At 75.8% G+C, this 52,224-nt stretch carries 69 protein-coding genes and 1 tRNA gene (2 of these 70 running past the window's edge); 38 read left to right on the top strand and 32 right to left on the bottom strand.

Annotated features, from left to right (window positions below; genetic code table 11):
* The 6 genes from AC3WUG_RS02495 to AC3WUG_RS02470 all read left to right on the top strand — a co-directional run.
* Positions 1-759, top strand: partial view of an oxidoreductase gene (locus AC3WUG_RS02495; protein WP_492326196.1) — the 3' portion only. 138 nt of this gene lie to the left of the window's left edge; the window shows 759 of its 897 coding nt (coding positions 139-897); the start codon falls outside the window, past its left edge; its stop codon occupies positions 757-759.
* Between the two features lie 40 nt (positions 760-799).
* Positions 800-1,210 carry an NAD(+)--rifampin ADP-ribosyltransferase gene (gene arr / locus AC3WUG_RS02490; RefSeq protein ID WP_492326195.1) on the top strand — a complete coding sequence of 137 codons (411 nt, stop codon included), beginning with the start codon at positions 800-802 and terminating at the stop codon, positions 1,208-1,210.
* 152 nt (positions 1,211-1,362) lie between these two features.
* Entirely contained in the window at positions 1,363-2,772 is a 1,410-nt protein-coding gene (locus AC3WUG_RS02485) for a DUF222 domain-containing protein (protein ID WP_492326194.1), read from the top strand.
* A complete protein-coding gene (locus tag AC3WUG_RS02480) occupies positions 2,769-3,170 on the top strand; it encodes an HNH endonuclease signature motif containing protein (RefSeq protein WP_492326193.1) in 402 nt (133 codons plus the stop codon). Before AC3WUG_RS02485 ends, AC3WUG_RS02480 begins: the two co-directional genes overlap by 4 nt.
* A gap of 124 nt (positions 3,171-3,294) precedes the next feature.
* A complete protein-coding gene (locus tag AC3WUG_RS02475; protein ID WP_492326192.1) occupies positions 3,295-3,897 on the top strand; it encodes a class I SAM-dependent methyltransferase in 603 nt (200 codons plus the stop codon).
* A gap of 98 nt (positions 3,898-3,995) precedes the next feature.
* The gene (locus AC3WUG_RS02470) at positions 3,996-4,574 is read left to right on the top strand and encodes a GNAT family N-acetyltransferase (RefSeq protein ID WP_492326191.1); all 579 of its coding nucleotides are present in this window, start codon (positions 3,996-3,998) and stop codon (positions 4,572-4,574) included.
* 26 nt (positions 4,575-4,600) lie between these two features.
* On the opposite strand, the gene AC3WUG_RS02465 is transcribed toward AC3WUG_RS02470, so the two are convergent.
* A complete protein-coding gene (locus AC3WUG_RS02465; protein WP_492326190.1) occupies positions 4,601-4,993 on the bottom strand; it encodes a MerR family transcriptional regulator in 393 nt (130 codons plus the stop codon).
* A gap of 59 nt (positions 4,994-5,052) precedes the next feature.
* Here AC3WUG_RS02465 and AC3WUG_RS02460 point away from each other — a divergent pair, with 59 nt between their 5' ends.
* Positions 5,053-5,742, top strand: a complete 690-nt coding sequence (locus AC3WUG_RS02460; protein WP_492326189.1) for an SDR family oxidoreductase — start codon at positions 5,053-5,055, stop codon at positions 5,740-5,742.
* A gap of 57 nt (positions 5,743-5,799) precedes the next feature.
* Here AC3WUG_RS02460 and dhaK read toward each other — a convergent pair whose 3' ends face one another.
* From dhaK to AC3WUG_RS02430, 6 genes are all read right to left on the bottom strand, one after another.
* A complete protein-coding gene (gene dhaK / locus AC3WUG_RS02455; protein ID WP_147796733.1) occupies positions 5,800-6,795 on the bottom strand; it encodes a dihydroxyacetone kinase subunit DhaK in 996 nt (331 codons plus the stop codon).
* Between the two features lie 36 nt (positions 6,796-6,831).
* Positions 6,832-7,452, bottom strand: coding sequence for a dihydroxyacetone kinase subunit DhaL (gene dhaL / locus AC3WUG_RS02450; RefSeq protein WP_492326188.1), 621 nt, complete (start codon positions 7,450-7,452; stop codon positions 6,832-6,834).
* Entirely contained in the window at positions 7,449-8,240 is a 792-nt protein-coding gene (locus AC3WUG_RS02445) for an HAD-IA family hydrolase (RefSeq protein ID WP_492326187.1), read from the bottom strand. The genes dhaL and AC3WUG_RS02445 overlap by 4 nt, the downstream gene beginning before the upstream one ends.
* On the bottom strand, positions 8,237-9,115 hold the full coding sequence (locus AC3WUG_RS02440; RefSeq protein WP_492326186.1) for a class II fructose-bisphosphate aldolase: 879 nt from the start codon (positions 9,113-9,115) through the stop codon (positions 8,237-8,239). The genes AC3WUG_RS02445 and AC3WUG_RS02440 overlap by 4 nt, the downstream gene beginning before the upstream one ends.
* A 175-nt stretch (positions 9,116-9,290) precedes the next feature.
* Entirely contained in the window at positions 9,291-10,547 is a 1,257-nt protein-coding gene (locus AC3WUG_RS02435) for an SLC13 family permease (protein ID WP_492326185.1), read from the bottom strand.
* 33 nt (positions 10,548-10,580) lie between these two features.
* The gene (locus AC3WUG_RS02430; protein WP_492326184.1) at positions 10,581-11,582 is read right to left on the bottom strand and encodes an L-lactate dehydrogenase; all 1,002 of its coding nucleotides are present in this window, start codon (positions 11,580-11,582) and stop codon (positions 10,581-10,583) included.
* A 225-nt stretch (positions 11,583-11,807) separates the two neighbouring features.
* Here AC3WUG_RS02430 and AC3WUG_RS02425 point away from each other — a divergent pair, with 225 nt between their 5' ends.
* From AC3WUG_RS02425 to AC3WUG_RS02415, 3 genes are all read left to right on the top strand, one after another.
* Positions 11,808-12,095 carry a hypothetical protein gene (locus AC3WUG_RS02425; protein ID WP_492326183.1) on the top strand — a complete coding sequence of 96 codons (288 nt, stop codon included), beginning with the start codon at positions 11,808-11,810 and terminating at the stop codon, positions 12,093-12,095.
* A gap of 172 nt (positions 12,096-12,267) precedes the next feature.
* A complete protein-coding gene (locus AC3WUG_RS02420; protein WP_492326182.1) occupies positions 12,268-12,660 on the top strand; it encodes a nuclear transport factor 2 family protein in 393 nt (130 codons plus the stop codon).
* Between the two features lie 40 nt (positions 12,661-12,700).
* A complete protein-coding gene (locus AC3WUG_RS02415) occupies positions 12,701-13,411 on the top strand; it encodes a helix-turn-helix transcriptional regulator (protein ID WP_492326181.1) in 711 nt (236 codons plus the stop codon).
* An 18-nt stretch (positions 13,412-13,429) separates the two neighbouring features.
* On the opposite strand, the gene AC3WUG_RS02410 is transcribed toward AC3WUG_RS02415, so the two are convergent.
* Positions 13,430-13,969 carry a TetR/AcrR family transcriptional regulator gene (locus tag AC3WUG_RS02410; RefSeq protein WP_492326180.1) on the bottom strand — a complete coding sequence of 180 codons (540 nt, stop codon included), beginning with the start codon at positions 13,967-13,969 and terminating at the stop codon, positions 13,430-13,432.
* Positions 13,970-14,053: 84 nt separating this feature from the next.
* Between AC3WUG_RS02410 and AC3WUG_RS02405 the strand changes: the two genes are divergently transcribed.
* Positions 14,054-15,025: an SDR family NAD(P)-dependent oxidoreductase gene (locus AC3WUG_RS02405; RefSeq protein ID WP_492326179.1), complete on the top strand. Its 972-nt coding sequence runs from the start codon at positions 14,054-14,056 to the stop codon at positions 15,023-15,025.
* Between the two features lie 135 nt (positions 15,026-15,160).
* On the opposite strand, the gene AC3WUG_RS02400 is transcribed toward AC3WUG_RS02405, so the two are convergent.
* Positions 15,161-15,916, bottom strand: a complete 756-nt coding sequence (locus AC3WUG_RS02400) for an ABC transporter permease (RefSeq protein ID WP_492326178.1) — start codon at positions 15,914-15,916, stop codon at positions 15,161-15,163.
* A gap of 1 nt (position 15,917) precedes the next feature.
* Complete coding sequence (locus AC3WUG_RS02395; RefSeq protein ID WP_492326177.1) at positions 15,918-16,841, bottom strand: ABC transporter ATP-binding protein; 924 nt, start codon at positions 16,839-16,841, stop codon at positions 15,918-15,920.
* A gap of 79 nt (positions 16,842-16,920) precedes the next feature.
* Between AC3WUG_RS02395 and AC3WUG_RS02390 the strand changes: the two genes are divergently transcribed.
* Complete coding sequence (locus AC3WUG_RS02390) at positions 16,921-17,574, top strand: TetR/AcrR family transcriptional regulator (RefSeq protein WP_492326176.1); 654 nt, start codon at positions 16,921-16,923, stop codon at positions 17,572-17,574.
* 10 nt (positions 17,575-17,584) lie between these two features.
* Positions 17,585-17,701 carry a hypothetical protein gene (locus tag AC3WUG_RS02385; RefSeq protein WP_492326175.1) on the top strand — a complete coding sequence of 39 codons (117 nt, stop codon included), beginning with the start codon at positions 17,585-17,587 and terminating at the stop codon, positions 17,699-17,701.
* A gap of 48 nt (positions 17,702-17,749) precedes the next feature.
* Here the strand turns inward: AC3WUG_RS02385 and AC3WUG_RS02380 are convergent, their stop codons facing one another.
* Positions 17,750-17,965, bottom strand: a complete 216-nt coding sequence (locus AC3WUG_RS02380; RefSeq protein WP_492326174.1) for a hypothetical protein — start codon at positions 17,963-17,965, stop codon at positions 17,750-17,752.
* Between the two features lie 360 nt (positions 17,966-18,325).
* On the opposite strand from AC3WUG_RS02380, the gene AC3WUG_RS02375 reads away from it, so the two are divergent.
* Positions 18,326-18,781: a hypothetical protein gene (locus tag AC3WUG_RS02375; RefSeq protein ID WP_492326173.1), complete on the top strand. Its 456-nt coding sequence runs from the start codon at positions 18,326-18,328 to the stop codon at positions 18,779-18,781.
* 140 nt (positions 18,782-18,921) lie between these two features.
* Here the strand turns inward: AC3WUG_RS02375 and AC3WUG_RS02370 are convergent, their stop codons facing one another.
* Both AC3WUG_RS02370 and AC3WUG_RS02365 read right to left on the bottom strand, forming a co-directional pair.
* A complete protein-coding gene (locus AC3WUG_RS02370; protein WP_492326172.1) occupies positions 18,922-19,488 on the bottom strand; it encodes a VanZ family protein in 567 nt (188 codons plus the stop codon).
* 164 nt (positions 19,489-19,652) lie between these two features.
* Positions 19,653-20,288, bottom strand: coding sequence for a TetR/AcrR family transcriptional regulator (locus AC3WUG_RS02365; protein WP_492326171.1), 636 nt, complete (start codon positions 20,286-20,288; stop codon positions 19,653-19,655).
* Between the two features lie 57 nt (positions 20,289-20,345).
* Here AC3WUG_RS02365 and AC3WUG_RS02360 point away from each other — a divergent pair, with 57 nt between their 5' ends.
* Both AC3WUG_RS02360 and AC3WUG_RS02355 read left to right on the top strand, forming a co-directional pair.
* The gene (locus AC3WUG_RS02360) at positions 20,346-21,194 is read left to right on the top strand and encodes an SDR family oxidoreductase (protein WP_492326170.1); all 849 of its coding nucleotides are present in this window, start codon (positions 20,346-20,348) and stop codon (positions 21,192-21,194) included.
* A gap of 243 nt (positions 21,195-21,437) precedes the next feature.
* Complete coding sequence (locus AC3WUG_RS02355) at positions 21,438-21,896, top strand: ATP-binding protein (protein ID WP_492326169.1); 459 nt, start codon at positions 21,438-21,440, stop codon at positions 21,894-21,896.
* 609 nt (positions 21,897-22,505) lie between these two features.
* Here the strand turns inward: AC3WUG_RS02355 and AC3WUG_RS02350 are convergent.
* The gene (locus tag AC3WUG_RS02350) at positions 22,506-22,988 is read right to left on the bottom strand and encodes a hypothetical protein (RefSeq protein WP_492326168.1); all 483 of its coding nucleotides are present in this window, start codon (positions 22,986-22,988) and stop codon (positions 22,506-22,508) included.
* Positions 22,989-23,069: 81 nt separating this feature from the next.
* Complete coding sequence (locus tag AC3WUG_RS02345; RefSeq protein WP_492326167.1) at positions 23,070-23,687, bottom strand: TetR/AcrR family transcriptional regulator; 618 nt, start codon at positions 23,685-23,687, stop codon at positions 23,070-23,072.
* An 87-nt stretch (positions 23,688-23,774) separates the two neighbouring features.
* Between AC3WUG_RS02345 and AC3WUG_RS02340 the strand changes: the two genes are divergently transcribed.
* The gene (locus AC3WUG_RS02340; protein ID WP_492326166.1) at positions 23,775-24,692 is read left to right on the top strand and encodes an alpha/beta hydrolase family protein; all 918 of its coding nucleotides are present in this window, start codon (positions 23,775-23,777) and stop codon (positions 24,690-24,692) included.
* A 9-nt stretch (positions 24,693-24,701) separates the two neighbouring features.
* On the opposite strand, the gene AC3WUG_RS02335 is transcribed toward AC3WUG_RS02340, so the two are convergent.
* Positions 24,702-25,109 (bottom strand): nitroreductase family deazaflavin-dependent oxidoreductase, encoded by a 408-nt coding sequence (locus AC3WUG_RS02335; protein WP_492326165.1) that lies wholly within the window; start codon positions 25,107-25,109, stop codon positions 24,702-24,704.
* A gap of 372 nt (positions 25,110-25,481) precedes the next feature.
* Here AC3WUG_RS02335 and AC3WUG_RS02330 point away from each other — a divergent pair, with 372 nt between their 5' ends.
* Together AC3WUG_RS02330 and AC3WUG_RS02325 are read left to right on the top strand one after the other, a co-directional pair.
* Positions 25,482-25,967, top strand: coding sequence for an FBP domain-containing protein (locus AC3WUG_RS02330; protein WP_492326164.1), 486 nt, complete (start codon positions 25,482-25,484; stop codon positions 25,965-25,967).
* 38 nt (positions 25,968-26,005) lie between these two features.
* Positions 26,006-26,443, top strand: a complete 438-nt coding sequence (locus AC3WUG_RS02325; RefSeq protein ID WP_492326163.1) for a VOC family protein — start codon at positions 26,006-26,008, stop codon at positions 26,441-26,443.
* A gap of 6 nt (positions 26,444-26,449) precedes the next feature.
* Here AC3WUG_RS02325 and AC3WUG_RS02320 read toward each other — a convergent pair whose 3' ends face one another.
* The 3 genes from AC3WUG_RS02320 to AC3WUG_RS02310 are packed head-to-tail and all read right to left on the bottom strand — an operon-like array spanning position 26,450 to position 28,892.
* Positions 26,450-27,238 (bottom strand): alpha/beta fold hydrolase, encoded by a 789-nt coding sequence (locus AC3WUG_RS02320; protein ID WP_492326162.1) that lies wholly within the window; start codon positions 27,236-27,238, stop codon positions 26,450-26,452.
* A gap of 31 nt (positions 27,239-27,269) precedes the next feature.
* The gene (locus AC3WUG_RS02315) at positions 27,270-28,142 is read right to left on the bottom strand and encodes an SDR family oxidoreductase (protein WP_492326161.1); all 873 of its coding nucleotides are present in this window, start codon (positions 28,140-28,142) and stop codon (positions 27,270-27,272) included.
* A 45-nt stretch (positions 28,143-28,187) separates the two neighbouring features.
* Entirely contained in the window at positions 28,188-28,892 is a 705-nt protein-coding gene (locus AC3WUG_RS02310) for a DUF1361 domain-containing protein (protein WP_492326160.1), read from the bottom strand.
* A 151-nt stretch (positions 28,893-29,043) separates the two neighbouring features.
* Between AC3WUG_RS02310 and AC3WUG_RS02305 the strand changes: the two genes are divergently transcribed.
* The 3 genes from AC3WUG_RS02305 to AC3WUG_RS02295 all read left to right on the top strand — a co-directional run bounded on the left by AC3WUG_RS02305 (position 29,044) and on the right by AC3WUG_RS02295 (position 31,306).
* Positions 29,044-29,478 carry a VOC family protein gene (locus tag AC3WUG_RS02305; protein ID WP_492326159.1) on the top strand — a complete coding sequence of 145 codons (435 nt, stop codon included), beginning with the start codon at positions 29,044-29,046 and terminating at the stop codon, positions 29,476-29,478.
* Between the two features lie 4 nt (positions 29,479-29,482).
* Entirely contained in the window at positions 29,483-30,130 is a 648-nt protein-coding gene (locus tag AC3WUG_RS02300) for a winged helix-turn-helix transcriptional regulator (protein ID WP_492326158.1), read from the top strand.
* 150 nt (positions 30,131-30,280) lie between these two features.
* The gene (locus tag AC3WUG_RS02295; protein WP_492326157.1) at positions 30,281-31,306 is read left to right on the top strand and encodes a diacylglycerol/lipid kinase family protein; all 1,026 of its coding nucleotides are present in this window, start codon (positions 30,281-30,283) and stop codon (positions 31,304-31,306) included.
* A gap of 29 nt (positions 31,307-31,335) precedes the next feature.
* On the opposite strand, the gene AC3WUG_RS02290 is transcribed toward AC3WUG_RS02295, so the two are convergent.
* On the bottom strand, positions 31,336-31,713 hold the full coding sequence (locus AC3WUG_RS02290; protein ID WP_492326156.1) for a DUF2255 family protein: 378 nt from the start codon (positions 31,711-31,713) through the stop codon (positions 31,336-31,338).
* 49 nt (positions 31,714-31,762) lie between these two features.
* Here AC3WUG_RS02290 and AC3WUG_RS02285 point away from each other — a divergent pair, with 49 nt between their 5' ends.
* The 7 genes from AC3WUG_RS02285 (at position 31,763) to AC3WUG_RS02255 (ending at position 37,456) form a co-directional block, all read left to right on the top strand.
* A complete protein-coding gene (locus tag AC3WUG_RS02285) occupies positions 31,763-32,299 on the top strand; it encodes a cysteine hydrolase family protein (protein WP_492326155.1) in 537 nt (178 codons plus the stop codon).
* A gap of 52 nt (positions 32,300-32,351) precedes the next feature.
* Positions 32,352-32,753, top strand: coding sequence for a pyridoxamine 5'-phosphate oxidase family protein (locus tag AC3WUG_RS02280; protein ID WP_492326154.1), 402 nt, complete (start codon positions 32,352-32,354; stop codon positions 32,751-32,753).
* A 55-nt stretch (positions 32,754-32,808) separates the two neighbouring features.
* The gene (locus AC3WUG_RS02275; RefSeq protein WP_492326153.1) at positions 32,809-33,249 is read left to right on the top strand and encodes a MarR family winged helix-turn-helix transcriptional regulator; all 441 of its coding nucleotides are present in this window, start codon (positions 32,809-32,811) and stop codon (positions 33,247-33,249) included.
* Between the two features lie 131 nt (positions 33,250-33,380).
* Positions 33,381-34,832: an MATE family efflux transporter gene (locus AC3WUG_RS02270; protein WP_492326152.1), complete on the top strand. Its 1,452-nt coding sequence runs from the start codon at positions 33,381-33,383 to the stop codon at positions 34,830-34,832.
* An 89-nt stretch (positions 34,833-34,921) separates the two neighbouring features.
* Entirely contained in the window at positions 34,922-35,686 is a 765-nt protein-coding gene (locus AC3WUG_RS02265) for a phosphotransferase enzyme family protein (RefSeq protein ID WP_492326151.1), read from the top strand.
* 62 nt (positions 35,687-35,748) lie between these two features.
* Complete coding sequence (locus AC3WUG_RS02260; protein WP_492326150.1) at positions 35,749-36,306, top strand: DinB family protein; 558 nt, start codon at positions 35,749-35,751, stop codon at positions 36,304-36,306.
* Positions 36,307-36,382: 76 nt separating this feature from the next.
* Positions 36,383-37,456 (top strand): alkene reductase, encoded by a 1,074-nt coding sequence (locus AC3WUG_RS02255; protein WP_492326149.1) that lies wholly within the window; start codon positions 36,383-36,385, stop codon positions 37,454-37,456.
* A gap of 123 nt (positions 37,457-37,579) precedes the next feature.
* Here the strand turns inward: AC3WUG_RS02255 and AC3WUG_RS02250 are convergent, their stop codons facing one another.
* Together AC3WUG_RS02250 and map are read right to left on the bottom strand one after the other, a co-directional pair.
* Positions 37,580-38,095, bottom strand: coding sequence for a MarR family winged helix-turn-helix transcriptional regulator (locus AC3WUG_RS02250; RefSeq protein ID WP_492326148.1), 516 nt, complete (start codon positions 38,093-38,095; stop codon positions 37,580-37,582).
* A 35-nt stretch (positions 38,096-38,130) separates the two neighbouring features.
* Positions 38,131-38,898, bottom strand: coding sequence for a type I methionyl aminopeptidase (gene map / locus AC3WUG_RS02245; RefSeq protein WP_492326250.1), 768 nt, complete (start codon positions 38,896-38,898; stop codon positions 38,131-38,133).
* Positions 38,899-38,966: 68 nt separating this feature from the next.
* Between map and AC3WUG_RS02240 the strand changes: the two genes are divergently transcribed.
* From AC3WUG_RS02240 to AC3WUG_RS02230, 3 genes are read left to right on the top strand one after another with little or no spacing between them, the layout of a single operon-like run.
* Positions 38,967-39,254 (top strand): helix-turn-helix transcriptional regulator, encoded by a 288-nt coding sequence (locus AC3WUG_RS02240; RefSeq protein ID WP_492326147.1) that lies wholly within the window; start codon positions 38,967-38,969, stop codon positions 39,252-39,254.
* 52 nt (positions 39,255-39,306) lie between these two features.
* The gene (locus AC3WUG_RS02235; RefSeq protein WP_492326146.1) at positions 39,307-39,978 is read left to right on the top strand and encodes a SigE family RNA polymerase sigma factor; all 672 of its coding nucleotides are present in this window, start codon (positions 39,307-39,309) and stop codon (positions 39,976-39,978) included.
* Positions 39,975-40,961: a hypothetical protein gene (locus AC3WUG_RS02230; protein WP_492326145.1), complete on the top strand. Its 987-nt coding sequence runs from the start codon at positions 39,975-39,977 to the stop codon at positions 40,959-40,961. The genes AC3WUG_RS02235 and AC3WUG_RS02230 overlap by 4 nt, the downstream gene beginning before the upstream one ends.
* Positions 40,962-40,993: 32 nt before the next feature.
* Here the strand turns inward: AC3WUG_RS02230 and AC3WUG_RS02225 are convergent, their stop codons facing one another.
* The gene (locus AC3WUG_RS02225) at positions 40,994-41,233 is read right to left on the bottom strand and encodes a hypothetical protein (RefSeq protein WP_492326144.1); all 240 of its coding nucleotides are present in this window, start codon (positions 41,231-41,233) and stop codon (positions 40,994-40,996) included.
* Positions 41,234-41,325: 92 nt separating this feature from the next.
* Between AC3WUG_RS02225 and AC3WUG_RS02220 the strand changes: the two genes are divergently transcribed.
* Entirely contained in the window at positions 41,326-41,955 is a 630-nt protein-coding gene (locus AC3WUG_RS02220) for a dihydrofolate reductase family protein (RefSeq protein ID WP_492326143.1), read from the top strand.
* Between the two features lie 15 nt (positions 41,956-41,970).
* Here the strand turns inward: AC3WUG_RS02220 and AC3WUG_RS02215 are convergent, their stop codons facing one another.
* Genes AC3WUG_RS02215 through AC3WUG_RS02205 form a run of 3 tightly spaced genes read right to left on the bottom strand, consistent with a single transcriptional unit; the run spans position 41,971 to position 44,364 of the window.
* Entirely contained in the window at positions 41,971-42,456 is a 486-nt protein-coding gene (locus AC3WUG_RS02215; protein WP_492326142.1) for a hypothetical protein, read from the bottom strand.
* A 30-nt stretch (positions 42,457-42,486) separates the two neighbouring features.
* Positions 42,487-43,089, bottom strand: a complete 603-nt coding sequence (locus tag AC3WUG_RS02210) for a DUF1349 domain-containing protein (RefSeq protein WP_492326141.1) — start codon at positions 43,087-43,089, stop codon at positions 42,487-42,489.
* Positions 43,090-43,116: 27 nt separating this feature from the next.
* Complete coding sequence (locus tag AC3WUG_RS02205) at positions 43,117-44,364, bottom strand: MFS transporter (protein WP_492326140.1); 1,248 nt, start codon at positions 44,362-44,364, stop codon at positions 43,117-43,119.
* Positions 44,365-44,446: 82 nt separating this feature from the next.
* On the opposite strand from AC3WUG_RS02205, the gene AC3WUG_RS02200 reads away from it, so the two are divergent.
* Together AC3WUG_RS02200 and AC3WUG_RS02195 are read left to right on the top strand one after the other, a co-directional pair.
* Positions 44,447-45,016, top strand: coding sequence for a TetR/AcrR family transcriptional regulator (locus AC3WUG_RS02200; protein WP_492326139.1), 570 nt, complete (start codon positions 44,447-44,449; stop codon positions 45,014-45,016).
* Between the two features lie 67 nt (positions 45,017-45,083).
* Positions 45,084-45,464, top strand: a complete 381-nt coding sequence (locus AC3WUG_RS02195) for an HNH endonuclease (RefSeq protein WP_492326138.1) — start codon at positions 45,084-45,086, stop codon at positions 45,462-45,464.
* Positions 45,465-45,496: 32 nt separating this feature from the next.
* Here the strand turns inward: AC3WUG_RS02195 and AC3WUG_RS02190 are convergent, their stop codons facing one another.
* Entirely contained in the window at positions 45,497-45,838 is a 342-nt protein-coding gene (locus AC3WUG_RS02190) for a hypothetical protein (protein WP_492326137.1), read from the bottom strand.
* Between the two features lie 284 nt (positions 45,839-46,122).
* On the opposite strand from AC3WUG_RS02190, the gene AC3WUG_RS02185 reads away from it, so the two are divergent.
* A complete protein-coding gene (locus AC3WUG_RS02185) occupies positions 46,123-46,362 on the top strand; it encodes a hypothetical protein (RefSeq protein WP_492326136.1) in 240 nt (79 codons plus the stop codon).
* Between the two features lie 7 nt (positions 46,363-46,369).
* On the opposite strand, the gene AC3WUG_RS02180 is transcribed toward AC3WUG_RS02185, so the two are convergent.
* The 3 genes from AC3WUG_RS02180 to AC3WUG_RS02170 form a co-directional block, all read right to left on the bottom strand.
* Positions 46,370-46,588: a hypervirulence associated TUDOR domain-containing protein gene (locus tag AC3WUG_RS02180; RefSeq protein WP_147796654.1), complete on the bottom strand. Its 219-nt coding sequence runs from the start codon at positions 46,586-46,588 to the stop codon at positions 46,370-46,372.
* Between the two features lie 95 nt (positions 46,589-46,683).
* Positions 46,684-47,250 (bottom strand): adenylyl-sulfate kinase, encoded by a 567-nt coding sequence (locus AC3WUG_RS02175; protein WP_492326135.1) that lies wholly within the window; start codon positions 47,248-47,250, stop codon positions 46,684-46,686.
* Positions 47,251-47,295: 45 nt separating this feature from the next.
* Positions 47,296-47,997 (bottom strand): hypothetical protein, encoded by a 702-nt coding sequence (locus AC3WUG_RS02170; RefSeq protein ID WP_492326134.1) that lies wholly within the window; start codon positions 47,995-47,997, stop codon positions 47,296-47,298.
* A 188-nt stretch (positions 47,998-48,185) separates the two neighbouring features.
* On the opposite strand from AC3WUG_RS02170, the gene helR reads away from it, so the two are divergent.
* Positions 48,186-50,351, top strand: coding sequence for an RNA polymerase recycling motor ATPase HelR (helR, locus tag AC3WUG_RS02165; protein WP_492326133.1), 2,166 nt, complete (start codon positions 48,186-48,188; stop codon positions 50,349-50,351).
* A gap of 136 nt (positions 50,352-50,487) precedes the next feature.
* Entirely contained in the window at positions 50,488-50,895 is a 408-nt protein-coding gene (locus tag AC3WUG_RS02160; protein ID WP_492326132.1) for a DUF1232 domain-containing protein, read from the top strand.
* A 54-nt stretch (positions 50,896-50,949) separates the two neighbouring features.
* Here the strand turns inward: AC3WUG_RS02160 and AC3WUG_RS02155 are convergent.
* Both AC3WUG_RS02155 and AC3WUG_RS02150 read right to left on the bottom strand, forming a co-directional pair.
* Positions 50,950-51,023 (bottom strand) — tRNA-Pro (locus tag AC3WUG_RS02155).
* A gap of 48 nt (positions 51,024-51,071) precedes the next feature.
* Positions 51,072-52,224, bottom strand: the 3' portion of a protein-coding gene (locus AC3WUG_RS02150) for an MFS transporter (protein WP_492326131.1). The gene runs 149 nt beyond the window's last position; 1,153 of the gene's 1,302 nt are visible here — the last part of the coding sequence; its start codon lies beyond the right edge, outside the window; the stop codon is at positions 51,072-51,074.

The raw sequence follows: 52,224 nt of genomic DNA, 5'->3' as shown, positions 1-52,224 counted from the left end.
TCGGACCGCGGCACGGTCGACGTCCCCGGTCCCGTCCTCACCGACCCCGGCGCCGTCGGGGAGCCGGTGGACGTCGTGCTCCTCGCGGTGAAGGCCACTCAGACCGAGGGGGCCGCGCCGTGGCTGGGGGCGCTGTGCGGGCCGGGCACCGTGGTGTGCGTGCTCCAGAACGGCGTCCAGCAGCGCGAGGACGTGGCGCCGCTCGTCCGGGGCGGCGAGGTCGTGCCGGCGGTCGTGTGGTTCCCGGCGGTCCACGAGGACGACGGGTCCGTCCGGCTCCTGGCGGACCCGCGCCTGACGATCCCCGACGGGCCTGGGTCCGCCGCGGTCGTCGAGGCCCTGCGGGGCACCCGCTGCGCGGTCGACGTCTCCGCGGACTTCACCACCGAGGCCTGGCGCAAGCTCCTGCAGAACGCGGCGGCGGGGCTCATGGCGCTGACGGGCCGGCGGTCCGGGGTGTTCCGGCGCGAGGACCTCGGGGCGCTGGCGCTCGCCTACCTGACCGAGTGCCTCGCGGTCGCCCGGGCCGAGGGCGCGCACCTGCCGGACGACGAGCCCCGCCGGCTCCTCGACGCGTTCCGGGCGGCGCCCGTCGACCGGGGCACGTCGATCCTGGCCGATCGCGAGGCCGGGCGACCGCTCGAGTGGGACGTCCGCAACGACGTGGTCCGGCGGCTCGGCCGGGCCCACGGCGTCCCCACGCCGATCAGCGACGTCCTCGTGCCGCTGCTCGCGGCGACGAGCGACGGTCCGGGATGACCCGGCCCGGGCGGCACTGCGGCGGGCCTACCCTGGCCGGGTGAACCAGGCGCTCGACTCCGGTCCGTTCTTCCACGGCACCAAGGCCGACCTCCGGGTGGGCGACCTCCTGACCGCGGGCTTCCGGTCGAACTACCGCCCCGAGGTCACGATGAACCACGTGTACTTCACGGCGCTCGTCGGCGGCGCCGGCCTGGCCGCGGAGCTGGCCGCGGGGGACGCCGAGCCCCGCGTGTACGAGGTCGAGCCGACCGGGCCGTACGAGGACGACCCCAACGTCACGGACAAGAAGTTCCCCGGCAACCCCACGCGCTCGTTCCGCAGCAGCGCGCCGCTCCGGGTGGTGCGCGAGGTCGCCGACTGGCCGCGCCTCAGCCCCGAGGACCTGGCGTCCTGGCGCGGGCGGATCGCCGCCCTGGCGGCCGACGAGCGGGGCGAGATCATCAACTGACGCCCACGGCCGAGCACGTGCGGGTGGCCGCGTAGGCGGGAGCGGCCCGTCGCGCGGTCGCCGAGTCCTCCACAGGCGCGTCGCCGTGCTCGGTCCCCAGGGAGCGGTCGCGGCACCAGGGTCGTGTCGGCGGGCCTCGGTAGTGTCGTTCCATGGCATCTGACCTGCAGGAACACCCGGACGGCGACCAGGTCGCCGACGTGGTGCTGCCCGTCTACGGTCCCGACGGGACCTGCCTGACGGACTTCGGCCCGGACCCCGTCGTGGCCGCCGGTGGGGCGCCTCGGACGGGTGAGCAGCGGCAGGTCGAGGCGATCCGTGCGTGTCCTCCCGGGCCCGAGCTGGACGCGTGGTTGCGGGGCCTGGACCTGACGGTGCTGTCCTCGACGGTCCTGGTCGAGGTGATCGCGGCGCAGGACCGGGTCGAGTCCCACCAGCACGCCCGCAAGCTGGCCATGATCGCCGAGCTGGCCGGTCGCGAGGAGATGCGCCCGGAGCGGTCCCCGCTGGCCGGGGCGCCGCCGACGCAGGCGTGCGTGGCCGGCGACGAGCTCGCGATGCGACTGGGGTGGCCTCGGGTCACGGCGACCAGGACCGTGCACCGGGCCGTGGTGCTCGACGGCCTGCTCGGCGCCACCCGGGAGGCGCTGGAGACCGGGCACCTCGACGCGGCCAAGGCCGGGGTGCTGGCGGCGGCGCTGACCGACCTGCCGTTCCAGGTCGCACACGCCGTCGAGGACGCCGTGCTCCCCGACGCCGACCGGTGCTCGGTCGCCCAGCTCCGGCAGCGGGTCGAGCGGGAGATCCGGCTGGTCGACCCCGAAGGCGCTGCCGGTCGGCACGACCGGGCCCGGTGCACCCGGAAGGTGTCCCACCCCCGCCCGCAGCCGGACGGGATGGCGTCGATGTGGCTGGTGCTGGATGCCGCGGACGCGATCCGCGTCGACGGCGTCCTGACCCACGCCGCGAAGACGGCCAAGGCGCTGGGCGATGACCGGACACTGGACCAGCTGCGGGCCGACGGTCTGCGGGACCTGGTCGTCGGGGACGTGCCTGCATCCGACGGGCCGGCGTTCGAGGTCCACCTGACCCCGGGCCTGCCGGTGCAGCCGGAGCCCACGCGGTCGTGGAACGGGGCGACTTTCACGGACCGAGACGGTCTGGTGCTCGCGCGCCCGGTCGAGCCGATCCCCGTCGCCACCCTCACCCTGCTCGGCGACACCACCGCGCACCCCGTGCCCCGCCAGGACCACCCTGCTTCGCCCGGAGTACCGGCGGCACCGATCGAGACCGCGACCGAGGTCGAGACCGGCACCGTCGCGACCCCGCCCAGCGCACCGGCCGGAGCCGCCGCGCCCGCCCGCCCAGCACTGGACCTGCTCCCGCGCGTCGCGCCTGCACCCGTTGCTCGGGTCGCCCCGGTGCCCAGGTCCGCGTCACCGTCCCCGCCTCGACCCTGCTCGGGCTGGACGACCAACCCGCCCACCTCGACGGCCACGGACCCATCGACGCCGTGCAGGCCCGCGCCCTCGCCGCCGGCGGGGTCTGGCAGCGGGTCGTGACGGATCCGCTCACCGACCGGGTCCTGGACGTGGGCCGCGAACGCTACCGACCACCCGCCGCACTGGCCGAGCTCGTCCGCTCCCGCGACGGAACCTGCGCCGCACCGGGCTGCACGGTGCCGGCCCGCGGCTGCGACCTCGACCACACCACGGAGTTCCACCCCCGACCGGGTGGCGACCCCGACGCGGCCCTAGGGCGTACCGACGCGGACAACCTCGGGCCCCTGTGCCGCCGGCACCACCGCCTCAAGACCGACGGCGGCTTCCGGCTGCGCCAGATCGAACCGGGGCTGTTCGAGTGGATCACCCCGACCGGACACCGGTACATGACCCGGCCCGGCACCGGGCAGTCCCACGACGCCACGGCCGACCCGTACGACGCACCACCCCCGTTCTGAGGCGGACGGGTCCGGCGGACGGTTCCGCGCGTGGCGCATCGCCGCGCGTCGGACCCGCAGCGACGGCGGGAGGGCGGCGGCCGGGTCCCCAGCGCGGGGCCTCGCCCGCGCTAGCGTCTGCCGCGTGACGACCGTCGCCGACGCGTACTCCCGGAGAGCCGGGGAGTACGTCGACCTGTTCGGATCCATGGCGGCGGTGCACCCCTCGGACCGGCAGCTCGTGGAGACGTGGGCCGACGGGGTGGTCGGCCAGGTGCTCGACGCCGGGTGCGGGCCGGGGCACTGGACCGGCCACCTCGTCCGCCGCGGGCACGACGCCCGCGGGATCGACCTGGTGCCCGCCTTCGTCGAGCGGGCGCGATCGGCCTACCCGGACGTCCCGTTCGCCGTCGGCAGCATCGACCGGATGGACGAGCCCGACGCCTCGCTCGGCGGGATCCTCTCGTGGTACTCGACGATCCACCACGCTCCGGACGGCATCGGCGTCCCGCTCGCCGAGTTCGCGCGCACCCTGCGCCCGGGAGGATCGCTGCTGCTGGGGTACTTCGACTCGGAGTCGACGGTCGACCGGTTCGAGCACGCGGTGGCCCCGGCCTACCGGTGGCCGGCGACCGCCCTGCGGGCGCTGCTCGGCGACCACGGGTTCGACGTCGTCGAGCAGCACCGCCGCACCGGGCACGGCTACCGACCGCACGGCGCCGTCGTCGCCCGGCTCCGCGACGGCTGACGCCGTCCCACGACGTCGGCAGCCCGGTCCCGCACGCACGGCCGGACGTCGCGCCGCCGGGCCTTCCGTCGGGCGCGGCCCAGGAGCAGGATCGCCCCATGGCCGCACACGTCGTGAAGCCGCTGACGCCGGAGACCTTCCCCGCCTGGCGCGCGCTCGCCGAGAAGCACAACGGCGTCTGGGGCGGCTGCTGGTGCTCGTACTTCCACGGCGACACCCCCACGACCGCCAAGGCCGACCACGCCGGACCGGAGTTCAAGCGGCGGCTCGTGGACGAGGGCGTCGCGCACGCCGCACTGGTCCTCGACGGCGAGCAGGCGATCGCGTGGTGCCAGTACGGCAGCCCGGAGGAGCTGCCCCGGATCTACCACCGCAAGCAGTACGACGCGGGAGAGGACCACCCGGCGCCGTGGCGGATCACCTGCTTCTTCGTCGACCGGGACCACCGCCGGCAGGGGGTGGCGCTGGAGGCGCTGCGCGGTGCCCTGGACCTGATCGCGCAGGCCGGCGGCGGGGAGGTGGTGTCGTTCCCGAACGAGCTGCCGCCCGGCAAGCGGGTGTCGTCCTCGTTCCTGCACAACGTCACGCGCGGGATGTTCGAGGAGGCCGGGTTCGTCTTCGAGCGGCGCATCGGGACCAGCAAGACGGTGATGCGCACGACGGTCGCCCCCGCCTGACGCGCCGCGCCGCCGCGTCCCCCTCGTCAGGAGGCCGCCGCGCAGGCCTCCGACCCGGCGTGGTGCCTCCGACCCGGTCGGTGCGCCTGACCGACGCGGATGACGTCGTCGAGCTTGTCGCGGGTCGCGGTCAGCTCGTCGAGCTGGGCCTGCACCCGCGCGCGCTCGGCCAGCAGCCGCTCGTGCATCTCGTCGGTGAGGACGCCGCGGTCCATGCACGGCAGGATCCGGAGCACCGCCCTGCTGCCGAGCCCGGCGGCGTAGAGGCTCTGGATGAACCGCACCCGCTCGACCGCGCCCGGCGGGTAGCGGCGCTGCCCGCTCGGGGTGCGCTCGGCGTCCAGCAGCCCCTGCTCCTCGTAGTAGCGCAGCGCCCGCACGCTGACGCCCGCCTGCGCGGCGACCTCCCCGATACGCACCCGGCCTCCCCGACCCGCACTTGACCCTCACGTCGACGTCAGGTCCTAGCGTGCCAGACATGACAACCGCACTGATCACCGGGGCCAACCGCGGCCTGGGTCGCCACTTCGCCGCCGAGCTCCTCGCCCGCGGGGCCACGGTCTACGCCGCCGCCCGCGAACCCGCCTCGATCGACCTGCCCGGGGCGCGCCCCGTCGCCCTCGACATCACCGACCCCGACGCCGTCGCCGCGGCCGCCGCGCTGGCCACGGACGTGGACCTGCTCATCAACAACGCCGGCATCTCGACGGGCTCCACGCTGCTCGGTGACCTGGCGGGCGTGCGCGCCGAGATGGACGTCAACTTCTGGGGGACGCTGTCGATGGTCCGCGCCTTCGCGCCCGTGCTCGCGGCCAACGGCGGTGGCCGGGTCGTCAACGTCGCCTCCGCGCTGTCCTGGTTCGCGTTCCCGGGCTCCGGCGCGTACGCCGTGTCCAAGGCGGCGAACTGGAACATGAGCAACGCCCTGCGTCTCGAGCTGGCGGGGCAGGGCACGCAGGTCACGTCCGTGCACCTCGGCCTGGCGGACACGGACATGGCGGCGGGGATCGACGGGCCGAAGGAGGACCCCGCCGCCGTCGTCCGGCGGACGCTGGACGCGGTGGAGGCGGGGGACCTCGAGGTGGTCGTCGACGACTGGAGCGCGATGGTCAAGGCGTCCCTGGCCGAGGACCCCCGCGGCTTCTACGCCCGCTTCCTCCCGGCCTGACCCGCCCGGCGGGCGGTGCGGAGCACCGCCCGCCGCCGCCCGCTGCGCCGTACCGCGTCAGAACACCCGCACCGCGACCTCCGCGGGCGCGGCGAGCAGGCCGCGGATCTCGTCGTCCAGCCGGACGAGGGTGAGCGACGCGCCGGCCATGTCGAGCGACGTGCAGTACTCGCCGACGTAGCTGCGCCCCACGGTGATGCCCTGCGCGGCGAGCTTCTGGTGGGCGATCCCGTACAGCAGGTAGAGCTCGCTGATCGGCGTGCCGCCCAGCCCGTTGATCATCAGGGCGACCTCGTCGCCCGAGGCGTACGGCAGGTCCGGGAGCACCGCGCCGAGCAGCTCGTCGACGATCCCGTCGGCGGGCACCAGCGGCGCCCGGCGGCGGCCCGGCTCGCCGTGGATGCCCACGCCGACCTCCATCTCGTCGTCGCCGAGCTCGAACAGCGGCGACCCCTTCGCGGGCGGCGTGCACGGGGTGAGGGCGATGCCCATGGTGCGGGTGACGGAGTTGACCTTCTCGCCGATCCGGACCAGCTCGTCCAGGTCGGCCCCCGCCTCGGCCGCGGCGCCGACGGCCTTCATCACGAAGAAGTTGCCCGCGACGCCGCGCCGCCCGACGGTCCAGGTGGAGTCCTGCACGGCCACGTCGTCGTCGATGAACAGGGTGCGGACGGACAGGCCCTCGGCCTCGGCGAGCTCGGAGGCCATCTCGAACGCCATCTTGTCGCCCGTGTAGTTGTTGACCAGGAGCAGGACGCCCTTGTCGGACGCGAGCAGCTTGGCCGACTCGAGGACGTACTCCATCGGCGGGGCGGCGAACACGTCGCCGGGACACGCGCCGTCGAGCATCCCCTTCCCGACGACCATGACGTGCGCGGGCTCGTGGCCCGACCCGGAGCCCTGGATGATCGACACCTTGTCGTGCCGCGGGGCGTCGGCCCGCATGATCAGGTTGTACTCGGGCACGTACCTCAGGGTGTCGGGGTTCGCCAGCGCGAGGCCGGTGAGCATGTCGGGCACGAAGGTCTTCGGGTCGTTGACGAACTTCTTCATCGCGGTCGCCTTCCCTGTCGTCCGGTCCTCGGTCGCTCACCAGGTGGCGGCGACCCGCTCCGCCAGCACCGCGACCGCGACGGCACCGGGGTCGAGCGACCCGATGCTGCGCTCGCCGGTGTAGGACGCCCGGCCGCGCCGGGCCTGCATCGGCCGCGTCGCCTCCGCGGCGCTGCGCGCGGTCGCGGCCGCCGCCTCGGCGACCTCCGCCGGCGCGGCGCCCGCGGCGAGCCGCTGCTCGACGGTGTCGGTCAGGGGGACGAGCGCGTCGAGCAGCGTCTTCTCGCCGAGGTCGGCGCCGCCCCGGGCCTTGATCCCGTCCACGGCGGCACGCAGCATCGCGACGACGTCGTCGCCGGTGACGTCCTGCTTGCCCTTGACGACGCCCGCGGCGCGCAGGAACGCCGTGCCCCAGATCGGGCCGGAGGTGCCGCCGATCCGGCCGCTCATCGTCACCGCGACCTTCTGCAGGAACGTCCCGGCGTCGCTGCGGTCGTAGTCGTCCCAGCCCGCCAGCACGTTCTCGAACCCCCGCGCGAGGGAGAAGCCGAAGTCCCCGTCGCCGACCACGGAGTCCAGCTCGCCGAAGTACTGCTCGTTCTCGACGCAGGTCTCGGCCACGGTGCGGACGACCTGCTCGACGCGCTGCTGGCTCACGGTGTCGCTCCCTGCTGGGGTCCGAGGAGGCGCTGCAGGTGCTCGAGCCGGACCGCCCCGTCGACCTCGAGGCCCCGGGGGTCGGCGAGCGTGGTCGCCGGCTCGCCGGGCGGGTCGCCGAGCGACGTCACGACCAGCGCGGCACCGGTGAAGTCCTCGTCCCGCGTGTAGCTGCTGACCGTGACGACCGTCGTGAGCCCCGCGGCGAGCGCGGCCCGCAGCCCGTTCGCGCTGTCCTCGACGACGACCACCTCGCGCGGGTCGAGCCCCGTCTCCCGCAGGGCGAGCAGGTAGATGTCCGGCGCGGGCTTCTTGTGCGGCACGACGTCGCCCGCGAACACGTCGAAGCGCGCGGCGAGATCGGGCCCGACCGCGTGCTCCAGCACCGCCCGGACGGACTCCTCGGCGGACGTCGACGCGACGGCCAGCCGCCAGCCCGCGGCGTCGGCCTCCGCGACCAGCCGCGCGATCCCGGGGCGCCCCGGGATCGCGCCCGAGCGGACGAGCGCCGTGTAGCGCGCGGTCTTCGCCCGGTGCCAGCGGGCGACCAGCTCCCGCTGGTCGTCCTCGTCCGTCGGCAGCCCGGCGCGGGCGACCAGCCCGGGCTCCAGCAGGGTCCGGAGCCGTTCCTTGCCGCCGCCGATCGCCAGCAGCCGGCCGTACTCCTCCTGCGACCAGCGGACCGGGAGACCGAACTCCTCGAACGTGGCGTTGAAGGCGGGCAGGTGACCGTCCCGCTCCGTGTCGGCGAGCACTCCGTCGCAGTCGAGCAGCAGCCCCGGGCTCACCGCACGGCCCTCGCCGCGCCGCGCGCGTGCCCCGCGGCGCCGAACTGCTCGACGAGCGGCACGATCGCGCCCTCGACCGCCGCCGCGACGTCGCGGAACATGCTCGGTGGATCCCATCTGCCGCGCTCGCGTGCGACGTCGAGGTGGGCCGCCGCCGCGCGCATGTACGCGATCTTCACGGCCGTCGAGATGTTGATCTTCGACACGCCGGCGGCGATGAACGCGGCGAAGTCCTCCGCCGACAGCCCGGTGCCGCCGTGCAGGACGACGGGCTTGTCCGTCAGCGCCGCGAGCTCCCGCACCCGCTCGGGGAGGAGCACGGGCCGGGCCCGGTACTCGCCGTGCGCGGTGCCGAGCTGCGGGGCGATGAGGTCGGCGCCGGTCCGGTCCGCGACCTCGGCGAGCTGCGCCACGGAGTAGGCGTGCAGGGCCACGTCGGACCCGACGCCGTCCTCGACGCCGACGATGTTCTCGATCTCCGACTCCACGTCCAGGCCCGCCGCGTGCGCCTGGGCCACGACCTCGGCCGTCTCCCGCTCGGCCGTGGCGAGGTCCCGGTCCGACGCGTCGAACAGCACCGACGACCAGCCCGCGGCGACCACCTCGTCGATGACCGACCGGTCCGGGCAGTGGTCCAGGTGCAGGGCCACCGGGACGGTCAGGTCGCGGGTCGCGTACCGGAACATGGTGGTCAGCAGCTCGGTGCCCGTCGACCGGACCGTCTTCACGGACAGCTGGATGATCAGCGGGGCCTGGACGTGCACCGCGGCGGCCACCACCGCCCGCAGGCTCAGGTCGTCGAGGACGTTCACCGCGGGCACCGCGTACCCGTGCTCGCGACCGTGCCGGGCGAGCGCTGCCGTGGAAGCGATCATCGTCGATCTCCTCGGGGCCGGACGACGTGATTCGTCCGGATTGTCCGGAGTCTAGGGCGACGACGCGCGTGCGGGCCAGGGCGCGACGCGAGGATCACCCGCCGACCGGGGCGCCGGGAGCGGTCGGGCCGGCGGCGGCGCGCGGGCCGCGTACCGCCGCCGGCGGCTGCGCTCGTCAGGACGTCAGCGGCCACACGAGGGGCACGACGAGCGTCACGACGACGAGCCACGCGAGCGTCACGACCGCGCCGAGCCGCCAGTAGTCGCCGAACCGGTAGCCGCTGGGGCCCTGGACGATCATGTTGGCCGGGGTCGCCAGCGGGGTCAGGAAGGACGCGGCACCGGCGGCCGCGACGAGCATGAGCACCGGTTCGGGCCCGACGCCGACCTCCGCCCCCGCCGCCAGGGCGATGGGCGTGACGACCAGGACGGTCGCCGCGTTCGACACGAACTGCCCGAGCGCGACCGTGAGCAGGAAGAGCGCGACCAGCAGGGCGTGGCCGTCGCCGTCCGGGACGACCCGGACCACCGCGTCGGCCAGCACGTCGGCCGCGCCCGACCCCGAGATCGCGGCCGAGAGCGGGATGAGCCCGCCGATCAGCACCAGCGTCTCCCACGGCACGGCCCGGAGGGCCCGGGCGGGCCGCACCACCCCGGTCAGGACCATCGCCGCGGCCCCCGCCAATCCGGCGAGGGCGGGCGTGACCGCGCCGGAGGCGAGCAGGGCGATGGTGGCGCCCAGGACCACGACGGCCCGCAGCGCGGCCCCGCCCACCCGCGCGTCCTCGTGGACGACGCTCCCGGGCGCGGGCACCGGCGCCTCGCGGTCCGGCAGCAGGCGGTGCCCGAGCAGGGCGGTCACGATCACCGTCACGAGGGTGAGCGGCAGGCCGAGCGCCGCGAACTCGAAGAACCCGAACCGGTCGCCCGTGGTGTCCGCCAGCGCGTCGGACACGATGACGTTGACCGGGCTGCCCGCGAGGGTGAGCAGCGCCCCGGCGCTCGCGCCGTAGGCGAGCGGGATGCCGAGCCGGGACGCGGCCGTGCCGGAGCGCCGGGCCACCAGCAGCGCGACGGGGAGCACCGCCGCGGCGGCGCCGTTGGGCGTGACGAGCGCGGAGGTCACCGCGGCGAGCGCCATGACCGTGACGACGACCCGGCGGCGGCCCGTCGCCGCGCGGGCGAGCAGCAGGTCGCCCGCCCAGCCGGTGACGCCCGAGGCCTGCAGCCCCTCGCTCAGCACGAACAGCGTCGCGATGAACACGACCACGGGGTCGCCGAACCCCGCGACCGCCTGGGCCTGGGTGACGACGCCGGTCGCCGCGAGCGCCAGCGCCGTGAGGACGGCGACCACGGCCGCGGGGAGCCGGTTCCAGACGAAGAGGGCGACGGCCGCGGCGAGGACCAGCAGGCTGGTGGTGGCGTCCGACATGCCGGCGACGGTCCCCGCGGGTCGACCGCGCGCTCAGAGCCCGAACGGGCGGGCGGTCGCCCGGAGCGCGTCCGCCGAGCGTCGGAGGGCCACGAGCTCGTCGGTCGACATCGGCACCCGCAGCGGGGTGCCGGCGCCGTCGTGCGCCACGACGGTGGGCACGGACAGGCACACGTCGCGGATGCCGTCGAGGTCGTCGATCAGGGAGGACACGGGCATGACGCGGTGCTCGTCGTTCGTGAGCGCCTCGACGATCCGCGACCCTGCCAGCCCGATGGCGTAGCTGGTCGCACCCTTGCCCGCGATGATCTCGTACGCGGAGTGCACCACGTCGTGGGCGATCGACGCGCGAACGGCCGGCGTCAGCGGCTCGCGCCCGGGCAGCGGCTCGAGGTCCAGGAGCGGCACCCCGCCGATCGTGGCCGAGGACCACAGCGGCACGGCCGTGTCGCCGTGCTCGCCGACGATGTACGCGTGCACGTTCTGCACCGCCACGCCGACGTGCTGGGAGATCAGGTACCGGAACCGGGACGAGTCCAGGACCGTCCCGGACCCGATGACCCGGGCGCGGGGGAGCCCGGAGAACCGCAGCGCGGCGTAGGTGACGACGTCCACCGGGTTCGTCACCATCACGTAGACCGCGTCGGGCGCGACCTCCAGCAGCTGCGGCACGAGGGTGCGCATGAGCCCGATCGTGCGCTCCGCCAGGTCCGTGCGGGTCTGCCCGGGCCGCTGGTTGGCCCCGGCGGTCACCACCACCACGTCCGCGCCGGCGCACGCCGTGATGTCGTCCGTGCCGACGACGTGCGCCATCGGCACGAACTGGATCCCGTGCGCAAGGTCGAGCGCCTGCGCGCGGACCTTGGCGGCGTCGACGTCGTAGAGCACGACCTCCCGCGCCGCGCCGCGCATCAGCACGGCGTACGCGAGCGTCGCCCCCACGGCGCCGGCGCCGACGACGGCGACCTTCGCGGTCGAGCGGGGGGTCGGCTGCGCGCCGCCCTCCACCGTCCGTCCGTCACCCGCACCCGTCACCGCGTCCCCCCTCGTCGCGCCCACCCGGCGCCGCGACCTGCGCGGACGGGCTGTGACTCGCGTCACCCTAACGCTGGACTCCCCGGGCCGGCCACCCTGGCCGTCGGGCGCGCGTGCTCCGGGCACCGCGCGCCCAGGTCGTGCCACGGAACCCCGACGGTGGCGGGCCGCCGTCCGCTAGCGTGCCGTTCGGCACGGGGCACCGGCCTGGACGGAGGGGGAGTCGTGGCGACGAGACCGACGACGAACGCGCGCGGGGGACGAGCGCTCGACCGGGTGCGCACGGTGGCGCGGGTCGTCGCGGTGCTGGCGCTCGCGCTGGCCGTCGCCGACGGGTTCCGCTGGGGCAACCGGTGGTACGTCGCCACCCGGTTCGCCCGGACCGACGTCGACTGGGGCAACGCGATGGTGGCGCACGCGCACGCCGCGCTCGTCCAGGGGCTGGTGCTGCTGCTCGTGGCGGTGGTCGCGGGTGCCGTCGGGTGGCGCGTGCGGGTGGACGCGCACCGCTGACGGCAGGTCGAGCCGCGGCCGACCGCCCCGCCCGCCCCGCCCGCCCCCGAACGGGACGAGGCGGAGACCGCCGCGCGCGACCCCCGGGGAGCGGGTGAGCCCGGCCGACGTCGTCGTCCGGTTCCCGGAACACCGACACACCGTTGTCGCGCCCGAGCCCGACGGTGGGGGCATGACCGAGACCCCGAACCCCACGACCACCTCCCGCCGCTCGCTCGACCGGTGGCTGACCATGTGGAACTCCGACGGCGACCTCGCCCGCGAGATCTGCGCCGAGGACTTCCGCATCCACTTCGCCGTGACCGAGCCCGACGGGTCGACCCCCGCGGACGACATCCGCACCGCCGAGGACTTCGCGCGGTACCTCACCTGGTGGCACGGCCAGAACCCCGGCGTCGTGTTCACCGCGGTCGCCGACGCGATCGACGGCGACCACGGCCGGCTGCTCTGGGACGTGGACCAGGGCGGCGTGCGCGCGGGTGGCGTGGACGTGTTCGACTTCGACGCCGAGGGCCGGGTGCGGCGGGTCTGGTCCGTCGGCGGGCAGCGGAGCCTGCGCAGCTGAGGGCGGCGACCGGCGACGAGGCCTCTGGCAGGCTGGCGGCATGAAGCGAGCAGAGCGGCAGTACGCCCTCGTCGACCTGCTCCGTGGCGCGCGGCGACCGTGGTCGGCCGCCCGGCTCGCCCGCGAGCTCGGGGTGTCCACCCGCACGATCGAGCGCGACATCGCGTCGCTCCAGGTCGCGGGCGTGCCCCTGTACGCGGAGCACGGCGCCGCGGGGGGCTACGCGATCCTGCCCGAGTACTCGCTGCCGCCGCTCAACCTCTCGGCCGCGGAGTCGCTGGCGGTGCTCGCCGGGCTGGCGCTGCTCGACACCTCGCCCTACCAGGCGGCCGCCCGGCGCGCCCGCGCCAAGGTCGCGGCGGTGATGGGGGAGGAGCACCGCGGTCCGGTGCAGGAGCTGCTCGGGCGGCTGCAGGTCATCGACCCCGTCGCCCCGGCGGGCGGCGGGGTGCCGCTCGGCATGCTGTCGGACGCCATCGCGGCTCGCCGGGTCGTGCGGCTGACCTACCTGGGCGAGGCCTCCGGGGACGACGCCCCGCCGAGCACGGTCCGCGACGTCGAGACGATGGGGCTCCTGCGCGGCGGGGACGCCTGGCTGCTCGTCGGGTGGTGCCGGCTGCGCGACGCGATCCGCGGCTTCCGCATCGAACGCATCACGCGCCTGGAGCTGCTCGACGAGGTCGCGCCGGAACGTGACCCGGCGCTGCTGGAGGCGGACCAGGTGCGCTGGCCGGTGCGGCGTCTCGCCTGAGCGGCGCGACGCGCTCCCTCAGTCCGGCCTGAGCCCCGCCCGGAGGACGGCGGCGATCGTCGCGCGGTCGTCGGGGTCGCCGAGCCGCACCGCGTGCTCGAAGCCGCACACGAGGTGCATGAGCTGGTCGAGCGTGAGCCCCTGCCGGACGGCGCCTGCGCGCTCCGCGCGCTCCAGCAGCAGGGCGGCGGTCCGCGTCAGCTCGGCCTTGGCGTCGCGGACCTCGGGGGACGAGTCGTCGGCCGCCAGGAGCACCTGCTGCAGACCGTCGTCGGCGAGCAGCAGGTCGAGCACGGTGGCGAGGAAGCCGTCGAACGCGGCGCCGGCGTCGTCGTCCCGCGCGGCGGCGCGGGCGGCGTCGACGGCGCGCCGGACGGTCGTGGCGGTGAGCTCCTCGACGAGCGCCTCGACGGTGGGGAAGTGCCGGTAGACGGTCCCGACACCGACCCCGGCGACCCGGGCCACCTCGTTGAGGCGGAGGGTGCCGCGGTCTCGCCCGGCGGCGGCGGCGAGGATGCGCGCGCGGCTGCGGGCGGCGTCGGAGCGGAGCGGCGGCATGTCCGGCACCCTACCCGAAACGGATGATCGATCCGCTACGGTGGTCCCGAACGGATCAACTATCCAGTTAGCGACGGGACCACCATGACCGAGCACACCACCGCCCAGCAGCCCGCGACCGACGACGCGGCGTGGGACCCGGCCCACCCGCCCCGGCAGGACGGGCGCACCGTCGTGGTCACGGGCGCGACCGCCGGGATCGGGTACTTCGCCGCCGAGCAGCTCGCGGCCGCGGGCGCCGAGGTGGTGCTCGCCTCGCGGTCCGCCGCCCGCCTCGCCGGGGCGCGCGACGCGATCCTCGCCCGGGTGCCCGGCGCGCAGGTGCGGACCGTCGTGCTGGAGCTCGGGTCCCTGCGCGCGGTGGACGAGGCGGCCGCGGAGCTCGCCGCGCTCCCGCGGCTCGACGGGGTGTTCCTCAACGGCGGTGCGATGTCCATGGACCCGCGCGCCCGCACGTCCGACGGCCACCCGCTGCTGCTCGGCACGCACGTGCTCGGGCACGTGCGGCTGATCGCCGGGATCCTGCCCGCGCTGACGGCCACCGCCGTCGAGCACGGGGGAGAGGGCCGGGTGGTGCACGCCTCCACCGGGTTCGTCGCGCGGTTCCGGCCGGGGTTCGACGACCCGGCCCGGGTCCCGCGGCTCGGTCTCGTCGCGTACGCCCGGGCGAAGGCCGTCACGGAGGTGCTCGCGTTCGAGCTGGACCGGCGGCTGCGCGCCGCCGGTCACCCCGTCGCCTCGGTGGTGACGCACCCGGGCGTGGGCGTGGACGCCCGTACGCCGCACCGCCCGGGCATCCGGGACGGGAGCACGCCCTACCGGCGCAACCCGTACAGCCCGTGGGCGCAGGGCAAGGACGCCGCGGCCTGGCCGGGGGTCCGTGCGCTGACCGACCCCGCGGTGCGGGGCGGGGAGTACGTCGCGCCGCGCGAGGGGATGCGCGGCGTCCCGGTCCGGGTGCCGACGCCCGCGCGGACCGCCCGCCCGGGCCCGGACGCGGCGCGGCGCGTCTGGGAGCGGGTGGAGGCCCTCGCGGGCGTCGAGCTGCGCGTCTGAGCGGCCCGCACCCCCACTGGAAGATCGCGGTCACCGCGCCGAACGTCGCCAGGACCGACAGCAGGAACCCGGTCGTCGCGGTCACCGGGACCAGGACCGGGCGGAACCGCCCCGGGCCGGGGCGCCGCGGGAGCGTCACGCGTCGCGGGTCCGGAACGTGACGTGGGCGGCGAGCGTGGTCCAGAGGGTGGACACCGCCATCACGGCGAGCCCGGCGGCGCCCGTCAGGGGTCCGGTGCCCGTGGTCGTGTAGGAGGCCTGTCCGGCCGTCGTGGGCCAGTACGTCCCGGCGAGGTCCCCGAGGGCCCCGGGCAGCCCGGGTGCGAGCGCCGGCACGAGCAGCGCCACGGTCACGACGACGGCGAGCGCGCCCGAGGAGGAGCGCGTCAGGGCGCCGAGCGCCACGCCGAGCACGGCGGTGAGCACCAGGTACCCGACGGCGCACACGACCGCCCGGACGGTGCCGGCATCGGTCAGGTCCGCCGTCGGCAGCCCCGCGGCGGCGAGGGCCGCCTGGCTCGCGCCGAGGCTGGACGCCACGGTGAGGACGGCGGTCGCGAGCGCGACGAGGGCGGTGACGGCGAGCTTCGTGACCAGCAGGACGGCGCGCCGGGGTGCGGTCGTCAGAGTCGTGACGATCTGGCCCGTGGCGTACTCGCTGGTGAAGGCCTGTGCGCCCAGCGTCGCGACGAGGATCTGCCCGACGAGGATGCCCTTGAAGCCGACGCCGGTCGGGTCGAAGTCCGCGGCCAGGTCGGCCTGCCAGCCGGCCACGAGGCCGCTGATGCCGAGCAGGCTCACGACCACGGTGACCAGGACGGTGCCGGCCGCCAGGATCCAGGTGGTGCGGATGCTGCGGGTCTTGATCCACTCCGAGGCGAGGAGGTCCATGTCAGGCGGCGTCCTTCCGGGTCGAGGTCATGGTGAGGAAGACGTCCTCCAGCGAGTCGCGGACCGCGGTGAGCTCGGACAGCCCGATACCCGCGGTGGCGGCGACGCGGCCGACGTGGTCGGTCGCGGCCCCCTCGACGTCGACCGCGTCCGCGCCGGCGGGGTCGGGCGTGGCTCGCAGTCCGGCGCGGGCCAGCGCCTCGAGGAGTCCCTGCCGGTCCGGCGTGCGCGCGCGGACGTGCTCGGTGGTGCGGTCGGCGATGAAGGCGGCCAGGGGCTGGTCCGCCAGCAGCCGTCCGTGGTGGACGACCACGAGGTGGTCCGCCGTGAGCTCCATCTCGCCCATGAGGTGGCTGGAGAACAGGACCGTGCGGCCCTCGGCGGCCAGGTCGCGCATCAGCGAGCGCGCCCACCGGATCCCCTCGGGATCGAGGCCGTTGAGCGGCTCGTCGAAGATCACGACGGCCGGGTCGCCGATCAGCGCGGTCGCGATGCCCAGCCGCTGCTTCATCCCGAGCGAGAAGTCACCGGCGGGGCGGTTCCCGGCGCCCCCCAGCCCGACCAGGTCCAGCATCTCGGGCACCCGGGACCTGGCCACGCCCCCGGCGCGCGCGACCGCCGCGAGGTGGTCCGCGGCCGCGCGGCGCGGGTGGACCCCCCGGGCGTCGAGCATCGCGCCGACGACGCGCATCGGGTGCGGGATCTCCGCGAGCCGCAGGCCGCCGACCGTCGCCGCACCGCTGGTCGGCCGGTCCAGGCCGAGGAACATCCGCAGGGTCGTGGACTTCCCCGCCCCGTTGGGGCCGAGGAAGCCGGTCACGACGCCGGGCCTCACCGCGAAAGACAGGCCGTCGACGGCGGTGAGGTGCCCGTAGCGCTTCCGCAGGGCGTGCGCCTGCAGGGTCACCGGGTTCATGGTGTGCATGGCGAGCGACACTACACCGTGTCGTGTAGACCTACACCGGCCGGTGTAGCATCGATCCCGAGCACCACGGAGGAGAGCGATGACGACAGTGGGCGACAGGCCCGTGCGCGAGGGCCAGGCGCACAAGCGAGCGGCGATCCTGGCCGCCGCCCGGGAGCTGTTCGTGCAGACGGGTGTGGAGCGCACCAGCATGGACGCGGTGGCCGCGCTCGCGGGCGTGTCGAAGCGGACGGTCTACGACTACTACGGCGACAAGCGGCGCCTCCTGCTCGGCGTCGTCGAGGACGCGGGGGAGCGTGCGCTGGCGACGCTCCGGGGGCTGGTCGCGCAGCACCTCGACGACGCGGGCATCACGGACGTCGCCGACCTCGACGAGGCGCTCACCGCGCTCGCCGCCGACCTCGGCCGCTCCCTGCTGCTGTCGTCGGACTACCTCGCCGCGGTCCGGCTGATCAACGAGAACGAGCCGCTGCTGCCGGAGCTCGACGACCACCCGCTCGACGAGGCCCACGCGCAGGTCCTCAGCGAGCGTGTCGGCCGCTTCGCCCGCGCCGGCCTGCTCGACGCCGAGGACCCGGATCTGGCCGCCGCGCACTTCCACGCGCTGACCGCGCTGCGCGTGCTCAACGAGCCGGCGCGCCGGCGCGCCGAGAGCGCGCACGTCCGGCGGATCATGACGGACGGGGCGCGCGCGTTCGTGCGCGCGTACGGGGTGCGCGACGGAGGCGGGTGACACCCAGCTCGTGACGACGCCGATCCGCAAGGTCGGGCTCGGGCACGCGCTGCTGTCGTACCTGTTCGGGACCGTGGTGATCGCGGTGGCGGTCAACCTGGTGACGAACCTGGGCCAGTCGGGCTGAGCGCGGGGCCCACGAGTCGGCGGCTTCGCGAGCGGGCAGGAACCCGGGTCAGGCGGCCCGGCGCCGGCGCGTGGCCGCGACGAGCGCCCACCCGATCAGCCCCAGCACCGTCCCCGACGCCAGGAGGCCCCCGACGGCCGCTCCCGTCGTCGGCAGCGACCCCGACCCGGGTGCGCCGGAGCCCGCGGGAGGCGCCGGGTCCGCGACCGACGGGGTGGTGACGCCCGGCGAGGGGAGCGGCTGCGCGACGTCGTCGTTGGTCACGGTGCACGTGAGCGCGTCGTCCGGGCCTCCGTCGATCGGTCCCGTTCCCGGGCGTGAGCCGGGAGCGAACCGGTGTGCGACGCGGTGGCCGCCGCACCTCGGACCTCGTAGCATCGCGGGGGCAGGACCTGATCCTCCCGTCCGTTCCGCCGGCGTGGGGTCGACGTCGCGTCCGGTGGCCTCATCGAGGGGAGCACGGCGATCCGTACCGCGCACCGTTCCACGGCTGATACCCGCACGAAGGCGTCCTCCCGTGCTCGGCAGGCGGCTCCGCGCTCCCTCGTCGCCGGCATGGCCTGCGTCACGGCCCTGGGTGCCTGCACGGGGGCCGGACCCGATCCCGGACGTTCCGCGGAGCCCGTGGCGTGCAGCTTCATCGACGACGCCACTGTCCGCGAGGCTCTCGGTGACACGGTCAACGACCCCACCGACGCCACCACCCGGCTCACGGATGCCGCCGACGTGCTGGGCTGTCGATGGACGACCGCGGTCGGGACCGCCCTGACGGTGACCGTCACCCGCACCCAGGCCGACGACGCCTCGGCGGCCGTCGACCGGTGGGCCGGGGGATGCGCGACACCCCAGCCGCTCGACGTCGCGAGCGCCACCGGCAGCATCTGCCAGGACACCGCGTTCGACGCCGCGGGGTCGGAGCTGTACGCCACTTGGTCCGGGGACGACCTCACCATGCGGCTCGGTCTCCAGCGCGACGGCGGGGCAGAGCCCGAGGACGCCGATCGGCTGCGTGCGGTCGCCGACGACCTCGTGCGGAACGTGACGCCCGACGCCTACGACGACGCGGAGTCGTCGTCGTAGGGCGCCTCGGTCTCCGAGGGCGGGCTGCTGCACCACTTCCCCAGACTCTGACCGACCCACGGAGTCCGGATGGGTTGGTCCGCGGTCGGGAGACGCACGATCCCTGTGCCGCCACTCCGCCCGGCACCGGTGCGAACGGTCTACGCCGGTGCCGGTGCGGCCGCCCGGGGCTCCGCCCAGCGGAACCGGTCGACCAGCGCGGCGACCCGGGGGACCCGGACGAGCGCCGCGAGCACGCCGTATCCGACGGCGCCGCCGACGACGTTGCACACCAGGTCGTTCACGTCGGCGAGGTGCCCGCCGCCCAGCGCGTGGGCGGTGACGTACTGGGTGGCCTCGATGCCCAGGCTGATCGACGCCGCGACCAGCACCGTCCGGCGCCACGTGGGCCGGGCGGTCAGCAGCGGCACCAGCATCCCCAGCGGCACGAACACCGCGACGTTGATCATCGCGTCGTCCACCTGGTACCCGGCCAGCGGCACGACGGCCAGGTGGTGCAACCAGCCGGCGTCGCGCGCCGGCTTGTCCAGGAAGATCGGGAACACGGTGTTCGCGACGATCCCCGCGGTGTACACCCCCAGCGCCAGGGCGACCGCGGCGCGCGGCGCCGAGAGCCGCCCGCGGCGGGCCAGCAGCACGAGGAGCACGGCGGCGACCAGCGCGGCCAGGGGGACGACGACGGGCAGGACGGGGACCTGGCGGAACACGGGGGAGGACCTCTCGGACGCGGGTGCGGTCGCGCGCCGGGGTGACCCGGCGACGTGCCACCGTGGCACCGACCAGCGGGTTCGTGCATCCACCCGTGGTCGGACGCGGTCGCCCGACCCTCCGGCCGTCGGGTGCAGATCGACCGTCGCGCGCGACGCGGGATTCAGGCCGAGGGCGCGGTCGGTGCGGACACGATGGCGGCGAGCCGGCCGAACGCCTCGTCGAGCAGCTCGGACAGGTCGCGTCCGGTGCTGGCGGCGAGGTCGTTCGCGGTGCGCATGCACGCGAACGCCGCTCCGACCGCGGCTGCCGGCGCGGGGTCGGCGTCGTCCCAGGCGTGCCCCGCGGCGCGCGCTCGTTCGCGTGCGACCTCGACCAGCGCACCCTGGATGGCGTCGAGGCGTTGGAGGTAGGAGGCGCGCAGCGCGTCGTCGTCCTGCACGATGCGCTCCATCGCCGCCATGCGCTGGGCCTTGGCGGTGTCCCTGGCGTAGTCGACGACGCCGTCGAACACCCGGCGCAGCGAGCTCCACAACGACTCGTCGGCCGGGCGGGCGCGCAGGGCGTCCGCGAGCTGATCGGCCATCGCGTCGTACTTGCCCAGGACGAGGTCGTCCTTGGAGGCGAAGTAGCGGAAGAAGCTGCGCCGCGACATGCCGACGGCGGCTGCGATCTGGTCGACCGTGGTGCCCTCGTACCCCTGGGCGACGAACAGGTCCTGCGCCGCGTCGATCAGCTCGGCGCGCACAGCGCGGCGGGTGCGCTGCCGCAGCGGCGAGGTCGTCGGTTCCGTGGCCATGCGCGCGAACCTACCACCGGTTGCACATCTGACACCCAGTGCCATACCGTGCTTCGAGTGACACATACAGTTCTGACGGAGGCGCACATGTCGAAGGTCTGGTTCATCACCGGGACGAGCCGCGGGTTCGGCCGGGAGTTCGCCGTCGCCGCGCTGGGACGCGGCGACCGGGTGGTCGCGACGGCCCGGGACGCGGCCTCGCTCGACGACCTGGTCGCCGAGTACGGCGACGCGGTCCTGCCGCTCGCGCTCGACGTGACGGACCGCGACGCGGCGATCGCCGCCGTGGCCACCGCGGTGGAGCGGTTCGGGCGCCTGGACGTCGTGGTCAACAACGCCGGCTACGGGCTGTTCGGCGCGGTCGAGGAGATCACCGAGCAGCAGCTGCGCGACCAGCTCGAGGTCAACCTGTTCGGCGTCCTGCACGTCACCCAGGCGGTCCTGCCGGTGCTGCGCGAGCAGGGGAGCGGCCACATCGTGCAGATCTCCACGATCGGCGGCGTCGCGGCCTTCCCGAACCTCGGCGGCTACCACGCCTCGAAGTGGGCGCTCGAGGGCCTGACCGAGTCCCTGGCGCAGGAGGTCGCCGGGTTCGGCATCAAGGTCACCCTGGTCGAGCCCGGCGGGTTCGCGACCGACTGGGCGGGCAGCAGCGCCACGCACGCGACGCCGCTGCCCGCGTACGACGGCCTGCGCGAGGCGATGGCGTCCATGCGTGGGTCCAGCGTCCCGGGCGACCCCACGGCGGCCGGGCCCGCGCTGCTCAAGGTGGTCGACGCCGAGCAGCCGCCGCTTCGGGTGTTCTTCGGCGCGATGCCGACGCAGATGATCCCGGGCCTGTACCAGTCCCGCCTGGACACCTGGGAGCAGTGGAAGGACGTGTCCGTCGAGGCCGACGGCCACTGACCCCACCCCTCACCTCGGGGCGGCGACCACCCCGGCGGTCGCCGGCCCGAGGCCGTACCGAGGCGCGTCCGCCGCCCGGTCGAGCGGGTCCGTCGGGCAGGAGCCGGCGGCGCCTCTCGGCGTGCTGCGGCGGTCGCAGCGCAGCGTCGCCGGATCCGTGAGCAGTCGCCTCGCGCTGCGGTGGCGGTCGCCAGCGGTTCGGGGGAGCGTGGCGTGATCCCACCACCGGACCCTGGAGGCAGCGTGCGCGACGACCCACGGCAGACCGACGACGAAGGCCTCGAACCGACGCGTCCGCCGGAGCGGTTCGACAGGCTGCGCGAGTGGGTCCTGACCGATCCGGGGGACCTGTCGCGGGTGCGCCGCGAGCTGTTGGAGGAGATCACCGCGGTGCACGCCGAGGAGCAGAACTCCCTGCTCGGCATCCCGGAGCGGATGATCCTGGTGGCCTCCGAGCTCGCGACGAACGCGCTGAACCACGGCCTGCCGCCGACGATCGTGCGCCTGATGACCGATGGTCGGACGTTCCTCATCGACGTGGCCGACCACGACCTGTCGAGCGCCCCGCGGGTCGCGGGTCAGCGGCCCCCCGGTCGTGGCGGGTTCGGCCTGCAGATCGCCCGCCGCCTGTCTCAGCAGGTCGGGTGGTACGCCACGGAGTCGACCAAGCACGTGTGGGCGACGTTCGACCCGCAGGGCTAGGACCCCGACCGCGCATCGGGCGAGGGCGGGGGGCCGAGGTCTTCGGCCGTCGCGCGAGATCGCCGAGGCGCTCGAGGGTGCGCTGCGTGCGTGCCGCGAGCCGGCGACCTCGACGGTCACCGGCTCGCCGCGGCGCCGCGCGCAGGCGCTACTGGCGCCCTCTGCGTACCAGGACTGGTCGTCCTCCTCGATCGGATCGGCGCAGCCGGCCTCTGTGATCCGGGCGGCGCCGCGGCGAACGCTCGGCACGCGAGCACGTTCGACGAGCGCCATCGGCGGACGGTTCCTCTGAGACGGCATTCGGGTGGCTGCGCAGCATCGCGGTCATCCTGGGCCTGTTCAGCGGAGGGCTGCTCGTCGTCGCGTACCTCGTCGCACTTCTGTTCGCACCGCGCATCCGGTCCACCGGCGAGTACCGACAAGCTCTCGAGGCTGACCGGCGACGCAAGCAGCGCTGACGAGCGCCACATGGTGCGAGCAGGACGTCGTGACGTTCGTGCTGCTCGGGGAGAGGGCCGGCTCGTGCGTCACGGAGAGACGGTGCTGGTGGTCCTGCGGCATGAGATGTGATGCGCAGACCACCATCTGACATAACGTGCATTATCGGCGTTACGTGAGCACCCGCCGGATCGGACCCACCGGCCGGACGACCGCCCAGGCCGCGGCGCTCCCCAGACCCCACGTGACGGCGGCGATCGCGGCCGCGAACACCGCGAACACCGCGAACATCCGGTCGTACGGCGCGGTCGTGTCGATGGACCGCCAGCCGAACGGCCCCCACGGGCTCAGCAGGAACGCCGCACCGACGGCAGCGGCTCCCGCGGCGAACCAGCCGACCGTCAGCACCTGCCACCCGAGCCCGGCCTCGCGCAGGCTCACCGCGGTGATCACCAGCAGCGGGACGCCGATCACCGCGGCGGGCACGACGGCGAGCGCTGGGACCCAGAGCGCGACGTACCCGAGATCACCCCATGCGCCGGTCTCGCCCGTGTGCGCGACGGCGGCCACGAGCAGGGCCAGGACGGTCGCGGCGACCGACAGCGTGAAGGCCAGCGGCCACACGAGCAGCAGGCGCCACCACCGGACCGTCATGCCGCGATCATGGCACCCGGTCGGCCTCCGAGGTGCACGAACGCCGGGTGGTGCTCAGGACGCCGACGGGACGAGCCCCCGTCAGCGCGACCCGGCGCGCAGCCCCGTCAGCAGCACCGCCACCGCCGCACGCGCGTCGTAGCGCTCGTCCGACTCGGCGCCGATGCACAGGTTCCCCACGGACCGCATCAGCTCGTAGGCACCCAGCGCGTCGCTGATCTCACCCGCGGCGCGCGCCGCGGCCAGCAGCTCGCCGCACACCGGCACGAGCCGGCCGACGAACAGCCCGTGCAGCGCCTCGAACCCCGGGTCCGTCGAGCGCAACGCTCCGGCGAGCCCGTGCTTGGTGACGAGGAAGTCCACGAACCCGTCGATCCACGTCGCCAGCGCCGCCGACGGCGACCCGCCCGCCGCGAGCAGGTCCGGACCGAGGCGCGCCAGCGCGTCGATCTGGTGCCGATAGACGGCGACGACCAGGTCGGCGCGCGTCGGGAAATGCCGGTAGATCGTGGCGACGCCGACGCCGGCCCGTGCGGCGACGTCGCGCACCGGCACGTCGACGCCGGCCCGCACGAACTCCGTGGCCGCCGCGTCCAGCAGCGCGGCGACGTTGCGCTCGGCGTCCGCGCGCCGCCGTCCCCGCCCCGGGGTCGTCTCGGTCTCGGTCATCTGGTGGGTCACCTCACGCTGCTTGCTCAACGGAACACGGTTCCATATCGTCTACCGGAACACTGTTCCGCATGGCTCAGTGTGCCAAATCGTCGTCCCCGTCGAAAGGCCATCGCCGTGACCACCAGCACGATCCCCGCGACGCCCATCAGCTCGGTCAAGCCGGTCGAGGTCCCGGCGCCCGGTCGCCCCGCTCCCCTGCACGTGCGGGTCACCGCTCCCCTGCGCGGCGACCACCTCCCCGTCGTCGTCCTGTCGCACGGCAACGGCTGGTCGATGGACGGCTACGCCCCCCTCGCCGAGCACTGGGCCGGCGAGGGCCTCGTCGTCGTCCAGCCCACGCACCTCGACTCGCGCTCCCGGGGCCTCGGCCACGACGACCCCGGCTTCGCGGACATCTGGCGGTGGCGGATCGCGGACGTCACCGCCGTGCTGGACCACCTCGACGAGATCGTGGCGGCGGTGCCCGGGCTCGGGGGCCGGGTGGACCCGGCGCGGGTGGCGGTCGCGGGGCACTCGTGGGGCGCGCAGACGGCCGGGGCGCTCCTCGGCGCCGGCGTGCTCAGCCCCGGCGGAGCGCGCGAGGAGCGGTTCGCAGACCCGCGGGTCCAGGCCGGCGTGCTCCTCGCGGCGACGGGGACCGGCGACAGCCTCACGCCGTTCGCCGCGGAGCACCTGCCGTTCATGCGCCCCGCCTACGCGCACCTGACCACCCCGACGCTGGTGGTCGCGGGTGACGCCGACCGGTCGGCGCTGTCCACCCGCGGCCCCGACTGGTTCACCGACGCCTTCCACCTCAGCCCGGGAGCGGAGGCGCTGCTGACCCTGACGGGCGGCGAGCACGCGCTCGGCGGCGTCGTCGGTCACGAGGTCGCCGAGACCACCGATCCCAGCCCGGAGCGGGTCGACCTCGTCCAGCGCGTGACCACCGCGTGGCTGCGCACGCGGCTGGGCGTCGATCCCGCGGCCTGGTCGGAGACCGTCGCCGACGTCCGGCGGACCGGCACGAGCACCGGGGTGCTGACGACGGCGTGACGGTCGCCGTCAGCGCGGCTCGAGCACCACGACCGGGATCTCCCGCGTCGTCTTCGCCTCGTACCCGGCGAACCCGGGGTACTCGGCCTTCTGCTGCTCCCAGATGCGCGCGCGCTCGTCGCCGGTTGCCACCCGCGCCAGGAACTCGCGCGTCGCGGTGCCGATCTCGGCCGAGACCCGCGGCTCCGCCACCAGGTTGTGGAACCACGCGGGGTTCACGTCGAGCCCGGCGTACGAGGCGAACACGGCCACCCGGCCCTCGCCGAGGTCCCGGTACATGACCGGGTTCACGCGCTCCTGGCCCGACCTCGCCCCGATGGTGTGCAGCAGGAGCAGCGGCGCCCCCTCGAACCGCCCGCCGACCTTGCCGTCGTGCGTGCGGAACTCCTCGATGATGCTCGCGTTCCAGTCGCTCATGGTCGCCTCTCTCGTGTCCCGACAGCACAACACGGCTGATCGGCCCCGTCATCCGGACCACGGGACGGGCGGCCCCGCCGGACCGGAAATAGGGCGACGAGCACGGACCACGTGGTGCATGCTCGGTCCGAGTGCGCCGCGCGAACCGCCGCGGCCGCCGGAGCAGCAGCAGCAGCAGAACGAGGAGCGCGCGGATGTCCGCAGGGAGCGAGGTCGGCCGCCACGGCCACCTTGTGTGACGGGTCCCCGCCGTCGCGCCGGACCGACCCACCCGCACGGGTGCGCGTCCCGGTCCCCCGCGACGGCGCTGCCCCGTGCCCGCGCGGCCCTGACCGCGCCGGGCGCTCCCCCTCACCGAGAGCGAGCTCCACCATGCGTGCCCTGACCGTGCCCGAGATCCGCGCGTCCTTCGTCAACTGCTCCCGTCGCGACGCGGCCCAGGCCGTGCTGCCCGACCTCGCGTCCCTCGACTGGGACCGCCTGGACTACCTGGGCTGGACCGACGCGAAGAACCCCCGCCGCGCCTACGTCGTCACCCGCGTCGACGACCGCCCGACCGGCATGGTGCTGCGCGCCTCCGACGGCGCCACCCGCCGCAGCGCGGTGTGCACCTGGTGCGAGGACGTCGTCGCGACCAACGAGGTCGCCCTGTTCGTCGCGAAGCTGGCCGGCCCGGCCGGGCGGAACGGCGACACGGTCGGCACGCTGATCTGCGCCGACTTCGCGTGCTCCCGCAACGCCCGGCGCCGCCCCACGATCGTGGAGGCGGGGGACGACGCCGCCGCGGTGGTCGCCCGGCGGGTCGCGGCCGTGCAGGAGCACAGCACGCGGTTCGTGGCCGCGGTCGCCCGCGGCTGAACCCCCGGCGTGCGCCGCACGGGCGTACCGTGCGGCGCATGCCGATCGCGCTCGAGAACGTCGGGATCGCCGTCCGGGACCTGGACGCGACGATCGCCTTCTTCACCGACCTGGGCCTGGAGGTGCTCGGCCGGGACGAGGTCAGCGGCGAGTGGGCGGACACGGCCGTCGGGCTCGACGGCAACCACGCCCGGATCGCGATGCTCGGCACCCCGGACGGCCACGGGCGGCTCGAGCTGTTCGAGTACCTGCATCCCCACGCGATCGAGACCGAGCCGACGCTCCCGAACGAGATCGGGATGCACCGGGTCGCGTTCTCGGTCGACGACCTCGACGCCGCGCTGGCGACGGCCGCGCGGCACGGCTGCCACCCGCTGCGCGGGGTCGCGACGTACGAGGACGCCTACCGGCTGACGTACGTGCGCGGGCCGAGCGGCATCATCGTGATGCTCGCGCAGGACCTGCGCCGGGGCTGACGCGGGTCAACCCGCGTCGGCCCGCATCCGCGCGAGCCAGTCGGCGACGAGCGCCGCCGTCACCGCCGGCTGCTCCAGTTGCACGTCGTGGCCCGCGGCGTCGAGCACCGCGAACGTGGTCCTCGGGTAGTGCGACCGGCGCGCCCACGCGTCCTCGTAGCCCACGACGTGGTCCTGCCGCGCGGTCAGCACCAGGCCCGGTGCGGTGAACGGCTCCGGGTCGGCGTCCTCCGGCTCGCGGTCCAGGGCGTACCGCGCGGCGATCCGCGCGAGCGCCCGCGTGTCCGCGGCGAGCAGCCCCGGCCGGACGTGCTCGAGGAACGCCCGGACGTGCGCCTCGGACTGCACGACCGCGTCCTCGGCGTAGTCGGACGCGGCCTCGCCCGCCAGCGCGACGGCCGCGGGATCGGTGCGGAGCACGGTGGCCGGCGGGACGTCCCGGCGGGCGTGCTCCGCGACGAACACGCCCGCGACGGTCGCCAGCCCCAGGGCCCGGGGCCGGAGGTCGTGCGCGACCTGCCGGGCGACCATGCCGCCGAACGACTGCCCCAGCACCGCGAACGGCTGGTCGCCGATCCGGCGGTCCAGCTCCTCCTCGACGGCCGCCACCACGTCCTGCGTGCTCGCGACGTCCCCCGCCGGCGTCCCGCCCGCGCCCGGCAGGTCCAGGTACAGCCGCCGCCACCCGCCGGCCGCCTCGACGACGGGGTCGAGCGGCAGCAGGGCGCGATGGTCGAGGCCGAAGCCGTGCAGGAGGACGAGCGGCGTCCCGCTCCCGCGGTCGATGACGTTCACCGGCGCACCGTAGCGGCCGCCGCCGACACCGTCACCGCAGGCCGAACCCGCCGTCCGACGTCAGCACCTGCCCGACGACCCAGGACCCCGCCGGGCTCACGAGCCAGCCGATCAGCCGCGCGGGATCGGTCGGCTCGCCCCACCGCCCGAACGGCGTCGCCGCCCGGAGCGCGTCGAGCTCGGCCAGTGGGCGGTCGGTCGACCCGGGGTCCAGGTACCCCGTGTTCACCGGGCCGGGGTTCACCGTGTTCAGCACGATCCCGAGGTCCAGCAGCTCGGCCGCCACCGTGGCCGTCACCCCGGCCAGGGCGGCCTTCGACGCCGCGTACGCCACCTCGCCGCGCATCGGCCCGTGCTGCTGCCCGGACGTCATCCAGACGACCTTCGGGGCGCGCTCGGGGTCCGCCGGCGCCCGTCGCGCGTGCCGCTCCCCCGGCCGGGTCCCGGTCGACGCCGGCGCGAACTGGCGCGCGAACCCCTGCGTGAGCTGGATCGTCGAGCGGGTGTTCGCCTGCCAGAACGCGTCGAGCACCTCCGGCGTCATGTCGAGGACCGAGCCGTCCCCGCCGCTGCGGGCGTGGTTGCACACCAGCACGTCGACCGTGCCGGTCAGGCCGCGGGCCGCGGCGAGCAGGGCGTCGACCTCGGCCGGGTCCCGCAGGTCCGCGCTCGCGCGCCCTGCGACCGCGTCGCCCCGGAGGGCCGCCCGGACGCCCGCCGCGACCGCGTCGAGGTCGTCGCCGCCCCAGGGCTGGTCGGCGTCGTGCGGCGCGTAGTCGTGCGTGAAGACGCTCGCGCCCAGGCGTCCCAGCTCGCGCGCGACTGCGTACCCGATGCCCTGCCGGCGGGACACGCCCGTCACGAGCGCGGTGCGGCCGGCCAGCGGGAGCTCGTCGAGGTGCATCCCGCGACCGTACCGACGCGGGTCAACGGGATTCCCGGCGCCCGCCTAGCCCAGCGCGACGACGGTGCTGACCAGCGGGCCGACGACGACCAGGTGCATCAGCCCGAAGAACGCCCCGCAGACCAGCGTGAAGCCGGCGGCCTCGACGAGCCGACCGGGCGCCCGCAGGTGCGTCACGACCCGCGCCACGAGCCGCCACGGGCGCAGCACGTCCCAGCTGTTCACCCGGATGTTCCGCCCGAGGTAGATGCCGAACGCCGCGAGCAGCAGCACCGCGACGGTCAGCCAGCGCACCTCGGCCGACACCAACCCGTCCACGTCGTCGAACCGCAGCGCCGCGTACGCGAGCTGGACGAAGAAGACGTTGATCAGCATGTTCAGCACGCCCGACATCGCCAGCGACAGCACCAGCAGGATGTCGTACCACTCGGGGACGCGCTCCCCCCGCTTGCGGTGCGACTGGTTGAGCTCGGTGATCAGGTACCCGGCGTTGGGCAGCAGGAGGAGCCACACCAGCACGACGACGACCTCCGCGGCCACGCCCACCGCGCGCGGCGCACCGGCGGCGAGCAGCACGGCCACCGCCAGGACGCCCGCCCCGAGGACCACGACCGGCGCGATCGACAGGCCGATGTTCAGCAGCATCGGCCGGTAGAGCCTCGTCCGGAACAGCGGCGCCCGTGCGACCACCAGCAGCAGGGCGAGCGCGTTCATCCCGACGACGCCGAGCACCGTGTCCTGCAGCAGCACGTCTCCCCCGTCCTCGGGCGCCCGGCGCGCCCGGCACGAAGCCTGGCACGGCCGGCGCCCGCCGACCCGTGGACCGCGGGGTCTTGACGCCGCACTTGCTTTTTGCAAGTGTGGTGCAGGTCACAGTCAGCCGCGTCCGAGGGAGTGCACCATGACCGCGATCTTCGTCAACCTGCCGGTGACCGACCTCGAGCGCGCGAAGGCGTTCTACGAGGCCGTCGGGTTCACCATCAACCCGCAGTTCACCGACCACAACGCCGCGTGCGTCGTCGTCGAGGAGGACCACGGGTACGTCATGCTCGTCACCCGCGACTACTTCCAGTCGTTCAGCGACCGGCCGATCGGCGACCCGTCGACGACGGTGTCCGCGACGACCGCGATCTTCCTGGACAGCCGCGCCGCGGTGGACGACACGATCGCCCGGGGCCAGGGCGCGGGCGGCGTCGAGGAGCGGCCCGCCGCCGACTACGGCTTCATGTACCAGCGGCAGATCGCCGACCCCGACGGCAACCTGCTGGAGTTCGGCTGGATGGACCCGGTCGCCGCCGCGCACGGCCCCGCGGCCGTGGCGGACCAGCAGGCCTGAGCCGATGGCCGCGCGCGACTACGGGCAGTACTGCGGCGTCACCCGGGGGCTGGAGCTCGTGGGCGAGCGCTGGGCGCTGCTCGTCGTGCGCGACCTGCTCGTCGGGCCGCGCCGCTACGGCGAGCTCGCCGCGGGGCTCCCCCGCATCCCGAGCAACGTCCTGGCGGCGCGGCTCAAGGAGCTGCAGGAGGCCGGGGTGATCCGCCGGGCGCCCCGGTCCCGGGTCATCGTCTACGAGCTCACGCCGTACGGGCGCGAGCTGGAGCCCGTCGTCCTCGCGCTCGGGGCGTGGGGCTTCAAGGCGATGGGCGAGCCGCGCGAGGGGCAGGTCGTCACGCCCGACTCCCTGACGGTCGCCCTCCGCACGGCGTTCCGCCCCGAGGTCGCCGCGGGGCTGCCGCCGACCGCCTACGCCGCGCGCGTCGGGCCGGCCGACCTGCTCGTCCGCGTCGACGGCCCCGCGCTGGCCGTGGCGCCGTCCGACGGCACCGCGTCGGCGGACCTCGCGTTCGCGACCGGCCCGGCGATCCGGCGGCTCATCTCGGGCGACCTCGACCCCGCCGGCGCGATCGCGACCGGCGTGGTCGAGGTGCTCCGCGGGCCGGGCGACCTGCTCGACCGGTTCGCGCGGACGTTCCACCTGGCGGCCTGAGCCGCGCCGCGGCGCGCCCGCGCGGGCCGGGGCCGACGCGCTCGGGCCGCTCGGCGCGCCGGACAGCGCGTGCCGTGGTCCACTGCGGGTCGTGACCGCACGCTGCCGGACGGCAGCCGTGCCCCGCCGCTGGACGGAATGATGAGCGCCATGAACTCGACCGGCCCGACCGGCCCCGCCGACGCGACCCCCGACGCGCCCGACGGCGACGGCTACCCCGCCGACACCTCGCTCGCCCGCGACGCCGGGCCGCTGCGCTCGGTCGTCGTCTACAACCCCGTGCGGGTCGACGGCCTGGAGGAGCGGCGCGCGGCGGTCGAGGCCGCGCTGACCGAGGCCGGGTGGCCGCTGCCCGAGTGGGTGGAGACCACCGCGGAGGACCCGGGCGCCGGGCAGGCGCGGCAGGCCGTGGCGGACGGCGCGCAGGTGGTGTTCGCCTGCGGCGGCGACGGTACCGTGCGGTCCTGCGTCGAGGGCCTCGCCGGCACGGACGTCGCCCTGGCGGTGCTGCCCGCCGGGACCGGCAACCTGCTCGCCGCGAACCTCGGCGTGCCGGACGACCCGGCCGCCGCCGTGCAGATCGCGACCGACCACGGCCGACGACGGATCGACGTGGGCGAGGCCGACGGCCGGACGTTCGCGGTCATGGCGGGGATGGGCTTCGACGCCGCGCTGCTGGACGACGCGTCCACCGCGCTCAAGGCCAAGGCCGGCCCCGTCGCCTACGTGCTGTCGGCGCTGAAGCACCTGCGCGACCGCAGCATGCACCTCGAGATCCACCTCGACGACCGGCCCCCGGTGCGCCGCCGGGCGCGCTCGGTGCTGATCGGCAACGTCGGCCGGCTCCAGGGCGGCGTGCGGCTCCTCGCCGACGCCGAGCCCGACAACGGGCAGATGGACGTCGCCGTCCTCGCGCCGCGCACCGTCGGGCACTGGATCCAGACCGCCTGGGGCGTGCTCCGGCACCCGCACGAGGTGGCGCACATGGACGTGCTGCGCGCCGAGCGGATCCGGGTCGTCAGCGACCGCGAGGAGCGGCGGCAGGTCGACGGGGACGTCATCGACCCGGGCCGCACGCTCACCGTGACCGTGCGGCCGCGGGCCCTGGAGCTGTGCGTGCCGCGTCCCGAGCGCAGCGCGGACCTGTCCGAGGGCTCGGAGCGGCTCGGGCGGTAGCCGGGGCTCGGCGGCGCCGTCGCGGCGGGTCAGCGACGTGGGTCCAGGCGCAGCGTGCTGCCGACGGCGGCCGGCGCCACGACCGAGTCCGCCCCGGGCCCGCCGTACTTCGCGCGGTACGCCGCCGTCACGCCGTCCGGCGCGGTCGCGCCGACGTCGACGACCGCGGCGTCCGCCGTGAGCCCCGGGACCCGCACCCGCGCCCGGCCCGACGCCACCGCGGCGCCGTACCAGCCGGTGCCCCGGCGGGCCCAGGTGCGCACGTAGACGCGCCCGTCGACGACGACCACCCAGATCGGGGTCCAGGGCCGGTGCGTGCCGTCGCGCCGCTCGGCCGCGACCTCGAGCTCGCGGGCGCGCCCGATCAGGTCGACCTCGCCCGCCGTCCACCCAGCGTCGTCCACCACGGGCTCAGTGTGCCCCCGCGCGCGGCCGCGCGTCTGGCAGCATGCCCGGGTGACCGCGCGCACCGCCCTCCTCGTCGTCGACCTGCAGACCGGCGTGCTGGACGGGTGCGTGGACGCCGCCGGGGTCCTCGCCCGCACCGCCGCGCTCGTCGACCGGGCCCGGGCCGAGGGCGTCCCGGTGGTGTGGGTGCAGGACCACGGCGCGTTCGAGGTCGGCTCCCCCGCCTGGGAGCTGGCCCCGCCGCTGGCGCGCCGCGACGACGAGCCGCTGGTGGGCAAGACGTACCGGGACTCGTTCGCCGGCACCGACCTCGCCGACGTGCTGGCGGGGCTGGGCACCACGCACCTCGTGGTCGCCGGCGCGCAGAGCGACTACTGCATCCGCACGACCACCCAGTCGGCGGCGGTCCGCGGGTTCGACGTGACCCTGGTGAGCGACGCGCACACGACGACCGACGCCGAGCACGACGGCGTCCGCATCTCCGGCGAGCAGATCGTCGCGCACACCACGATGTACTTCCGCGGCCTGCGCTACCCCGGGCGGCGGTACGCGGCGGTGCCGCACGACCGCGTCGTCCTCGCCTAGCGGGGCCGGTGGCCCCGGGCGCGCCGCCGCCGCGCCCCGTACGCTTCCCCGCGTGCTCCGCCTCTCCCCCGCCCGGATCGCGTTCGTCACGGAGCGCCACCTCGCGACGCTCACCACCCTGCGTGCCGACGGCAGCCCGCACGTCGTGCCCGTCGCGTTCACCTGGGACGCGGAGGCGGGCGTGGCGCGCGTGACCACGAAGCCGACGACCCAGAAGGCGGTGAACGCGCGGCGCGGCGGTCCCGGCGGCTCGGGACGTGCGGCGCTGTGCCAGGTGGACGGGCGCCGGTGGCTCACGCTCGAGGGCACGGTGGAGGTCGCCGACGACCCCGCCGAGGTCGCCGAGGCGCTGCGCCGCTACGAGCAGCGGTACCGCCCGCCGAACCCCGCCGTCGAGCGGGTCGTGCTGCGCGTCGTGGCCGACCGGGCGATGTCCTCGCGGGACCTCGCCTGAGTCGGCGACAGTTCGATGGTTGACAGTTAGAGCCCTAACACTTACGTTGCTCAGCATGGACGCGCCCGAGCTCACCACGACCCTCGACCTGGTCCGCTGGATCGCCTGGGCCCAGCGCAAGGCCGGCGAGGACTGGGTCCGCACCCGCGGGCTCAGCCACGAGCAGGCCTTCGTCCTCGGCTACCTCGCGCGGAGCCCCGGGACGATCCAGCGCGACATCGCCGCGATCACCCGGACCAGCGCCGCCAGCGTCTCGAGCCTGCTCAAGGGCCTGGAGCAGCGCGGCCTGGTCGAGCGCCGCACCGAGCCGGGCGACGAGCGCAGCAAGCGCGTGCACGCCACGCCCGAGGGCGCCGAGCTCGTGGCGGGCTTCGCCGCCGCGGTCGAGGCGGCGGACGCCACCATCCTGGCCCCGCTCGACCCGGACGAGCGGGACGCCCTGCACGCCCTGCTCCAGAAGGTCACGGCCGCGCTCCCCCGCCCGACGCGGGACTGACCGCCCCCTGACCGTCCCCACCGCGCGGCCCGTCCGCGCGGCGGCACCCCGCGCCCTCGCGCGCCTCCCCCACCCCACGCACCCACGCGGCGTCCGCCGCGCGCTTCGCCCTGCCCTGAAACGGAGCAGCCATGCGCACCACGCCCCCCACCCCCGATGCCGCCACCCCGGCCGACGCCCCCGGCACCGACCGGTGGTTCCTCTCCTCCGCGCCCGTCGTCAGCGCCCTCGTGCACCTCTGCGTGCCGATGGCGGCGGCGATGATCGTCGGCGCGCTCTACAACGTCGTCAACGCCGGCTTCATCGGCTCGCTGCACGACGACGCCCTGCTCGCCGCCGTGACCCTGGGCTCCCCGGTGCTCGCGCTGGTCATGGCCATCGGGAACGTCTTCGGCGTCGGCGGCGGGGCGCTGGTGTCCCGGCTCCTCGGGGCCGCCGAGCACGACGGGGCCCGCGGCGACGAGATCCGGCGCGTCTCGTCCTTCGGGCTCTGGGGCACCGTCGGCGCGGGCGCCGTGCTCGGCGGGGTCGCGCTGCTGCTGCTCGGCCCGGTGGTGCACCTGCTCGGGGCGGACCAGGCGGCGCGGCACGCGACCACGACGTTCGTCGCGATCCTGCTGGCGTTCGTCCCGGTGCTCGCCGCGGCCGTCTGCCTGGAGCAGCTGGTGCGCGCCGAGGGCGCCGCCCGGCAGGTGATGACCGGCCTCGTCGCCTCGACCGTCGCCAACGTCGCGCTGGACGCGCTGTTCATCCTGGGCCTGCACCTCGGCGTGGCCGGGGCGGCGCTGGCCGTCGGCCTCGCGAACCTCGTGTCCGTCGGCTACTTCGCCGTGTGGCTCACCCGGAACAGCACGCAGATGAGCCTGGCCCCAAGGTGGTTCACCCTGTCCCCGACCGTGCTGAAGCCCGTGCTCGGCGTCGGCGTCGGGACGCTGCTGCAGTCCGCGTTCCTCATCGTCACCGCGCTCGTGCTCAACAACCTCGCCGCCGGCTACGGCGACGGCCCGCTCGCCGCGATGGGCGTCGCCGTGCGGATCGCCCAGGTGCCGGAGTTCCTGGTCATGGGCGTGACGCTCGGCGTGCTGCCGCTGCTCGCCTACGCCTACGGCAAGGGCGACCGGGCGCGGCTGACCGCGGCGCTGCGAACCTCGGCGGTCGCGGTCGGCGGGGTCGCGCTGCTGTTCTCCGCGGGGGTGTTCCTGCTCCGCGACACGGTGCTGGCCGCGTTCCTCACCGACCGCTCCGTCCTCGCGCTGGGCGCCACGGTCCTGGCGGCGCAGCTCACGGCGATGATCGCCAACGGCTTCACCGGGCTCCTCACCTCGCTGTTCCAGGCGACCGGCCAGGCGCTGGCGGCCACCGTCATGTCCGTGACGCAGGGCGTGCTGTTCGTGCCGGTCGTCCTGCTCGGCGACCTGTGGTTCGGGCTCCCGGGCATCATCTGGGCGCTGACCGTCACCGAGGTCGCGGTCCTGGCGGCCGGGGCGGTGCTGCTGCTGACGACCCGGCGGGCGATCGACCGCGGGCTGGCGGAGGGCAGCCCCGAGCGCGCGGAGGAGGCCCTCGCGGCCGCGGCGGGCTGACGGCGGGACCCGGGTCGGGCCGGGTCCCGGGCCCGGGCGGCCGCGGAATGCGCTGGCCACCGCGCGGCGCCCCGCGCGACCATCGCCGCGTGGACGACACGACCGCCGAGACCCGGCTCCCCGGCGGCGGCATGGGCGGCGCCGTCCGGTCCGGCGACACCGTGCGGCGCGCCGGCGGCCCCTGGACCCCGACCGTGCAGCGGCTGCTCGCCCACCTGCGCGCGGCGGGCGTCCCCGGGGTCCCGGAGCCGCTGGGCGTCGACGACCGGGGCCGGGACGTCACCGGCCTCGTCCCGGGCGACGTGCCCGCCTACCCGCTGCCGCCCTGGGTGTGGCGCGATGACGTGCTCCGCGACGCCGGGGTGCTGCTCCGGCGCGTGCACGACGCCTCGGCGTCGTTCGACCGGACCGGTGCCACCTGGCGCCTGCCCGGGCGCCGGCCCGCCGAGGTGATCTGCCACTGCGACACCTCGCCGGACAACATGGTGTTCCGCGACGGCCGGCTGGTGGCGCTGATCGACTGGGACACCGCTGCCCCGGGACCGCGGGCCTGGGACCTGGCGTACCTGGCGTACCGGCTGGTCCCGCTCGGCCCGGCGGGCGCGGACGCGGCCCCGGTCCCCCTGGCCGAGCGCCGGCGTCGGATCGAGCTGCTGTGCCGGGCGTACGGCGGCGTCCGGCCCGAGGACGTCCTCGCGGCGGTCCCGGTGCGGCTCCGGGAGCTCGCGCGGTTCACCCGGGAGCGCGCCGACGGTGACGCGCGGCTGCTCGGGCACGTCGGCCTCTACCTCGGCGACGCGGCGTGGGTCGAGGCCCGGGCGGCGCGCCTCGCCGCGGCGCGGGACGAGGGCTGAGCGCTGGTCGCCGGCCGCGGAAACACCTCGACCTCGGCGGCGGACCGGACGAGCATGGCGCCATGGACCGCCCCACCCGGTGGACCCGGGCGACCGTCTACCCCGACATGTGGGTCGACCCCGCCGACGACCCGCGGAACAGCGACGGCGCGAGCCCCGACGGGGAGCTGCCGACGCTGCTCGACTACCTCGCGCGGTACCGGGCGACGCTCCTGATGAAGTGCGACGACCTCGACGCCGAGCAGCTCGCCCGCCGGTCGGTCCCGCCATCGACGCTGTCGCTGCTCGGCCTCGTCCGGCACCTGGCCGAGGTGGAGCGGGACTGGCGCGGCTGGATCACGCCGGGCGCGGTGCCGCCCCGGCTGTACGGCGGGGACGACGGGGACGTCGAGAGGGCCGTCGCCGACCCCGCCGTGGTCGCGGGAGCGTTCGCGGACCTCGCCCGGGAGCAGGCCACGACGGACGCGGTCGTCGCCGCGCACCCGGACCCGGGCGAGCGCCTCGGTGCGGACGGCATCGCGGTGCGGGAGCTCCAGGTGCACCGGATCGAGGAGTACGCCCGGCACTGCGGGCACGCCGACCTGCTGCGCGAGTGCGTCGACGGCCGCGTCGGGCAGTGAGCCGGGGGCGGTCGCTCGCACCGCCGGGTGGCGCAGGTCACGGAACACCCGGCGCCCCGTCGGCGCTGGCCCGTGCGTGAAGATCTTCGACCCCACCACCGTCGGCCGCGTCGCGCTGGCCAACCGCGTCGTCATGGCCCCGCTGACCCGGCTCCGCGCCGGGGAGTCCGCGGTGCCGGGCGACCTGCTCGTCGAGCACTACCGCCAGCGGGCCGGCATGGGCCTCGTCCTCACCGAGGGGACCTACCCCGTGATCGAGGGCCGCACCTGGACCGGGCAGCCGGGCATCGAGACCGCCGAGCAGGCCGCGGGCTGGGCCCGGGTCGCCGACGCCGTGCACGCCGCGGGCGGGCGCATCGCGATGCAGATCATGCACGGCGGCCGCATCGCCCACCCCGACGTCACCGGCGCCGCACGGGTCGTCTCCGCCAGCGCCGTCGCCGCGCCCGGGGAGATCCGCACCCCCACCGGCAAGGCCGCCCACCCGGTCCCGCACGCGCTCGACGCCGCGGAGATCGCCGAGGTGGTCCGCGGGTTCGCGGCCGCCGCCCGCCGGGCCGTCGACGCCGGGCTCGACGCGGTCGAGGTGCACGGCGCCAACGGCTACCTGATCCACCAGTTCCTCTCTCCCGCCAGCAACCTGCGGACCGACGGCTACGGCGGCACCCCCGAGGGCCGGGCGCGGCTCGCGATCGAGGTCGTCACGGCCGTCGCGGCGGAGATCGGCGCCGACCGGACCGGCATCCGCCTGTCGCCCGAGCACGACATCCAGGGCGCGGTCGAGACCGACCCCGAGGTCACCGCGGCGACGTACGCGGCGCTCGCGGACGGGCTCGCGCCGCTGGGGCTCGCGTTCGTGGACGTGCTGCACCGCGACCTGCGCGGCGCGCTCGTCCAGGACATCCGCCGCCGCGTCGGCGCGCCGCTGATCGGCAACTCGGGCTTCGCCGTGCACACCACGCGGGACGAGGCGACCGGCCTGGTCGAGGACGGCGTCGTCGACCTGGCGGCCGTCGGCCGCGCGGCGCTCGCGAACCCGGACCTCGTCGCCCGGTGGGCGCAGGACCTCGGCGAGAACGCGCCGGACCCCGCGACCTTCTACGCCGCCGGAGCCGAGGGGTACACGGACTACCCGACCGTCGCGGCCTGACCCGCGGGAGCGGGGCGCCGGGTCACCGCCCGGCGCCCCGCAGATCAGGCTCCGGGTCTCGTGGGCTAGGGGAGGTGTAGAAGAGACAGGGCGCCGGGTCACCGCCCGGCGCCCCGCTCCGCGTCACCCCCGGGGGGCGGCCCGGCCGCGACGACGCGGCGCGGCCGACCGCGGGGGGTTCGCCCGCAGATGGTCGCGCACCGTGCCGAGCACCCGCGCCAGCGCCTCCACGTCCGCGCGGTCCAGCGGGTCGACCAGCAGGTCCCGGACCACACCGATGTGCCCCGGGAACACCCGGGCGAGCACGTCGCGGCCGGCGTCGGTGATCGTCACCGTGACGCCGCGCTCGTCGTCCGGCGACGGCGCCCGGGTCACCAGCCCCGCCTTCTCGAGCAGGCCCGCCTGGTAGGTCAGGCCGCTGCGGCTGTAGACGACGCCGTCGGCCAGGTCGGTCATGCGCCGGCTGCCCTCCGGGGCGTCGCCGAGCGTGGCCAGGAGCTGGAACTGGACGTAGCTCAGGCCGCCGGCCTCCTGCAGCTGCTGCTCGACCGTGTGCCGCAGGAGGCTGCTGACCTCGATGAGCGCGAAGTACGCGCCGAGCTCGACGGGGTCCAGAACGGGCTGCGGCGTGTCGGTCATGCGAGCATCCTAGGTGCTTCGAATTCGCACCCGCGTCACCGCAGCGTGAGGACCTCGACCCCGTCCTCGGTGATCGCCACCGTGTGCTCGCTGTGCGCGGTGCGCGCGCCGGTCGCGCTGCGCAGCGTCCAGCCGTCCGCATCCGTGACCAGCTCGTCGGTGTCGGCCATGACCCACGGCTCGATCGCCAGCAGCAGCCCCGGCCGGAGGGTGTAGCCGCGCCCCGCCCGGCCGGTGTTCGCGATGTGGGGGTCCTGGTGCATCGTCGACCCGACGCCGTGCCCGCCGAACTCGGTGTTCACCGTGTACCCGGCGCCGGTGAGGACCGTGCCGATCGCGTGCGACAGGTCCCCGATGCGCGCCCCCGGCCCCGCGGCGGCGATGCCCGCGGCCAGCGCCCGCTCTGTCGCCTCGATCAGCGCGAGGCTCTCGGCCGGCTGGGTCCTCCCGACGACGAAGCTCACGGCGGAGTCGGCGACGATCCCGTCCAGCGACACGGCGAGGTCGAGCGTGAGCAGGTCACCGTCGGCCAGCGTGTAGTCGTGCGGCTTGCCGTGCAGCACCGCGTCGTTGACCGAGGTGCAGATGTAGTGCCCGAACGGGCCGCGCCCGAAGGACGGCGCGTAGTCGACGTAGCAGGACTCGGCCCCGGCGTCGGCGATCATCGCCTGCGTCCACCGGTCGATCTCCAGCAGGTTCGTGCCGACGGTGCTGCGCTCCTGCATCGTGCGCAGGATCGACGCGACCAGGGCGCCGGTGGCGCGGGCGCGGTCCAGCTCGGCGGGGTTGAGGATCTCGATCATCGTGCGGCCTTCCAGCAACCTGCGGATAACTATCCCGTCCATACTATCCCGGTACTAGAATCCCGAGCATGGTCAGGCTCCCGCTCACCCCCGACGACGTCGAGCGCGGCCGCCGGCTCGGCGCCCTGCTGCGGCAGGCCCGCGGCGAGCGGACGGTCCTCGCCGTCGCGCTCGACGCCGGGGTGTCCCCCGAGACCCTCCGCAAGATCGAGTCCGGCCGGGTCGCGACGCCGGCGTTCCCCACGGTCGCGGCCGTCGCCGAGGTGCTCGGGCTGTCGCTCGACGCGGTGTGGGCGGAGCTGCGCCGCCCCGAGGAGCCGGCGCTCGCGGCCGGGGCCGCGCGCATCGCGTCCTGAGGGCCGACGCAACCGATCCGGGCGCCGCTGCGTCTTCTCCGGTGTGACCACGATGAGCAGCGCGGACGGCGTGGACTTCCTGCGCGAGAGGTTCGCGGCGGCGGGCCAGGTGCCACCGGCCGCACCGGTGCCGGGACCCGTCGCCGACGAGGTGGCCGCCGTCGCCGTCGACCGCGACCGGCAGTTCACCGAGTTCGTCCGGCACCACCAGGCCGACCTGCTGCGCACCGCCTGGCTGCTGTGCGGCGACCGGCACCAGGCCGAGGAGCTCGTGCAGCAGGCGCTCGTCCGCACCTACAGCCGCTGGGGTCACGTGCGGCAGCGCGACCCGCTCGGCTACACCCGGCGCGTCCTCGCGAACCTGCGCGTGGACCACTGGCGACGCCGACGGCGCGAGGTCCTCGTCCCACCCGACGAGGTGTCCCCCGCTGACACGCCGCTGCACGGGCGCTCGGCGAGCGATCGCACGGGCGACCGCGACCAGCTCGTGCGCGCGCTCGCCACGCTGACCCCGCGGCAGCGCCGGGTCGTCGTCCTGCGGCACGTCCTGGACCTCTCCGAGGCGGAGGTCGCCGAGGACCTGGGCGTCAGCGCCGGGACCGTCAAGTCGACCGCCTCCCGGGCGATGGCGGCGCTCCGCGTCGTCCTCGCCGCGGACCAGCCCGGGGACCAGACCCGGGACCAGACCGACGCGGGCGCCGCCCGGGACGGGAGCGACCGATGAGCACCCCCGACGACGACCTCGCCCGCCGCCTCCGGGCCCGCGCGGACGCCGAGGTGCCCGCGATGTCGGTCGACGTCGCCGCGGTCGTCCGCGGCGGCCGGCGGCGGCGCCTCGCCCGCGGCGGCGCGGTGCTGGCGGTGACGGCGCTCGCGGTCGCCGGGGCCTGGTCGGGGGTGCGCGCGCTCGACGCCGCGCCCGGCGACCTCCAGCCGGCTGGCACCTCGACCCCCGCGCCCAGCCCGGCCGACGCCGACCTGCACGCCCGGGTCGACCCGGAGGCGGGGACGATCACGTTCCCGATGGCCCGGTACGACCTGACCGCCGAGGAGTGGGCGACGGTGTGGCTCGCGCGGTCCTGGGAGGCGAAGGTCTGCGCCGAGGCCGAGGTCGGACGACCCCTCGCGTGGGAGACCGCGATCCCACGCAGTCCGCACAGCGACCGGACGTTCGGCGTGTGGGACCTGGAGGAGGCGCAGGAGTACGGTTACGCGGTGCCGCCGGAGGGTGGCCGCCCCGCCGGTGCCGTGGACGCAGACGTGCCGATGTCCGTCTGGGAGGGGTGCGCCGCGTCGCCGACCATCCAGGCGATGAGCCCGGAGGTGGAGGGGAGCTACGAGCTCGCCGAGGCGCTGCGTCAGGCGGACGAGGTCGCGGCTTCGTCCGAGGCGAGCCGCGGCGCCGTCGCCGACTGGACGTCCTGCCTCGCCGGGTACGGCCTGAAGCCGGCGGGCGGTGACAGCGGCTACGCCGTCGCAGGAGCGTCGACCAGCCGGTGGGACCGGGAGAGCGTGGCGCTCGCCGTCGTGGACGTGCGCTGCAAGACCGAGGTGGACTTCGTGCCGCGCATGGCCGACGCGCGGGCGGCGGCGCGGGCTCCGGTCCTGGTCATGTTCCGCGACGACCTGGAGGCGCGGCTGGCGCACCAACGGGTCGCGGTCGCGGCTGCTGAGGCCTACCTCGCGGCGCACCCCGAGATCCCGTAGCCGGACGGGGGTCCACCACGCGCAGCACGGACTCAGGTCGGCGGGAGCTCCCCGCGGTACTCCGGCAGCCGGGGATCCCGGCGCACCCGACGGTGCTCGCTGATGCCGACGACCACCCCGCACCCGATCACGACGGTCTCGCACACCCAGAACAGCCCGGGCACCGGGTCGAGCGACCGCGTCACCACCACGCCGACGGGGTCGATGCGAGGTGCGACCGACGCCCACCGCCGAGGTCGGTGCTTCGGGCCGAGGTCGGTGCTTCGCAGCACCGATCTCGGCGGGAAGCACCGACCTCGGCGACCGTGGGCGGAGCGGGCCTACAGTCGACGCGACGGCCTGCAGCCAGGGAGGAGCCCCGACGATGAGGCTGACGACGACCACGCACGTCTCCCTGGACGGCGTGATGCAGGGCATGGGCGGAGCCGGCGAGGACACCCGCGGTGGCTTCACGCGCGGCGGGTGGGCACTCGGGTCCGGCGACCCGGCGGTGGGCGACCTGGTCGCCGCCGAGTACGCCGCCGCGGCCGCGTTCCTCCTCGGTCGGCTGACGTACGAGAACTTCGCCGGGTACTGGGGCGCGTTCACCGACCCCGGGTCGCACCCGATCGCCGCGGCGCTGCACGACCGGCCGCGGTACGTCGCCTCCACGACGCTCACCGACCCGGCCTGGCCCGGGACGACGGTCCTGGCGGGCGACCTCGCCGCGGCCGTCGGGAGGCTGCGCGCCGAGGGCGACGGCGACCTTCTCGTCCCGGGCAGCGGGGTGCTGGTCCGGTGGTTGCTGGCGCGGGATCTCGTCGACCGGATGACCCTGCTCGTCTACCCGGTCGTCGTCGGCCAGGGCACGCGGCTGTTCCCGGAGGACGGCCCCGACCTCCGGATGACCCTGGTGCGGTCCACGACGACCCCCGGCGGCGTCACCGTGCAGACGTACGAGCCCGCCGGCCGCCCGGAGTACGCCGGCTCCGCGCCGCACCCCGACGCCCGATGACTCTTCCCGCGCGGGTCAGGCAGGCGCCGAGCCCAGCACGAGCGCGCGCCACGCACCCGCGCGCTCCGCGCCGGAGCCCGTGACGCCGACGCTCACGACGTCGGACGCGGTGATCTGCTCGTCCCGGGCGTCTGTCCCGCAGGGCACGTCGGGGAACGCGACCACCTCGGTCCGCGTCGCCCCGTCGCCCGCGGCCGTCGTCACGAACACGTCGAAGTCCAGGACGCCGTCACCGAGGCAGGACAGCCGCACGCCGTCGAGCCGCGCGGCGGCCGGGAACGAGAGGGTGATCTCCCCCGTGGCGGTGTCCGACGGCTCGGGATCGCCGGGGTCGACGCGACCCGTGGCGCTGCCGAGCAGCCCGTCGACCGCCGTGTCGTCCTGCGCGTCCATCCAGGCGGTGACCTCGTCCTGCGACGGCCCGGGCGGGCCCGAGCACCCCCCGACGGCCAGCACGACGACGAGCGCGGCGCCGGTGCGGGTGACGGATCCCCTGGTCATGGTCGCGACCCTAGCGACCCCGGCCCGCCGTCAGGAGCCGTTCCGCGGATCCGCGAGAGTGGCGGCCGCGAACTCGACCTCGGAGAACGCGACCTCGCACCCGTCGCCCGTCGGGGACTGCACCTCGAAGCCGAGCCGCGGCCGCACGCCGGGCACGTCGAGCGCGAACAGCCGCACCATCCGCCAGGTGGTGCCGTCGACGGACGCGTGGAAGGCGAACACCGACCCGGTGCGGGAGACCCGGAGCCAGGTCGACCGCCCGTGGACGTCCACCGCGTTCGCGTCGTCGGACACGGTGCGGTTCACCACCGACACGACCATCGGCTGCCCGTCCGGCGCGCCCTCGAGGCAGAACTTGGCCCAGTGCGCGTCGTCGAACCAGAGCAGCAGCCCCCCGGCGTCGAAGGTGCTCCTGATGTCGACCGTCACGCGGCAGCGGAGCTGGAAGTCGCCGTCGGGCAGCTCGCCCACGAGGCGCGCCGCGCTGAGGACCGGCGGACCGCCCGCGGGGTCCGCGAAGACGTCGGTGCGCGGGGCGGCGGTCGCCGCGACCGCGTGGTCCGCGACGCGCCACCGGACGTCGCCGACGGGCTCGAGCGCGAAGGGGACGCCAGGGACGTGCGTGCTGCTCACGGGGGTGCTCCTCGGGTTCGGGGTGGGTCAGGCCGGCAGGTCGGCGTGCTCGGCCGGCTGGTCGCGCACGCGGTCGGTGCCGTGCTGAGCGGCGCGGGTCCGGGCCGCCGGGGTCAGGAAGGTCGCGGCGGCCACCAGGACGAGCACCAGGATCAGCGCGTGCCGCAGGCCGTAGTGGTCGCCGAGGAAGCCGAGCGCCGGCGGGCCGACGAGGAACGCCACGTAGCCGATGGTCGCCGCGAGGGACACGCGCGCGGTCGCGTCCTCACCGGGCGCCGCGGTGTCGCCGGCCGCCGACAGCGCGACCGGGAACCCGAGCGACGCGCCGAGGCCCCACAGCACCGCGGCGGCCGCGGCCACCGCCTGGTGGTCGACGAAGATGACGAGCGCCAGCCCGACCGCGCCGACGACCGCGCTGGCGGCGAGCACGGCGGCGCGCCCGAACCGGTCGACGAACCGGCCGCCGACGAACCGGCCGAGCGTCATCGCCGCGGCGAACGCCGCGTACACCGCGGAGCCCAGGGCGGCGTCGAACCCGTGGCCGTCGACCATGACGAGCGGCAGCCAGTCGTTGGCGGTGCCCTCGGCCAGCGCGAGCGCCAGGATGACGCCGCCGATCATGACGAGGCGGGTGTCGCGCCACACGGGGCGCCGCGCCGCGGCGACTGCCCCGTCCGCGGGCACGGCGGCCGCGGGCGCCCGCACACCGACGCCCGCCGGGATCACCCGGATCGCGGGCACCAGCGCGACCGCGACGACGACCGCGACCGCGGCCAGGTGCGCGACGACCGGGAACCCGACCGCCGTCAGGACCATGCCGGCCACGGCGCCGACCACCGTCCCGAGGCTGAAGCAGCCGTGCATGGCGGGCATCGTCGACCGCCCCAGCCCGCGCTCGACCTCCGCGCCCTCGACGTTGAGCGCGATCTCCCCGCCGCCCATGCCGAGCCCGAACAGCGCCAGTCCCGCCGCGACCACCGGTCCCGACCCGAGCGCCGCCCCGACGCCGATCACGGCGGAGCCGACCGCGACGGAGACGGTGCCCGCGAGCATGACAGGCCGGGTCCCCCGCCGGGCGACGAGGGCGCCCGACGACAGGATGCCGACCATCGACCCGGCGGACAGCCCGAACAGGATCAGCCCCATCTCGGCCGTCGAGGCGCCGACGAGGTCGCGCACGTCCGGCGTCCGGGTGACCCAGGACGCGATCGTGAGGCCGGGCAGGAAGAACAGCAGGAACAGGGCGTTCCGGCGCGCGGTGAGGCTGGCGGGCACGGGTGGGGCTCCTCGGGCGGCTGAGCGAGACTGTACAAGCGTACACACTTCGCGGCGCGCGCCCGTCGGGGAAGATGGGCGGGTGAGCGGCACACGGCGGGAGGTCCCCAACGACCCGGGGCGTCGGGAGCGCATTCTCGACGCCGCGCTCGACGTCGTCGCCGAGGCGGGGGTGCACGGCACCACCCACCGGCGCATCGCGGCGCGCGCGGGCGTCCCGCTCGGCTCGCTCACCTACTACTTCTCCGGGCTCGACGACATCCTGGGTGCGGCCTTCGCCCGGCTCGTCGACGCGATGTCGGCGTTCTACGGCCGGACGCTCGGCAGCGCGCGCGACCGTGACGAGGCGGAGGCCGCGGTCGTCGAGCTGATCTGCGGGCCGGCGTACGCGTCCGAGCGGGAGATGACGCTGATCTTCGAGATGTACGCGTACGCGAATCACGACCCGGAGGTCCAGGCGCTCGCGCGGGACTGGGTGCTGCGGAGCCGCGACAGCCTGTCCCGGCACTTCCCCGAGGACGTCTGCCGCGCGCTCGACGTGCTCGTGGAGGGCTGGCCGATCCACCGCAGCTTCGACGCGGCGCCCACCGACCGGGCGCTGGTGGCCGCGACCGTGCACGCGATCGTGCACGGCCTCCCCGACCGCACCTGACCCCGCGACCCGCGCGCGCGTGCGGTCGACCGCGCCCCGGTGCCGCGCCGGACGTACCGTCGGGTCCATGACCCCCGCCGGCCCGCGCCGCGCCCCGCGCGTCGAGCGGCTGCGCCTCGCGGTCGAGCGGGACGGCGCCCGGTGCGTGTGGTGCGGGCGCGGGTTCGGGCCGCTCGCGCCGCCGACTCGCGAGCACGTGGTGCCACGCGCCAAGGGCGGGCCGTCGTGGCTCGAGAACGAGGTGCCGGCCTGCCGCCGCTGCAACGCCGAGCGCGGGCACCGCGGGGTCGTCGAGTGGCTCGAGGAGTGCACGCGCCGCGGGTGGGAGCCCGACAGCGCGGCGGTGGAGCGGTCGCTGGACGCGCTCGCGGCGGCGATCGCCGAGCGGGGCGGCCAGCGCCGGGCGCGCGCCTACGTGGCCGCGCAGCTGCGGCGGCTGCGGCGCTGACGCGTGCGGGCGGCAGCAGGACGCCCCGCGCGCTACGCGTCCGCGTCGGCGCGGTCGGCCGCACGGACGAGCACGACGTCGTCGTCGGTCACCCGGAGCAGGTCGCCGGGGCACACGTCGTCGTCGAGCTCCACGACCCGGCCGTCGGCGTACGTGACCACCGCCGGCGGGGTGTAGCACTCCGAGACGTCGAGCAGCAGGGCGCCGCCGTCGTCGGTCACCTCGGTCTGCTCGTCGTCCCCGAGCCGCACCGTGACGTCCGCGTCGGCGCGGTTGTCGATCTCGATGTCCGCCCCCGAGGCGCAGCCCGCGAGGGCGAGCAGCCCCGTCCCCACGACGACCCCGACGGCCGCACGCCCTCGACCTGTCCGCATGGTCCGCTCCCGTCTGCCCGTGCCCCGCACCAGGGCGTCCACGCCGACGGTAGGCGCAGGGCCGCGTCGGGCGCCGCGCCTCCCTGTGCCGATCCTGTGCGCATCCCGCCCCCACGACCACGGAGGCGCGTCGTGTGACGCACCGCACACGCACGTGCGACCAACGGCCCGCCCGCTCGACCCGGCCGAGGAGCAGCATCGGGAGCGGGCGGCGACGGCGCCGTCACCGCGGCCGACGCGCCCCGTCTCCGGAGCGGGCCGGCCCACGACGCGAGGAGGACGCGATGCGCACGGAGCACACCGACCCCCGGTACGCGGTGGAGGTCGACGACCGGCCGACGTACCGGGTCGACTTCGTCGGCGCCTACGGCGCGACCGAGGAGTTCCGGATCTTCGCCGCGTCGGACCTGCCCGCGGTGCAGCGCTGGGTCGGCGACCAGGCGGCCGGCCGCGCGTACACCGTGTGGGTCGAGTACGCGGGGAAGTCCGGGGTCGGGCTCGCCCAGGTGCTCGCGTCGCGCTGACCCCGGGTCAGTCCGAGGCGAGCCGGCGCAGCGCCGACCCCTTGTGGGCCGCGCGGGCGCCGGTCTTCTCGGACTCGACGAGGTAGGCGGGCTCGTCGTCGGACGCCGTGAACTTCTGGCCGTCGTGCTGGAAGTCCGCGGTGCGCCGCTCGACGACCGTGCCGTGCGTGCGGCCCTGCGAGGTGTTCCAGGACACCCGGTCCCCGACGTGGATCGGCTCGGCCATGGTGCGGTCCTCCCGTGCGACGACGTGCGGTCCGGGCCAGTCGACCACGCGGCGCGGGCCGCGGCACGGCGGGGACGCCTGCCGGCTCGGACCGGCTACGCCTCCCAGCCCACGGCCCGGAGCACCGCCGCGGCGACCTCGGCCGGCGCGAGGCCGTCGACGTCGACCACGGCGTCCTCGACGCGCGCGTCCTCCAGGATCGCGTGCAGCTCGCCCGCGCGGTGCCGGTGCCACGCGAGCACCGACGGGTACCCGGCGTGCCGCGCGTCGAGCCGGTCCCGGACCGCCGGGACCGGGAGCCGCAGCCGGCACACCGTCAGCGGCACCCCGACGGCCGCGGCGTACGCGGTCCGCGCCGCCCGGTCCTCCAGGACCCCCGCCAGCACCAGACGGGCCGCGCCGCGCCGCCGGTAGACCGCGGCGACCGCCCGGAGGTTCTCCAGCTCCAGGTCCTGCTGGAACGGGTCGCCGGCCGGGGCGGGCCAGGAGCGCCGCAGCTCGTCGAGGTCGACCACCGCGTGCGGCACGCCGCGCTCGGCGAGCAGCTCGCCGACGTGGGCGGCGGTCGTGCTCTTCCCCGCGCCGACCGTGCCGGTCAGCAGGAGCGCGCCTGGGTCGGGCGGCGCGGCGGGCGGGGTCGCGGGTCCGGGTGCGGAGGTCACGGCCTCACGCTACGGCCGGGCGCGGCTCCTCCGCCGCGCCCCGCCTCACTTCCAGGTGACGGGCGACGGGAAGTAGGGGTTGTCCGAGGACGCGATGAACGACTGGTAGGACTCGCCGTTGTACTCGGCCGACGTGACGACCGCGCCGTCCTTGGCGAGGGCGACGAAGCACGACACGAGGACGCGGTTCTCCTCGTCGTACTCCGGCAGCAGCAGGCCGCACGAGTCGCCGGGCGAGTTCAGCGAGAACCCGCTGGTCAGGTACTCGGTGTCCGCGCCGGTCGCGTCGAGCGGGAACAGGTCGACCGTCGCCGGGTCGTAGTCCTCCGGGGTGTCGTACAGCCACTGGTGCTGCGTGATCACGGCGTACGGGGTGTAGCCCGCGAACTCCTCGGCGTTGCTGAACTGGTCGAACAGCGCGGCGTCGAGCTCGCTGACCTGCAGCACGGCCACGCCGACCCCGCCGCTGACCTCCTGGTCGCCGAAGGTCTCGGTCTGGTTCAGCCACGCGGGCTGCCCGAGCGCGAGCGCGGTGCCGGGCGCGGTGACGGCGCCGGGGGCGCCGAAGTCGACGGCCTCGACCTCGTAGTCGACCTCGAGCGGGCCGGTCTCGACGTCCCTCGGCGCGGCCGAGGCGTCAGCGGCGGGCTCGCGGTCCTTCTCCTTGGGCTGGTCCGCGGAGCAGCCGGCGAGGCCGAGCGCGAGGACGAGGGCGGCGGCGGGCACGGCGAGGGACGGCAAGCGCACGGGGGACCTTCCGGGGACGAGGTGCCTGCTGTCTGCACAGGCGAGACCCAGGGAACGCTAAGCCATGGTCGCGAGGGCCGCCTCCGCCACTCTCAACGTATAGCGCGCCGGGGGTCTTGCCGCAAGGCCCCCGGCGGGGCCCAGAATCCTCGGCGCACCGCCCGCACCGCGCGCCCCGGAGGAGCCCCGTGACCGCCACGACCACCCCCGCCTTCCACCTCCCCGACCGCCTCGCAGCCAAGGCCGACCCCGCCCTGATCGCCGACGACGAGCACCGGTTCGCCGCGATCGCCGCCGCGCTCGAGTCCACGACCACCGACCTCGCGCAGCGGCTCGACGCCGTCCGCCGCCGGCCCGCGGGCCACGGGCAGCAGACCCTCGACCGCGACGCCGAGGTCCGGCGGCTCTCCGGCCGGCTGCGCGCGCTGGGCCGGTTCGGGCTGGACCTGTGCCTCGGCCGCATCACGCCGGACGACGGCGGCGAGGCCGTGTACGTCGGCCGGCTCGGGCTCACCGACCCCGACGGACGGCGGCTGCTGGTCGACTGGCGGTCCCCCGCCGCCGAGCCGTACTTCGCCGCGACCCGCGCCCGACCCATGGGGGTCGCGGCGCGGCGGCGGTACCGGTGGACCGGCGGGCGCGTCACGGACTACTGGGACGAGGTGCTCGGCGCGGGCGGAGCCGTCGACCACGCCGCCCTCGACGACGAGTCCGCGTTCGTCGCCAGCCTGGGCACCAGCCGCTCCGCGCGGATGCGCGACGTGCTCGGCACCATCCAGGCCGACCAGGACGCGATCGTGCGGGCGGGCTCGCGCGGGACGCTGGTCGTCGACGGCGGGCCCGGCACGGGCAAGACCGTCGTCGCCCTGCACCGCGCCGCCTACCTGCTGTACGCCGACCCGATGGTCGACCACCGCCGCGGCGGGGTGCTGGTCGTCGGCCCGAGCCGGCCGTACCTGGACTACGTCGCCGACGTGCTGCCGGCCCTCGGCGAGGACGGCGCCCGCACCTGTGTGCTGCGCGACCTCGTCGCCGAGGGCGCCACCGCGGTGCCCGAGCCCGACCCCGAGGTCGCGCGCCTCAAGGGCACGCTCGACCTGGTCCGCGCGATCGAGCCCGCCGTGCGGTTCTCCGAGCGACCACCCACCGACGGCCTGCTGGTCGAGACCCCGTGGGCCGACCTGTGGCTCGGCCCCGAGGACTGGGCCGAGGCGTTCGGCGCCCCCGACCCCGGCACCCCGCACAACGAGGCCCGCACGGCGATCGAGGAGGCCCTGCTCGACCTGCTGTCCGAGCAGGCCCGCGAGCAGGACGAGGAGGTCCCCGACGACCTGCTGCGGCGCGCCCTGCGCCGGCACGCGGACCTGGCCGCGGCGCTGAACCGGGCGTGGCCCGTGCTCGACGCCGCGGACCTGGTCGCCGACCTGTGGTCCGTCCCCGCCTACCTCCGGCTGTGTGCGCCGGGGCTGGCGCCCGAGCAGGTCGACCTGCTGCAGCGCGCGGACCCGCGGGCGTGGACCGACGCCGACCTGCCGCTGCTCGATGCCGCCCGGCACCGGCTCGGCGACCCCGGGGCGTCGCGGCGCCGGCACCGCCAGGAGGCCGAGGCGGCGGCCGAGCGCGCGTACCGGGCGCAGGTCGCGGACGACCTGATCGCGGCCGACCGCGAGGGCGCGCAGGAGGGGATGCTCGACATGCTCCGCGGCGCGGACCTCGAGCACGCGCTTCTCGGCGACCCCGAGGACGACCGGACCGGCACCGACCGGCTGGCCGGCCCGTTCGCGCACGTGGTGGTCGACGAGGCCCAGGAGCTGACCGACGCGGAGTGGCAGATGCTCCTGCGCCGGTCCCCGTCGCGCAGCCTGACCGTCGTCGGCGACCGGGCGCAGGCGCGGCGCGGGTTCGCGGAGTCGTGGACGGACCGGCTGCGCCGCGTCGGCCTGGGCGACCCCGTGGTGGCGTCGCTGTCGATCAACTACCGCACGCCGGCCGAGGTGATGGCGGCGGCCGAGCCGGTCATCCGGGCCGCGCTCCCCGACGCGAACGTGCCGACCTCGGTCCGCAGCACCGGGGTGCCCGTGGCGCACGGGACCGTCGGCGAGCTCGACGCGCTGCTCGCGACCTGGCTCGCCGAGCACCCGGAGGGCGTGGCGTGCGTGATCGGCGCCGACCGGGAGGTCGCCGGGGCGCCCCGGGTCCGGTCGCTGTCGCCCGCGGGCGCGAAGGGGCTGGAGTTCGACCTGGTCGTGCTCGTCGACCCGGAGCGCTGGGGAGGCGGCGTCACCGGGGCAGTCGACCGGTACGTCGCCATGACGAGGGCCACGCAGCGGCTGGTGGTGCTGACCGGGGCGTGAGCGGGCGCGCCCGGCCGCGGCGGCAGGGCGGTACCGTCGCCCCGCCGGGCGCCTGCCCGCACCACCCCTTCTGGAGGGACCCCCGATGGCCGACGCACGCGGAGCCACCCCGCCCGGCACCGACGGCTGACGGGCCGTGCCGGACTGGGCGTGGACGCTGCTCGGCGTCCTGGGGGGCGTGCTCCTGCTGTGGCTCGCGCTGGTCGCCGTGCTCTGGGCGACCCGGCCCGACGAGCTGCGGCTGCGCGAGGTGCTCCGGCTGCTGCCGGACGTGGTGCGCCTGGTCCGCCGGCTGGCGACCGACCGCGCGCTGCCGCGCGGGGTGCGCGTCCGGCTGTGGTTGCTGCTCGGCTACCTGGCGCTGCCGGTCGACCTCGTGCCGGACGTGGTCCCGGTGCTCGGCTGGGCGGACGACGCGCTCGTCGTGGCCCTGGTGCTCCGGTCGGTCGTGCGTCGGGCGGGGCCCGAGGCGCTCGACCGGCACTGGCCGGGCTCGCCCGAGGGGCTGGCGGCCGTGCGGCGGCTGGTGCGGCTGCCCGGCTGAGGCCCCGGGGAACGACGAAGCCCTGGTGGGATCTCTCCCACCAGGGCTTCTACGTCGGGCTGACAGGATTTGAACCTGCGACCCCTTGACCCCCAGTCAAGTGCGCTACCAAGCTGCGCCACAGCCCGATGGCCCTCGAGAGGACCTCGGCGGCCCCCGCAGGAGCCTCGGAAACTCTACCGTATCCGGACGGTCCCGCCGTCCCCCGCCGGCAGATGGGCGCGCCAGGCGCTCGCGACCACCACCAGGCACACCGCCGCGACGCCCAGCCCCACCAGGAACATCTCCGGGTAGGTCCAGCGCGTCGACAGCCAGGCGAGCGTCGCGGGCACGAAGAACCCGAGGTACGCCGCGGAGTAGTAGACGGCCGTGAGCCCGGCGAGGTCCTCCGCGGTGGCGATGCGCTGCACCTCGGACAGCCCCGCGACCAGGGCGAGCCCGTAGCCCGCGCCGAGCACCGCGGCGGCGAGCAGCACGACCGGCAGCGCGAGCGTCGCCGCCGCCCACGCCGCCAGCGCCATCCCGACGACGAGGATCGCCAGCGCCACCACCGAGGCGCGGGCGCTGTGCCGGGTGTCGACGAGCCGGGCGACCGACTGCACCGCGAAGCCGACCGCCAGCGTGACCACGGTGAGCAGCGCGGAGAACGCGATCGGCACCCCGCCCGCGTGCTCGCGCATCAGCCCCGGCAGCACCGCGTACGCCGAGCCGACCGCGCCGAACACCCACGGCGCCAGCGGCAGCACGACCCGGAGGAACCGCCGGTGCCCGACGGCCGGGACCCGCAGGTCCTCGCGGAGCGGGGTGCGCGCCCCGGCCGGGCGGGCCGGGTGCGTCTCCGGGACCGCCAGCACGGCCACCAGGGCCAGCACGGTGACGGCGGCGTGCAGCAGGTACGGGGTCCCCGTGCGCCACGGCCCCCACTGGGCCAGCGCCCCCGCGACGCCCGCGCCGAGCAGGAAGCCCGACGTGAGCGCCAGCGACGCCCGCCGCGCGCCCGCCTGCGGCTGCCCCGTGGCCGCGCACAGCTCCGCGACCCAGGTGGTGCCGACCGCCATCACCAGCCCGAGCGCGAGGCCCGACAGGACCCGGCCCGCCGCGAGGGCAGGCACGGACGCCGGGCCGAGCGCGAGCACGAGCGACCCCACGACGCCCAGCGGCGCGGCGGGCAGCAGGAGCGGTCGCCGGCCGAACCGGTCCGACAGCGGCCCGCCGATCAGCAGCGCGGGGACGATGCCGAGGACGTACGCGCCGAGCAGGACGTTCACGGTGAGCGCCGACAGGTGGCTGACCTCGCGGTACATCACGAGCAGCGGCGTGAACTCGTTG

It is taken from the genome of Cellulomonas sp. EB106-03-03-XG116 (assembly GCF_058792015.1).
Note: the sequence above shows the minus strand (reverse complement) of the source record. Positions and strands in the feature narration are given on the sequence as shown.

Bases quoted from the DNA above. Each gene is read 5' to 3' on its own strand.
- AC3WUG_RS02300 (WP_492326158.1), top strand. From the start codon at position 29,483: ATGGCCGCGCGCGACTACGGGCAGTACTGCGGCGTCACCCGGGGGCTG.
- AC3WUG_RS02420 (WP_492326182.1), top strand. From the start codon at position 12,268: ATGACCGAGACCCCGAACCCCACGACCACCTCCCGCCGCTCGCTCGAC.
- AC3WUG_RS02390 (WP_492326176.1), top strand. From the start codon at position 16,921: ATGACGACAGTGGGCGACAGGCCCGTGCGCGAGGGCCAGGCGCACAAG.
- AC3WUG_RS02295 (WP_492326157.1), top strand. From the start codon at position 30,281: ATGAACTCGACCGGCCCGACCGGCCCCGCCGACGCGACCCCCGACGCG.
- AC3WUG_RS02230 (WP_492326145.1), top strand. From the start codon at position 39,975: ATGAGCACCCCCGACGACGACCTCGCCCGCCGCCTCCGGGCCCGCGCG.
- AC3WUG_RS02190 (WP_492326137.1), bottom strand. From the start codon at position 45,838: ATGCGGACAGGTCGAGGGCGTGCGGCCGTCGGGGTCGTCGTGGGGACG.
- AC3WUG_RS02215 (WP_492326142.1), bottom strand. From the start codon at position 42,456: ATGACCAGGGGATCCGTCACCCGCACCGGCGCCGCGCTCGTCGTCGTG.
- AC3WUG_RS02440 (WP_492326186.1), bottom strand. From the start codon at position 9,115: ATGATCGCTTCCACGGCAGCGCTCGCCCGGCACGGTCGCGAGCACGGG.
- AC3WUG_RS02405 (WP_492326179.1), top strand. From the start codon at position 14,054: ATGACCGAGCACACCACCGCCCAGCAGCCCGCGACCGACGACGCGGCG.
- AC3WUG_RS02220 (WP_492326143.1), top strand. From the start codon at position 41,326: ATGAGGCTGACGACGACCACGCACGTCTCCCTGGACGGCGTGATGCAG.
- AC3WUG_RS02365 (WP_492326171.1), bottom strand. From the start codon at position 20,288: ATGGCCACGGAACCGACGACCTCGCCGCTGCGGCAGCGCACCCGCCGC.
- AC3WUG_RS02330 (WP_492326164.1), top strand. From the start codon at position 25,482: ATGCGTGCCCTGACCGTGCCCGAGATCCGCGCGTCCTTCGTCAACTGC.
- AC3WUG_RS02315 (WP_492326161.1), bottom strand. From the start codon at position 28,142: ATGCACCTCGACGAGCTCCCGCTGGCCGGCCGCACCGCGCTCGTGACG.
- AC3WUG_RS02350 (WP_492326168.1), bottom strand. From the start codon at position 22,988: ATGACGGTCCGGTGGTGGCGCCTGCTGCTCGTGTGGCCGCTGGCCTTC.
- AC3WUG_RS02185 (WP_492326136.1), top strand. From the start codon at position 46,123: ATGCGCACGGAGCACACCGACCCCCGGTACGCGGTGGAGGTCGACGAC.
- AC3WUG_RS02415 (WP_492326181.1), top strand. From the start codon at position 12,701: ATGAAGCGAGCAGAGCGGCAGTACGCCCTCGTCGACCTGCTCCGTGGC.
- AC3WUG_RS02195 (WP_492326138.1), top strand. From the start codon at position 45,084: ATGACCCCCGCCGGCCCGCGCCGCGCCCCGCGCGTCGAGCGGCTGCGC.
- AC3WUG_RS02180 (WP_147796654.1), bottom strand. From the start codon at position 46,588: ATGGCCGAGCCGATCCACGTCGGGGACCGGGTGTCCTGGAACACCTCG.
- AC3WUG_RS02270 (WP_492326152.1), top strand. From the start codon at position 33,381: ATGCGCACCACGCCCCCCACCCCCGATGCCGCCACCCCGGCCGACGCC.
- AC3WUG_RS02470 (WP_492326191.1), top strand. From the start codon at position 3,996: ATGGCCGCACACGTCGTGAAGCCGCTGACGCCGGAGACCTTCCCCGCC.
- AC3WUG_RS02275 (WP_492326153.1), top strand. From the start codon at position 32,809: ATGGACGCGCCCGAGCTCACCACGACCCTCGACCTGGTCCGCTGGATC.
- AC3WUG_RS02410 (WP_492326180.1), bottom strand. From the start codon at position 13,969: ATGCCGCCGCTCCGCTCCGACGCCGCCCGCAGCCGCGCGCGCATCCTC.
- AC3WUG_RS02400 (WP_492326178.1), bottom strand. From the start codon at position 15,916: ATGGACCTCCTCGCCTCGGAGTGGATCAAGACCCGCAGCATCCGCACC.
- AC3WUG_RS02335 (WP_492326165.1), bottom strand. From the start codon at position 25,109: ATGAGCGACTGGAACGCGAGCATCATCGAGGAGTTCCGCACGCACGAC.
- AC3WUG_RS02460 (WP_492326189.1), top strand. From the start codon at position 5,053: ATGACAACCGCACTGATCACCGGGGCCAACCGCGGCCTGGGTCGCCAC.
- map (WP_492326250.1), bottom strand. From the start codon at position 38,898: ATGATCGAGATCCTCAACCCCGCCGAGCTGGACCGCGCCCGCGCCACC.
- AC3WUG_RS02305 (WP_492326159.1), top strand. From the start codon at position 29,044: ATGACCGCGATCTTCGTCAACCTGCCGGTGACCGACCTCGAGCGCGCG.
- AC3WUG_RS02240 (WP_492326147.1), top strand. From the start codon at position 38,967: ATGGTCAGGCTCCCGCTCACCCCCGACGACGTCGAGCGCGGCCGCCGG.
- AC3WUG_RS02260 (WP_492326150.1), top strand. From the start codon at position 35,749: ATGGACCGCCCCACCCGGTGGACCCGGGCGACCGTCTACCCCGACATG.
- AC3WUG_RS02325 (WP_492326163.1), top strand. From the start codon at position 26,006: ATGCCGATCGCGCTCGAGAACGTCGGGATCGCCGTCCGGGACCTGGAC.
- AC3WUG_RS02250 (WP_492326148.1), bottom strand. From the start codon at position 38,095: ATGACCGACACGCCGCAGCCCGTTCTGGACCCCGTCGAGCTCGGCGCG.
- AC3WUG_RS02395 (WP_492326177.1), bottom strand. From the start codon at position 16,841: ATGCACACCATGAACCCGGTGACCCTGCAGGCGCACGCCCTGCGGAAG.
- dhaK (WP_147796733.1), bottom strand. From the start codon at position 6,795: ATGAAGAAGTTCGTCAACGACCCGAAGACCTTCGTGCCCGACATGCTC.
- AC3WUG_RS02235 (WP_492326146.1), top strand. From the start codon at position 39,307: ATGAGCAGCGCGGACGGCGTGGACTTCCTGCGCGAGAGGTTCGCGGCG.
- AC3WUG_RS02435 (WP_492326185.1), bottom strand. From the start codon at position 10,547: ATGTCGGACGCCACCACCAGCCTGCTGGTCCTCGCCGCGGCCGTCGCC.
- AC3WUG_RS02485 (WP_492326194.1), top strand. From the start codon at position 1,363: ATGGCATCTGACCTGCAGGAACACCCGGACGGCGACCAGGTCGCCGAC.